Genomic DNA, 57,671 nt, shown 5'->3' with positions numbered 1-57,671 from the left:
TGAAGATACCGATGATTTCTACTGGAATCATGATTGGCAACAACCAACCTGGTACGCCTGGAGTTGCAAAAATGTGACCCCAATAATGCTTATTACCATTGATATTTGTAATGATCAATGTAAATACAGCCATTAACATCGTAAATGAAATGTTACCTGAAGCGTTGGCTCCGCCTGGTACTAAACCTAATAAGTTGTTGAATAAGATAAAGAAGAACAACGTTAATAGGTACGGAAGAAATTTATCCGTTTTGTGTCCTAAGTTTGGCTTAATTACCTCATCTCTCATATACAAGATAAGAGGTTCAAATACTGATTGGATGCCTGAAGGTGCTTTACCTGCATTCTTTTTGTATCCTTTTGAAATTGCACTAAAAATGATTAGTAACAAGATCACTGAAATACCTGTAGAAGCTGCATTCTTAGTTAATGAAAAGTCTAATACTTTTACGGACTCATCCAATGAAGCAATATGCTCATGGTGATTCACATAAGTACCGAATTTTCCTTTCACCTCATTGTGGTGAAGAAAATCTTTTGATGATAAAAACTCTAAACCTTGCCCCTCTACGTATAAGATCACAGGTAAGTTGATACCATAATGGTGTTCATGCCCGCTCTCATCTGTAGTAGAATAGAGAGTCCAATAGTGTTCATCTTTAACGTGATGAAGAATTGTTTCAACTGGATTGTACTCCTTTACGTGAGCCTCACCGTGAGAGTCACTATGTCCATCACTTGCATATGATGAAGAAGTTTGTAATAGTGCTGTAAAAAGCAACGCTAGTGTTGCAAAGCGTGTGTAAAAAGAATAAGTACTTTTCATTATTATAAAATCACTCACTACCTCGTTTATCCTGTAACTTAGACATGAGGTGCTTTACCTCAAGGATAGTATATGCAAAATAAAAAAAGAAATAACTTAATATGAAAACTAATTTCTCCTGCTTATCTGCATCCATCAAAATAAAGTACAAGACAAAGATCGTTAATGTTAGTAAAATCCTTATCAATACTGTCGCCATATAAAAGCCATAGAAGATTTCTCCGTTTCCCGATCCTGCTCCTAAACATGTGACCTCATATGACATTATCGCCAATATTAAATTGAATGCGAGTTCAAGATAAATAAAGCGACCAACATTGAATTCACTTTGTTCTGCTATTATAATGATCAACAAGAAAATTGATGAAGTAATTAGCAAAGCAAAGTAAAATCTTGTTCGTAAACTTAGTTGCATATTAAATTTTCAACTCAATCAGTTGAATCGATTGCAAACATAAGGTAATACCTTTTAAACACAAAGAAGGAAGTAATCATTTTTTCGAAAAATTGTCATGTTTACCTTTTTTTTTCAATATTTCTCCTTTTTTATTAGAAATTTTCTTCAACCCGTTGATTAGAATCACTAACGAGGCAAAAGTTCCAAACAAAAGAAAACCAATGGTACAATATGGACCATTGGCTTTAATAATATTATCTAAATACCTTCCGCTGTAAGCACAAATCAGCATTGTCACGATCATTTCAGTGCTTAATGAAGTGTATCTCAAAAAGGTGGAATATTTTTCAATGGCCTTCTTTGGCTTTGAAGTATCATCAGAATGTTCCTCCTTATGTTGTTTCATCTTCTACTACTTCCTTAGAAGCGTTTGCAGTTAAAAGAGGTTTAGCAGACTCTCCCATATGGCATTGCCCATTGAAAATAGCACCTGGATCAATCGTCAAACTCTTTGTGATGATATCACCATGTACCACTGCTGATCCTCTTAACACAAGGTTCTCAGATACTTCAATCTTACCATGGATCTCTCCTTCAATTTCTGCATTTTGAGAAAAAATATCTCCTTCTACTTGTCCATCTTTACCCAAGAATAATTTAGAATGACAGTGTAAGTTTCCAATTACCTTACCATCCATTCTCAAAATACCATGTGTTTCTACATCTCCTTTCAGAGTAGTACCATGGCCAATAGTATTATTTGCGGCGTTTGAAGATTGCTGAGCTGGAGCAACTCTTTCTTCATTGTTTTTAAACAATCCCATATTTATTTAATATTTATAATCGTTGAAGTAGTACTTCTTATTGAGGAAATAACTCTTAATCTTTAAAAACTATTCCAAAAAAGCGTTTGTCACTTTTTATAAAGCCTACTAAAACTCTTTTTAAAGATAAGTAATTCTATTCAAAAGGTATAAAGTCAACAGGGTCAACTGGATTACCATTAAACCACAATTCAAAATGAAGATGTTGACCATCGGTCATTTCTCCACTATTTCCAATAATGGCTATAATATCTCCTGTTCTTACAGTCTCTCCTACTTTTTTCAATAAGACAGAATTATGCTTATAAAATGAAAGGATTTGACCTTTATGCTGTATACCTATAACATAACCTGAATCCTGAGTCCAAGAAGATAAAATAACTGTTCCTTCAGCGATCGCTTTAATCCCTTCATTTCTTTTCGCTAAGACGTCCACACCATAGTGTCCATTTCGAATATCGAATCCTTTGGATAATACACCATTGGATACAGGAGGAAAGAAAAATAAGTCATCTACACTTGTACTGACACTATTGATGGGTGCCGAATTTATTTCTAAATCTTCAAACTCACTTCTAAATACAGAGTCTACAGGATCTAATTGCGTTAAATCTACTTCTGCTTCTTTTACGCTTGATTCATCTTCTATTTTGGCCTTTATATCTTCAGCATCTTCTACTTCACCATCCAAAATTGCTTTTATAGATGCCATATAAACATCTTTTTCATCTGAAGCGATTTTCAAAGAATCTACAATACGCTCCATTTCGATTAATTTACGATCAGTCTCTCTATAAGCGACTCTAGGATCAAAGATCTTAGATAATAAGGTAGTTGCTAAAAGAAAACTTAACCCGCCTAAAATTGTAAAAACAATACCAGTAAGTAAAAGTATTTTTACATAGGATAATCTATATGCTGCTCTTTCTGCAAATGTTTCTTCGTCTCGAACAACAAGTACAAATCTTGTTGTTAGCCATTCTGATAACGTTTTACCTTGTCTTTTCATGTATAATTTCTTCTTCTTGTCAGAAGGTTCTGGATCACAAAATTACAATAAATGCAGAGTTTCTTGTCATTTTTGATAGAAGTATTGAATTATTATAACTTTTTGGTCAAGAAAAACTGTAAATTAGCTACTAAGTATCAAGACAAAACTAATTTGCACTAATCCTTCCTTGAAGTTTTTTGTAATTTTAGCTTAGCCTTCGTTACTTCAATAAATTCTATTTAAAAGAGTAATTCTTGTTGAAAAACGATGCAAACTTTTTCAAACTTCATATATAAGTATTTTTTTAAATCTTTTCTATTAATTTTCTTATTACTAGGATCAGGATGTCACTTTTATCATAATACGGCAACGCATTATAATTCCTATTTTTTAGCAAAAGAAGGAATGGATAAGTTTGAAGAAGATTATTTTAATGAACACGTTGACGATTACAATGATGTTCTATCTATTCTTATTCCCATAGATTCTAATAAAACATTATCGCATAAAGAACAACTTGATTATATCATTACCAAATCATCTAGACCTATTAAGTTTCATCAAACGAGTGACTGGATCGACGAGTGCTATCTTCTTGTTGGATGGGTAAGATTATATGAAGAAGATTACGAAAATGCTTTGACCACTTTTAAATACATCAATGCAAAAACTACTGACAATGACAGTAGACATGAAGCTCTCAATGCCTTGTTGAGGATGTTTATTGAGAAAGAGGAAGATGCCAATGTCATTTTAGTAAAAGATATTATAAAGCAAGAAATTGCTCCATTCTCCGATAAAAACACCAAAAATTACCATCTTAACTTTGCTCATTATTATAGAAATAAGATGGATTATGGGCAAGCTATTCAACATTTACGTTATGCTGTTGAACTTGAAGAAAAGAAACATCATAAAGCAAGGTATTATTTCATACTTGGGCAAATGCTTGAGAAAAGGGGAAAAGTAGACGAGGCATATAAAGCTTACATTAAAGCTGAAAAACTATCGAAAACGAATGTATTGGAATTCCAATCAGATATCAGTGCTTATAGTATGCAGCCTGTAGATTTCAATGATGAAAAGCAGGTCAAAAAAATAAAGAAGTATTTCGACAAAAAACTCAAAAATCACAATTATTGGGACGATAGAGATAAAATCTATTATGAAATGGCACAGTTCCAAGTGCGAAAGCCCGATTATGATCGTGCACTCATTGAATTGAATGAATCTGTGCAAGTAAGTACCACCAACAAAATCCAAAAAGGACATTCTTACTTGACGGCAGGTGACATTTATTATGATGTTAAAAAGGATTATATCGCCGCTGCTGCTTATTACGACAGTGCGGTTCAAAATTTTGATGAAAGTGTATACGGGTTTGAAGAGATCAAAAAGAAATCAGAAAACCTTCAAGACTTAGCAAAGTACACTAAAATTATCATGGAGCAAGAACGATTGATAAAGCTTGCCGATATGCCTGATGATGAAGTCACTGCTTTCTTGGAAGAGGAAATTGAAAACGAAAAAGAAGAAATCATACTAAAGCAGCAGTATGCTAAGGAAAACGAAAAGAGAAAAACTAAACCTGAAGTAAGTAAATCTACAACCTTCAATTCAAAAGCATCTAAAGAGTTTTACTTTTATAATACCGCTGCAATTGCCCAAGGGAAATCTCAATTTTTAAGAGTTTGGGGATCAAGGCCACTTGAGGACAATTGGAGAAGATCTAATAAATTAGACTTCGCGACAAACAACAATCAAAATACATTAAACAATAATAGACCTTCTCCTAGAAATACTCCTTCTAAAAAAGGTAAGGAGGCTGAAGGTATTGATGAAAACCTTTTTGCTAGTGTAAAATCACTAGACGAAAGAAAACAAGAAATACCTAAATCAGAAGAAGAACTACAAGCTGTTCATAAAAAATTGGCTGATGCCCTTTTTGAACTTGGTAAAGTCTACATGTATCAGATTAAAATCCCTGATAATGCATTGGCCAACTTCAACCGTTTCCTCTCCACTTATCCTGAAGATGAAAATGCATATGAAGTCGCTTATTTGGTTTATGTAATTTGTCAAGAATACGATGGATGTGATGCCGAAACTTCAAAAAAATATTTAATCGACAACTACCCTGATTGTTTATACTCCAAAATTTTGGTCAATCCTAATTATGTGAAAGAAACCAATGAAAGAGAAAATTACATCAGAGATTTGTATGTAGATGCTTATACCTTATATAATAAAGGTGACTATAATGCATCAGATAAAAAACTGAATGAACTACTCAATGATTTCCCTCAAAGTTCTTATGAAGAAAAAGGACGTTTCTTGAGAGTGCTATTGGTAGGTCGAACTACTAAGTATTATAAAAATTTCAAGGAGGCGATTCTCAATTTCCAAAAGAGGTATCCTGAAGGTGAGTTTAAAGAAATTTCAGAAGGAATGCTGGAACAAATCACTGAACGTCGACTTGAAAACGGTTATATTCCTGGTCGATACCATGACTTTGACATCACTGTCGAAGAATAATAAAGTTTTTGAGGTCTAACTCCTAGATTAAATTGTCACTATAAGGAGAACTTCAAATATACTTTAATTCTCTTTTCTTCAAGAGTCATTTATTCTCTTTTAAAATAGATTGATTAAATTGCTCGCTGAAGTTACAATGTCTGAACTCAATTTAGCTTAAGTACTAGCACACAACTGATTACAATTTTATTTTTGTTTAGTCATTTTTATTGGTCCTTTTACTTAAGCCATGAATAATAAAAACTTATGTATTTAAAAGCTATACGAACACTTTGGATCCTATTTATCATCGGAGTAATAAGTATGATATTGTTAGGTTTTTCATTAAAAAACAATTGGTTTAATCTATATGGTGAATTGCCTGATCCAAGTATTTTAGAAAACCCAAAAAGTGAGCTAGCTTCTGAACTTTACTCTGCAGATGGAGTACTTTTAGGAAAGTATTTCCGTAAAAACAGAACAAGATCAGAATATGAGGATTTATCTCCCAATTTATTAAATGCACTTCTAGCTTCGGAAGATATCCGTTTTAGAGATCACTCTGGTATTGACTTTAAAGCTACCCTTGCTGTACCATATTATTTGTTCAAACATGTGGTTTTGAAAGGTCCAAAAAGAGGATCTTCAACCATTACGCAACAGCTTGCCAAAAACCTATTTAAAATCAGGAGAGAGGAAAACTTAAGAGGTAGACTTGCAGATGTAAAAGGATTGAATCTAGTGATCAATAAGTTCAAAGAATGGATTGTTGCTGTTGAGTTAGAGACATCTTATACTAAAAAAGAAATTATTACGATGTATCTGAACACGGTTGACTTCGGTTCAAATGCATTTGGTATTCATGTAGCTTCAAGAACTTTCTTTGGTGTAGATCCAGATCAATTGAGTATTCCTGAAGCAGCCGTTCTTGTTGGTATTCTTCAAGCACCTTCGTATTACAGCCCAAGATATCATCCTGATAGAGCGGTTTATGTTCGTAATAAAGTTATTTCTCAAATGGAGAAGTACAACTACATTACAAAAGAGGAAGAACAAAAATTAATGGCCGAAGAAATGGTCCTTAATTATAATGTAGAAAACCACAACAAAGGTATTGCTCCTTATTTCAGAGCTGAGGTTGTAAAGGACCTTTTAAAATTCTGTAAAGAAAAAGATTTAGACCTTTATGCTGATGGTCTGAAAATATATACAACAATTGATTCTAGAGTTCAAAAATATGCAGAGAAAGCGGTTGAAAAACACATGCGTGAACAACAAGCATTATTTGCTGAACACTGGAAAGGACAAGGAGAACCGTGGAGAGATAGAGAAGGAAAAGTAATTCCAAACTTTATGGGTAGAGCTATCAAAAGAACAAAAGTCTACAGAACGTTAAGAAAACAAATTGGAAATGATTCTTTAGCGATCGACAAACAATTGAAAGTAAAGAAAAAGATGAAGGTCTTTTCTTGGAATAGCCCTAACTATGAAATTGACACCGTAATGAGCTCTTATGACTCTTTAAAATACTATAAGATGTTCTTACAAATCGGTATGATGTCGATGGAACCTAAAACAGGTGAAATTAAAGCTTGGGTTGGAGGTATTAACTACAAATATTTCAAATACGACCACGTTCGATTGGGCTACAGACAACCTGGATCAACTTTCAAACCTTTCTTATATTCTAGAGCGTTAGAAGATAGATTCCAACCTTGTTCACCAATTGTAGATATTCCGATTACCTTCACTGCTGAAGAAGCTAAATCAGATAAGCCTTGGACTCCTAAAAATGCAGATCGCTACAGTGGTCAGACTTTTACAATGCGTCAGGCAATGTCTAGGTCGATTAATACAGCTGCTGCTTATTTAGTAAAAGAGCTAACAGCAAATGAATTGGCAAATTACTCTGCTGATAAGTTTGGTTTTAAGTTTATCAGAGATAAGATGTTTGAGTACATGCTTACTGATGAAGATAAGAAAAGAGGAAGAACAGGATATAATAAAAAGCCAATACAAGGCGTACCTTCACTCTGCTTAGGTACTGAAGATGTTTCTGTATATGAAATGGTGACTGCGTACTCTACCTTTATTAATAAAGGCGTTTGGACAGAACCTTTATTCATCACTAGAATTGAAGATAAAAACGGTCGTGTGCTTAAAGAATTTATCCCTAAGAAAAAGGAAGTTCTTAATGAAAAAACGGCTTGGTTAATGACTTATATGCTTAGAGGTACTTCAGAAGAAGCTGGAGGTACGGCATTAAGATTAACTCGTTATAACTTCAGAAGAGATCAAAAGACGAGAGAGGATTTCCACGTTGCAGGTAAAACTGGTACAACTGCCAACTTCTCAGATGCTTGGTTTATGGGCTTCACAAACGACCTAGTCACTGGTGTTTGGTGTGGTGGTGAAGACAGAAGTATTCACTTTAGAACAATCAAATACGGACAAGGTGCAAGACAAGCACTTCCTGCTTTTGCTTATTTCATGGAAGATGTTTATGCTGATAAAAAGCTGACTAATGAATTAGGCTACAAAAGGTCTCTATTCCCAGAACCATCTAAGCCTATTAATGTAGAGCTCGACTGTAGCAAATATGATGTTGAAAACTTTGGAGAATTTGGGGCGGAACCAGATTCTACTTTAGAAGATGAATATATACAACCTACAGAAGCTACTGATGGTATTCTGTAAGAATTGTTTTAACTTTAAAAGCGAGAGTAGGCTTATGTTTACTCTCGCTTTTTTGTATCTGATTCTTCAATACGTATTAAAAGCCCAACTGTAGTGGAACAAAGTGCTCTTTTGTCCACCATAAATACATTGACCTAGTTTTGAGATGGAAATAGAAATAAAAGATAAACTGCAAAGTAAAGGCAATATCAAAATTGAGCCTTTCAAAGAAAGTATCAGAAAGACCCAACCTCACAAGCACTTAAAATACTTTGAGATTATTTACTTATACAAAGGTTCGGGAACACATATTATTGACAACGACACATTCGAAATACAGCCACCAACAATGTTTTTTATGCGTAAAGATCAGCTTCATTGTTGGGATATTACTTCTCCACCTAAAGGGTATGTCATCATTCTAAAAAAAGATTTTTTGGAAAAATCAGTAGACAAAGAGCTTGAAAAATTAATTGCTCAACTCAGTAATCAGGTTTGTGTAGATGTCAAAGAATATGAAAAAATCAACATCATCTTTGAATTGTTGGTAGAGGAAGTGAAAAAATCCAATAGTTATCAACAAACTATTGTTGAAGGTTTATTAAAAGCATTATTTGCTAAAACTTTAACCACAATTTCACCCATTGTGAGTAACATAAAAACTAATTTACCTTCCATTTTTGTCGATTTCAAAAGTTTGTTAGAAAATGAAGAAGTTATTCACAATAGTGTTCATTTTTATGCTGAAAAGCTAAATACTACTCCACAAAACCTTAATACAATCTGTAGACAAGCTATTGGGGTAGCCGCGTCAAAAGTGATTAGTGAATATATTATTAAAGAAGCCAAGCGTCTTTTATTGTACACTAACCTTCCTATTAATGAAGTCGCCTATAAACTTGATTTTAAAGACACTTCCCATTTCAACAAATACTTCAAAAGAAATACAGAACAAACTCCTTCTCAATTTAGAAATAGTTAAAAATTAGATAAGTACAAATTCAAAATTAACTATGATTTATTTTTGAATTTGTACTTATAAAAAAAGAGCATGCCTTTCAACATGCTCTTCACTAATTTCTATTTTTTGATAAACTTCTTGTGGAAAACTTTTCCATCTTCCCTCTCAAGTTGTAAAATATAAACTCCTTCATTTAACTGGGAAATGTCTAATTTATTACTCAGTAACTCGATAGGTACATTTACTTTTTCTCCAGACATTTTAAATAAACTCACTGAATTGATACCAAGCTCTGAAAGAATAAATAAATCTTTACCAAGGCTTGGGTTAGGATAAATGATCGGTGACTTATGAGTGATACTTTCCTCTATACTTGTCACTGAAGAAGATGATGAAGTCGTTACATTGACCACATTTGAAAATTCTCTTTGCTCATTTGTTCCTACTACAAACATCGCCATGCTTTTTCGACCTTCTGTTGTATATTCTATTTCATGAGGGCCTTCTCCAAATCGAACAATGAAATCTTCATTGGGGTCATCTTCAAATGCCCAACCAATCAATGCTCCGTCAGTAGTAGATGCATTCGTGAAAGTCACTTTTTCGTTTAACCCTACAACCGTTTTATCCACTGAATAATTCAGAGTACCCACTGTTGGAGTATAATCTTTTATTTCAAAATCATCCATAGCAAAACCAATACCTCCACTTGAGTCTTGCGAAACACCAACAAAGAAGAGGCGCATTGCTACTTTTTCTCCTTCAAACCCTGCCAAAGGAATAAACTTAGTAACCCATTCATCATTCGTAGAGCCTGTCATGATAGGTATATTCTCACCTCCCCAATAATCTTCGGTAGACAGTTCATTTGTCCAAGATTGATCCTTGAAAAAGCCCAATGGGCGCCAAGTTTCTCCATAATCATCAGTGACATCTACATTCAGACCATCAATCTTATTGGCAACATCCATTTTCAATTGGAAAGTAAACATCTGAGTGGAGTCAAAGTCTTCTTGATCTCCAGGTAAATCAAAAACGGAAGTATATAAATAAAAGCCAGTAGGAATTTCATACCCTGCCGTATCAGGTCCTAATACATACGCGTTATCGCCACTTGTAGTCCCTGATTTTCCATCTATGGTAGAGTTACCAAGCTCCAGTTCTGTTCCAGCGATGTTTAAAGCATAAAATAATAATTCGTCTGATTCTAAATCACCTCCATCTGAAGCTAAGAATGGAGCTTCTTTCACCCCTAAAATACCTAAAGTATCTTGATAGGCTGAGGCTGGATTATTATCCACTTCCAGTTTGATGATATAGGTACCAGGTGTTGTATAAGTATGCATAGGATCTCTTTCCGTGGAAGTACCACCATCGCCAAAATCCCAAGCGTAAGTTGTTGCTCCACCAGAATTATACACAAAGTTTATTTCTCTGTTCACATAAGCAATGTCTGCATTTAAAGTGAATTCACCCGTTGGTTCTTTCTTCGTAAGGTTAAAGTCATTGATCATAAATCCATCATCAGTGTCTTCGATCAAGAAGGCCGATTCCATTCTGTAGATAAATCGAAACCTAACTTTATTTCCTGTAAGGAAAGAGACATTGTAGGAAGTAGAATCTCTGTCATAATTCCCTAGCCATCCTAACTGATCTTGAAAAATAATTGGATGAATTGCACAAGCATCTTCCGGACTCTTGTCATACCATCCTGTTCCATAACCATCAAAAGCATCACCTAATACTTTCCAAGTTCCTCCGTTGTCTGTTGTATACTCCATTTTTGCTGCTGCAGGAGCATTACAGTACGTAATATGCATACTTTTCAAGAAGTTGATTTTATATTCAAATCCTTCCTCTGTTAAATCAAATGTAGGAGTATACAAGTAGGCTTCAAACGATCTTAATGGAACGCCTCCGGCTAAGGTTGTAGCCCAAGTCAATGAATCACCGCTATTAATACGATCACCTCTTGCTCTACCCCATTCCCATATATCATCTCCATCGCCACCATCTAAATAAACAGTCTCAGTCACAAACCCTCCAGTATCTAACTGGAAATCATTCGAAAATGGCACTGTTTCCTCAGGGCCTTTGGGAGGTCCTTCTGTCATTCTAATCGCTCTCCTAAATGTATTCTCTCGACCTTGATCATCTCTTACTGTCAACGTAATGACATATGAACCTAAATCCGTCAATGAAGAATAAGTATGAGTAGGGTTTTCTTCCGTGGATGTTGTTTCATCCCCGAAGGTCCAGAAATAGGTAAGGTTAGTTCCGAAAGAAAGGTTTTCAAATTCTAGTGCTTGATTGATTATACCATTATCTGAAAGAATATTAAAAGCGGCTAATGGTCGATTCGACTGTAAGGCATCCATAGCCGCACTCATATTGATTCTACCTGCTCCTAAAGCGTTTTGGAAGTTTGGATTCCGTGGGTTAATATCTGTTGATGTACCCATTAAAACCGCTGTCAATTGTTCTGGAGTGAGGTTTATATTCTGTGTTTTTAAATAAGCTGCTGCTCCTGCTACCATTGGGCAAGCCATCGAAGTACCAGTGTATGGAGCATAATCTCCAGCGGTATTACCATTATCAGCCGCTACGGTACTAATAATATCAGTACCGGGCGCTGCAATATCTACCCAAGGACCATATTGTGAAGAAGGTGCTTTTACATCATTACTTGTCGTATTGGCCACCGCAATTACATTGTCATACCCTGCCGGATAACTTGGTAAATTAACATTATCATTACCTGCTGCTGCAATGAACAACATCCCTTTTTCTTCTGTTGCTTCTTTGATCATTCTAGCTTCAGTAGCCGAATAAAAATAACTTCCATACGACATACTCACCACATCTGCTCCCATCTCAATAGCATACATCAGTGCCTCAGTTGAATTTGTAATCGCTCTCGCATCAGGTGTTTCATCTGAAGTAGCTTTGATTGCTAAAATTTTCACACCATTGTTGGTCACCGAAGCACCACCTGTTCCGTTATTGGTTACTGCACCCGCAATTCCGGCACAATGTGTTCCGTGGGAAAAGTTAAATCTACTCGCTTCACTTCTTGGTGGATTCGGATCAGGGTCTCCATTACTATAGGTATCTCCTGATGCATCCCAACCTTGATAATCATCTATGTAGCCATTTCTATCATCATCCCTTCCATTGTTTGGAATTTCACCTTCGTTAATAAATATATTGGCTGCTAAATCTTCGTGCGTAATTAGTACTCCATCATCTACTATTGCAAGTACAACATCTCTTTGCCCTTCAAATGTCTTAGCTTTACCCCAAGCTTCTAGTGCTCCCACTAGTTCAAGATGGTATTGATCTTGAGCTAATGGATCATCTGGATCATTAAACTGTATAGGGAGCGGTACACTTTCCACGTACATTACATTGGGATCATTATTTAATTCCCTACGGAAGTTTTCCACATCTGATTCATCATAAAGTGTAATCTGTAATACATCAGAAACACTATTTTTCAGTACAGACATTGGCTCCATCACCCTTTTGATTCTTACATCAGTCAACAAGTTATAAATTCTTCTTTTTTCACTACTTACAAACTGTTGTTGACCTGCCTCCATATAAGCAAATGAGACATCTTTTGGGTCTTTAAATCTCACAAAAATCTTTTTAGGAGCGGTTTGGATGGAAGGAGTGATCCACTTTTGCGAAGGAGAAGACATCAATTGTTGCTGTTGTCCCAACACCTCGTCTCCCAACATGAGACTACCCATGAATAGGAGTATTTTATATATATATTCTTTTTTCATGGCTGTTTACTTTTTAGTAAGAACAAGTACCCATTGTTTTGTTGTTGTTCCATCTGAGAATAATACCTCTAAGGAAATTTTACCACCTTCTAATGTTTCTCCTTGAAGAGAAATGTAATTATCCGATGGACCTAAGAACTCTCCACATTGATCAATGATCTGAAAAGGGATATCTTGAAAATTACCTGCTATATTCGAGATATTATATAATCCCCAAATATTATCTGGGTTCGCTAATGGATCTACAGTGGTAAGTGTGACATCATCTACTGCTACAGTTCCTTCCTCTGTTGTCATTTCTGCCGAGTAAGTACCGTCTAATCGAGTTGGACAATGAATATCCTCAATAACAAGATTATAAACCTTTCTTATTCCACCTTGTCCCACTGTAATCTCTTCTCCATCATCTAAGTTTCTTGCCGATTCTAAAATGATATCCAATGTTTTGCCTCCCTCTTTGTCCACACCTTGTACAACTAAAGGAGAAATTTCTATAGTCGCGGTATTTCTGGTATTGGTAAAATTCTGTTCACCATCATCATCTTGTGATAAAGTTCTGTTTTTAATGATGAATTGACCACCTGAAGCTGTCGCAAATTTTTCCGTTACCTCTTCAGCATTAGGGTTATTTCTTTCAATCGCTTTTGCGGTGAAGTCAACTCCATAAGTGGCAGCTCCTCCGAAGGAATACGTTACTTCAATTCCTCTAGTGGTATTGATTGCCATTGGCATTCTAACTTCCAAGCTCAATGGAACAGAGTTTTCTTTTACAGAATCTGCTTCGCCACTTGGTGTCGCTACTGAAAAAGCAACAGTTTCTCCAATAAACTCTGCTGTTACTTCATCTTTATAGGTATCATAAAGCTCACAACTTTGGAAGAAAACTCCCATGCATAAAAGCCCTATTGTTAATAATTTTTTCATCTGTTTCTTAGGTTTAATTTGATGTCATAAACCACATTGGAGAATCCAAAGGTTTTTGTTCTGGGATATTCGGATTGGCACTAATCTCACTTGGAGCATAAGGCAATCGAGCGATATGCTCACTTAATACGGCATCTACCGGAAGTGGAGGATTTTCAGGGTAATTAGTCCTTCTCACATAAGTCCATGCATCCATTCCTCTATGGAAGGTCTCCACATATCCTTGATGGTGAACTGCTTTAAGTGCATTACTAGGAGATAGTGTTTGTAAATCAGGTAAAGCTCCATTATAAGTATCATATTCAAATTGAGTGATTCCTCTTCCATTATCTTGTACAGAGGCCAATGAATTCAAATGGATGATATTCAAAACAATTCCTTCTCTATAATAATCGTTAGCATCGGAAGTTGTACCTGGAATCCACCCTCTAAGAATCGCTTCTGCTCTCATAAATTTCAGCTCAGCTGCAGTTACCCAAAAGTCGGGAGTTGTAGCCGTTATAAAATTTAAGCTTAAAGCCGAGGTTGAAGTAAAAGAAGAGCTTGCTCCTGGATCTACTCCTCTATGCGGAACTGCATCTACCACACCCTCTGGACGATCATAAAAAATATCCAATCGAGGGTCATTCGTACCTCTCAATAAATCGATGAACGGAGTGCTTGCATAGAAAAATAAACTTTGCCCCCCAGCAAATTGAAAGTGAAGTTTATAAAACTGATTTGCATTATTAAGGTCATCATAATAATTGAGCACTACTTCATCTGCTAAATTTTCAACATGTTCTTGTCTGAAGGCAGTTTCTAATTTTGGTTTAGCGTATTCTTCATCTTTAGCCGCAATAAGAATTAAAGCTTTTATTTTTAAAGAATTTGCAAATTTTATCCATCGGTTTAAATCACCTTGAAACAATAAATCTTCTCCTCCTACTTTTGCTGGGTCACCTAAGTCAAAATCATTTACTGCATCATCCAACATATCTACAATTCCTTTCAAGATCTCTTCTTGTGAATCTCCATTCGGGAAAAGAATATCTGTATTCAATGCCTCAGTAAAAGGAACATCTTCAAACATCAATGTTAAATGATAAAAGGCAAATGCTTGCATTATTTTGAATTGGGAAGCGGTATTTACTTCTCCCACTTGGTTGGCCAATAGTTCTCCCCTACTCGCGTTTTTCAGAGCACTCACATAATACGTTGACCATGTGTTGGTCTGAGGGAAAGAAGGAATAGAGTAATTATCCGCAGAAGATAAAAGTCCTGCTCCTGCACCTACATAGTGTTGTGCCCAACGGTTAAACAAATTGGTTTCAATGACTCTATCAGAACTTACTCTTGTCATGATTGTTGTCATTAGTAATCCTGGCTGTTCAGCAATTTGATCATCACCAGCAGCAAAAGGATCTTCATTTATATCTAAAATACTATCACAAGAGTAACTGAATGTAAGTGCAACTAACAAACATACTCTTGTCAATAGGTTGCTATATTTATTATTCATCTTCATTGTTCTAGAATACTAATTTAAGATTACCACCAAAACTTCTCGTAGAAGGCAAACTACCCATTTCCACCGCTCCCGAAGCATCACTTGCTGCCTGGAACAAACTGGTTTCTGGGTCTATATGAGGAATTTCACTATAGATGAGCCAAAGGTTTCTAGCTTCAAAACCTACTGCAACACTCTTAATAAAGCCTGTTTTCTTTAAAAGCGTTTTGGGTAATGCATAAGATAAACTCACCTCACGAAGTTTGACATACGTTTTATTGAATACAGCACCTTCTGCTATACCACTTGTAGCGTACGCTTGCCAATAATCTTGATGTGTTACGGCAATATCATTCGGTTTCACTGATCCATCCCCATTTTCGATATAAGCGTTTTTATCAATAAATACTTGCTCTCTATTTACAGCAGTTTCTTCTGCTAAACCATAAAACCTTAAGTCTCCAACTGTTCTTGAAACCATTTTACCTCCTTGATTCCAATCAATTAAAAAGTTTAATGTAACCCCCTTATATGTAAAGCTATTTTGGAAGCCTAAAAGAAAATCAGGCTGTATTTCACCAAAGGTTTGTTCATCACCTTGCATTCTAAGACCTGTTTTTGGATCAACTAGAATTTCACCTGTCTCTGATCTCTTAAACCCTACACCTTGTAATTGAAGTGACTCTCCAGGAACAGCTTCAACAGAAACACCATTAAAACCTGATGCTATCTGAAGTTTTTCTAAACCTTCTGTTAACTCAGTTACCTCATTCTCATTTTTAGTAAAATTGATCTGAGAAGTCCATTCAAATGATTTTGTCTGTACAGGAATAAATGAAAGTAATAACTCAATACCTTGATTGGCCACTGAGCCGGCATTGACTCTTTTACTAGCATACCCTGTTGATTCTGGTGTTGGTACAGCTAAAATCTGATTCGTTGTTTCTATATTATAGTAAGTAAAATCAACTCCCACTCTTCCATTAAAGAAACTAAGTTCTGTACCAATTTCCCATGAATTTTGACGCTCTGGCACCAAGTTGTCTGGTGGAATCACACTGGTTGCCGAATAAGCTGTTTGTCCATTAAAAGGATAGTTGTTTGTGGTACCATACTGACCAAAATAGGATGATAGTGGAAAGTAATTATAATCCAATTGATAAGGATTAGTATCATTACCCACTTGTGCAGCACTTAAACGAAGCTTACCAAATGAGAAAATATCATTATGAATTTTAAACGCATCAGAGAATACAAATGATAAACTCGCTGATGGATAGAAATAAGAGTTATTATTTTTAGGAAGTGTAGACGACCAATCGTTTCTCATTGTGACATTCAACGTCAAATAATTATTGTAAGTCAATGAAATATCTCCATACAAACCAAGGAGTCTTGATTCCACATAATCCGCTGTACTTGTTGTGTTTTTGGCATTGGTTGGAGCATATAAATTAGAGACCGAAAGTTCTGAAGCGTTCAATGTACTTCTCTGAAACGTTCTGTTATTATATTCATGACCAATAATTGCCGTCAACTTAAAACGTTCTGCAAATTCTTTTTGAATAGTAGCCATTAATGAAGTTGTCAGCTCTGTATTTTCTAAATCATCTGTAGTAAATGAGCCATTAATGGCCCCTAATGTTCCTTTAGCTGATCTTCTAAACCTTTTATCGACTCTATAATCTAAACCTACTCTTGCTCTAAAACTTAACCAATCTGTTGCATCAGCTTCCAACATTCCAAAACCGAAGAAACGATTTAGGTTGACATCATTACCATTTTTTTCTGCTACCCAATATGGGCTATTGGAAAAACGACCTATAGGATTTTGTTCTCCATCGACTAATTGAAGGCGTTGAATAGAAGTCGTTCTTGGGATACCATTAATAATCGTCGTCAAAACATTTGGGGAATTACCTCCTTGAGAAACAGATCCTCTTGTCTCCGACTTTACATAGTTAATACCAACACGTGATTTGATCACTTTATTCAGCTGCTGTCCTGCATTGATCGCAAATGTATATCTATCTAGTCCAGCTCCAGGAACAATACCTTTTTGGTTCATTGATGTAAAACCAAGTCTATAATCGCCTTTTTCTGTAGCACTCGATACATCAATAGAATTGATAAATAAAGTACCTGTTTCATAGAAATTTTTTACATTATCAGGATATGCAGTCAATGTCTCCAAAGGCCACTGACTTTCGGGTAAATCCGCTGTATCTGCGGTATAATTATATGAAGGAACAATCTGACCGTCTATTTTTGGTCCCCATCCATTTTCAGATCTTTTATCGTACTTACCATAAGAACCTTGTGCATATTCATTTTGAAAAGAAGGCAATCGGTTAGGCATCTCCGCTCTAAAACTTGAACTAATACTCACGGTTGGTCCTTCTGAAGCCTTACCCCTTTTGGTAGTAATAATAATAGCTCCGTTGGCTGCTCTCGACCCGTAAAGTGCCGCGGCTGAAGCTCCTTTCAATACCGTAACAGAAGCAATATCTGCCGGATTGATTTCTCCTGCACCATTACCAGCATCAAATGCTCCTTGAATTCCACTACCTGTCGAGACGTTGGCATTACTCACCGGAACTCCGTCTACCACCATGAGTGGTTGATTTCCTCCACTTAATGAGTTTGTACCTCTGATGACGATTCTGGTAGAACCACCGGGGTTAGAACTGGCTTGAGAAATTTGTACTCCTGGTACTTTCCCTGAAAGAGAATTTAAGAAGTTCGTTGACTTTACTCGTTCCACTTCTTCGCCTTTAACAGAAGTAACAGCATAGCCCAGTGTTCGTTTTTCACGTTCAATGGCATTCGCAGTGACAATCACTTCATCTAATTGTTCGGTATCAGATTCCATGACTACATCAATCTTAGATTGATTTCCTACTTCTACTTCTTGTGATTTTAAGCCAATAAAATTGTACATAAGCACCTTATCATTTGGCTGCAGTGCTATTTTGTAGTTTCCATTGACGTCGGATACTGCTCCTCGCCTTGTACCCTTGACAACGACGGTTACACCTGGTAACGGATCGCCTTCACTAGTAATTGTGCCTGTTACTACTCTTTCTTGTGCCAGTGAGATTGAGATCGATAATACAGAGAGCAAGCAACATAAGATTGTTCTAAGTCTCATTAGTTAAGGATGGTTTAATAATAGAAGTCTACATTTAAGTTCATCTTTGATAATTTGCTTTCAGTTCATTTATTGAAGAGATATGCACTTTCTATATTAATGCCTTAAAGTAATAGGTTCATCTATCAGAGGGTGATGTATTAAGAAATTTGAACTATGAAGTAAAACTTATATTCAAATCAATAATAGGTCATTTGCCAATAGAGTGTTGATGGTAGAAAGAGTTCATGAAAAACGCTTTGTCAGTCCTATATTTTGTTTAAAGTCTTAGTAGAAGGTAATATCTTTTTCTATCGAAGATGAAAAAAGGTTAATTTTCCTTTATAATATTACATAATTTTATCTTAATATCCTTCACATAGATGGAAGAAAAAATTGCATTTATTTAATATTTACGCTAAAACACAAAAATCCCAACCTCAAATGAATGAGATTGGGATTTATTATTCTAATTCTCTTTTATAATTTGAGACTTAGATAATGTATTGACTTAAGTCTCTGTTTTTCACTAAACTTGAAAGTCTTTCATTGACCATTTCTTTAGTCACTACGATTTGAGCGTTTGCACCAATTACATCTGGCACATCAAACAATAAGTCATTTAATAAGTGAGACATTACCGTGTGTAATCTTCTCGCTCCAATATTTTCTACTTCAACATTGATTTCATAAGCTAAACGTGCAATTTCATCTAAAGCATCTTCATTAAATGATAATTGAACATTTTCAGAACCTAATAATGCTTCATACTGTTTAGTCAACGCATTTTTCGGTTGTCTTAAGATCACTTTAAAATCTTTATCTGTTAAGCTTTGTAACTCTACTCTGATCGGGAAACGTCCTTGTAATTCTGGGATCAAATCAGATGGTTTAGCCACGTGGAATGCTCCTGCTGCCACGAAAAGCATGTGGTCTGTTTTCACAATACCATGTTTGGTGTTCACCGTACTACCTTCTACAATTGGAAGTAAGTCTCTTTGTACACCTTGACGTGATACATCCGCACCATTCTTATTGCCACCACTTGCTACTTTATCAATCTCATCAATAAAGATGATACCAGAGTTTTCTGCTAAACGAACTGCTTCATCCTTCACTTCATCCATATCAATCAGTTTAGAACTTTCTTGATCAACAAGGATTTTTCGAGCCTCAGCAATTGACATTTTTCTTTTCTTCGTTTTCTTTGGCATCATACCATTGATCATTTCTTGAATGTTCATCATTGAACCTTCATCGATCGGTGATCCTCCAATAAAACCTAGATTTCCTCCGTTTTTATCTACCGTTACATCGATTTTTCTTTCCTCAAGTTCTCCTGCACGTAACTTTTCTCTAAAACGCTCTCTTGTCTTTTCGTTCAATTCATGATCTTGAGAAACATACTCACCGTTATTTGTTGAAGGTGTTCCTTTTAAAGGTGGAATCAAAGCATCTAAGATCACATCCTCCACTGCTTGAGCTGTTTTTTCTTCTACTAATGCTTTTTTCTGATCACGAACCATTGTTACGGCTTGTTCCACAAGGTCGCGTACCATACTTTCTACATCTCTACCAACATAACCAACTTCCGTAAATTTTGATGCTTCTACTTTTACAAATGGTGCCTTTGCAACCTTTGCTAAACGGCGGGCAATTTCTGTTTTACCAACACCAGTAGAACCAATCATTAATATATTATTAGGCATGATCTCTTTTTGCATATCGCCAGCTACGTTCATTCTACGCCAACGATTTCTAAGAGCAATGGCTACATTCTTTTTAGCATCGTCTTGACCGATAATGTATTTGTCTAATTCTGCAACAATCTCTCTTGGGGTTAAATATGATGAGTTCTCTAACATGCTATGTTTATCTTTTGTATAACTTCAATTTTTTAGCAATGGATTCTGAATATACGGAGAAGCTCTTCATGAGAAAATTTTATTCTACTCCTATTCAATGACCGTCTTTTTTCTTTTATCCCAGCCTGATGTGGCAACTGCTAATGTCAAACTATTGGTTGCTCCTGCTACGTGATACCAAGCGGCACTATATCCAAAGTCAATGTGCTTTTTAATTTTCAATGATGCTCCTACTGACATTCCAGCTAATCCTTTCACGCCTTGGGTGACCATTTCTTTCCTACGCATTACATTATAGCCGACACGAAGGTTAAGCACTTTTCCTAAAACAAATTCACCGCCAAAGCTAAAATGACGTGACAATTTGTCAGCAAAACCCGGTTCTGTATAAAGATCATTGCCAAAAGCGTCTTTTTCTCCTTTCAAGGAACTGTCAGTATAGGTAATGTCAAACTGATGCAAATGATGATAGGTAATCGAAAAACGGATTGGCATTCTTTCCGGTTTAAAAGATATACCTAACTGAGTATCAAATGGTAATTCAGAATTATCATTTGGTTGATAATCCCTCATTACAAAACCTGCGTTCTTTATTACTAAACCCACAACTAAGTCTTTTGTTGGGTGTATAAAAGCTCCATTCAAGTCAAACATCAATGCATTTGACTTATAAGTTTCAATGGTTGAGGCCGCAAACTTCACATTTGCAGACATCGAGAATACACCTTGCCTTCTTGTATAACTTCCTTGAAACCAGAAATCATTGGCCGTGTAAGTTCCCGTGGAATTGCCCTGATCATCAAACCCATCAAAACTTCCATACCCCATATATCCCATGCCAACTCCAACAATTCCTTTTCCAACTTTGTGAGCATAACCTAATGAAGTTAAGCCTGCAGTAGTATGGTAATCAAAATAATTAAAAGTGACTTTGTTGACTGATTCATCTCCTAAAAGAGCCGAGTTATAAAACATGGCATTGGGATCATCAATTCCTGAAGACACTAAAAAACCTCCTAAACCCACTTGACGTGCATTGGTAGGTACTCCTAAAAAACTATAGGTTTCACTTCCTCCCAATTGAGCAAATGTTGTATGGGTTGGAATAATGAAAGTTAAAAAAATTAAGTACAGATAAATAGATAATTGCTTCATTATCGTTTTGCCTTATAAAATAATGTTGAGCTATTATTCGGATTGAATAAAGTGCTCTTTTTTGTTTCTATTTGATCGATTGTTACCCCTCTTAGCTTCGCTTCTTCTTCATTGATCAAGTTCGGGTTACCGAGCATTGCCCCGTAAGCAATGGACATGGCCCTCGGAAGAATCTCTGTTTTTCCATACGTCATCGAAAATTCTGCTTGATTCTTCACCTTCTCTAAATTTTCGATATCCACTTTTGAACTGATAAAGCCATCAATCACATTTTGAAGTTCACCTTCTGCATCTTCTAAAGCTACTCCATCAGCTGTTTTCCCAGTAATACAAAACAAACCCGGCTCAAATGAACCCGTAATAAATGCTGAAATACCAGAAAAGACTTTCGTGTCTTTTACCAATTTCTCATAAAGTAAAGAAGACTTTCCTCTACCTAAAAGGTCACTAATTAGATCTGTGGAATAATACCCCTCTTGTGACCTTCCTTCCATGTGCCACGCTTTATAAAGTACATCCAATGGTACTTTTTCCTCTACAATCTTTCTTCTTGGAGCCTCTTGAATGGGTTCAACAGGAATATTTCTTTTCGGCTTTTGGCCTGAAGGGATAGGTTCAAACCATTTTTTTGCCAACTGTTTCACCTCTTCCAACTTCACGTTTCCTGCCACTACCATCACTGCATTGGAAGGTACATAATATTTTTGAAAAAATGCCTTTACATCTTCCATTGTAGCCTCTTCAATATGCTTAATTTCTCTTCCAATTGTAGGCCATCGATAGGAATGTTCTTTATAAGCAAGTGCTCTCAAGTGATGCCAAACATCTCCGTAAGGTTGATTAATATAACGCTGTTTGTATTCTTCAATTACTACTTTACGTTGTACTTCTAGTACATTAGGATCAAACGATAAACTCAACATTCTATCAGCTTCCAACCAAAAAGCAGTTTCCAGGTTTTGAGCTGGTAAAGTGATATAATAGTTTGTTATATCTGGTGATGTAAATGCATTATTAGTTCCCCCAACTTTCTGAAGGGGAGTATCATAAGAAGGAATATTGACCGATCCTCCAAACATTAAATGCTCAAATAAATGAGCAAAGCCTGTTTTTTCTGGATCCTCATCTCTCGACCCCACATCATACATTATATTTAAAACAGCAGAAGCGATATTATGATCTTCATGAACATATACTTTCAAGCCGTTATCCAATTCGAACGCTGAGAACTTTATCATTGTGTTATTTTATAATAAGTATATAAAGTTAGCAGACCTATACCACTTTCCAAATTCAAATTAGAGCAAACATTTTAGTAACTTTGTTTTAGAGTTTGTTTTTATCAATGCTTGTCGTTAGAAATAATGCATTAAACATGCTCTTAACAATGGAAATCATGTATTTTTATTCACTAAAAGTCGATTTCACCAAAGAAAAACATCAAAGAAAGTTTTTTCACTAATAATGAGAGAAGATTACTTAAAAGGAGATAATGAAGGATTTTCAGATGCAGAAAGGGATGTTGAAAGAGCATTAAGACCTCTCTCATTTGATGACTTCACCGGTCAACAAAAAATTGTTGAAAACTTAGAAATATTTGTTCTTGCAGCCAAAAAAAGGAGCGAACCTTTAGATCATGTCTTATTACATGGCCCTCCAGGATTGGGTAAGACGACGCTCTCCAATATCATTGCCAATGAAATGGAAGCCGAAATCAAAATCACATCAGGTCCGGTATTAGAAAAACCAAGTGATTTGGCTGGACTTCTTACCAATCTAGAAGACAATGATGTTTTGTTTATTGATGAAATACATCGTTTGAATCCGGTTGTAGAAGAATATTTGTATTCTGCTATGGAGGATTTTAGGATTGATATTATGCTTGATTCTGGTCCAAACGCTAGGACAATTCAAATTGACCTAAATCCTTTTACACTGATTGGAGCAACAACAAGATCTGGCCTTCTAACGGCACCTTTAAGAGCTCGATTTGGCATTAATGCAAGGTTGCAGTACTATGATTCTAAATTGCTGACTTCCATTGTAAAAAGATCTTCAAATATATTAGAAACACCAATCAATGATGACGCTGCTTTTGAGATTGCAAGAAGAAGCAGAGGTACACCACGTATTGCCAATAACTTGTTGAGAAGAACTCGTGATTTCGCAGAAATTAAAGGGGATGGAACCATCACGTTGGACATTGCAAAAATGGCACTTGGTGCTCTCAATGTAGACCAAGGCGGATTAGATGAAATGGATAATCGCATTTTATCTACAATCATTGAAAAGTTCAAGGGTGGCCCGGTAGGTATCACTACAATTGCCACTGCTTGCGGAGACGAAGCTGAAACAATTGAAGAAGTTTATGAGCCATTTTTAATTCAAGAAGGGTTCATCAAAAGAACTTCAAGGGGCAGAGAAGTTACGTTAAAAGCCTATGAACATTTAGGTATGGCACCTCCATCAGATGGTACTCAAAACACCTTGTTTTAGTAACAAAACTCATCATTGTTAAGAAATAAGAAGATTGGGTAAAAAAAAATACCCGATCTTTTTTTTTTACAAAAAAATATTAATATAATTATACAATATATAATACTAATTGTACAATTACTATCGGAAACATATTACTACTAATAATTAACTGCCTCTTTTTATTAACAACAAATTGGGTATACGCTAGCAGTAATCAAACAAACTTGGAGGCACCAAAAGGTCAAGTTATACTTTCTGATTCAATTACTGTTTACCAAAACAAACTAGAGCTGCTTTACAAACAAAGGGCATATGATAGCTGTGTCCAAAATTCTCAACAGTTAATCAAGAGATACCAACATCAGCTGATGTATAAACCATTAGCTATGGTTTATAATGTTCAAGCCAAAGCACACAGAAGAACACACCACTACAAAAAGGGAATAACTGCCGCTATGTCTAGCTTATATTGGGCAAAAAAGACACATCAGGTGGAGCTATTATCTGTGCTATTATTAGAAGTTGCCAGAAATAAAAAGGGATTAAAAAAATATGGTGAAGCTATAGAGACTTACCAAAAAGCTATTGATTATAGCCAAAAGTATGGTGATTTCACTAGTGAATCCATTGCCCTAAATAACATAGGAGCGATCTATAAAATCCAAGGTAAATACACTCAAGCAATTCGACACTATATCAAAGATGCTGAATTGAATTCCAAACTGAACAGACCAAAAGATTTAGCCATTGCCTATAACAATATTGGACAAATTCATTTATTGACTAGAGAGCTAGAACTCGCTAAAAGTTTTTTCTCTCGTTCGAAAGATTTGAGATTAGAATTAAATGATGAATATGGTTTGGCACTTGTATCCAATAACTTAGGTGCAGTTTATCACGAGTTTGAAGAGTATGATAAGGCATTGGATCAATTTTATGTTGCTCTTGCCACTTTTGAAAAATTTAATTCAAAATATAGAGTTGGAGAAGTATACCTCAATATTGCTGACATTCTATTACTCAAAAATAAGTATACCGACGCCATTGCTTTTAGTCAAAAGGGCGGTAAAATATTTCAAGAAATCAAATCTGAAGGAGGACTAAATAGAGCTTACAGAATTCAAGGAGAAGCTTACCTCAACTTAAAAAAATATAATACAGCTTTACAACAACTTCTAAAAACACTAGATAATTATAAAGACGAAAATAATTTCACGCCTGAAAAAAGAAATATCTATAAGCTACTTGTAGAGGTTTACGCCGCTCAAGGAAATTACATAAAGGCCTTTCAAGCTCAAAAAATACTTCAAGAAATTGAAATCAATTTCACAGAAGATGCTAATAAAAAAGACCTCGCTGTTATACATGAGAAATATAATAACAGAGACCAACTACTAAAAATTGATAAGCTTCAGAAGGAAAAAGAACGAAAAGAAGAAGCTATCCATTATCAAAAACAATTAAACTTCTCATTTGCATTAGTCATTGTCGTTTTATCTTCTTTTGGTATTTATGTTTTTATCAACAATAAAAAAATAAGAAAGGCACACACCAGAATCAGGAAACAGAACAAAGCAATAAAAGATATTAATGATGAGTTGACGGACAGTTTGCAATACGCTTCCAAAATTCAGCAGTCCCTTAATAGTATCCCCGAAGAGATCGATCATTTCATTAAAGATTATTTCATTTTACTACGCCCTGCTCAAAAAGTAAGTGGTGACGTTTATAATATTTCGGTCGTAGATCAAAAGATCATTATTTCAATGATGGATTTTGCAGGACATGGTGTACCTGCTGCATTATTGGCAACATTGGGAATCAAAACCTTGAATCAAATCATACAATCTGGTATTACTGCTCCTGACAGAATATTAACGAAATTGGATGAAGTGATGAGTCAAATTTTTGATCAAAATGAAGATATGGTAGGTATTGATATGGCAGTGGTTACAATCAATATGAAAAACCGCACCTTAGAATATTCTGGAGCTAGGAGACCTTTATTATACATCGAAAACGGAGAAAGCAATTACATAAAAGGAACAAAAAGATCTGTTTGTGATTCTTTATCTCCATTCCAATACACTTTCCATAAACACACGATTCCACTTACAAACGATCTAAAATTTTATTTATACTCAGATGGGCTACCTGATCAATTTGGAGGTAGTAGAGGTAAAAAATTCCTTGAGAAAAATCTTCGCAATTTGCTTATTGACAATGCCGAAAAAGACTACAACTCACAAAAAAGTTGTATTGAAGAAGAAAGGTATCATTGGATGAATCCTGATATAAAGACCCAAAACAAACCTACCGATGACACATTGGTGATGGGATTTCATATAAAAATCTAATTATTTTTTTATTTTAGATGATGTAATCGAAAAACAATTGCATCATCTATGAGTAAAAGCAAACAATATATACTCTCTTTAGACCAAGGTACAACAAGCTCAAGAGCTATTCTTTTTGATAAAAAAGGTAAGATTGTTAATTCAGCACAAAAAGAGTTTAAACAATATTACCCTAAACCAGGATGGGTGGAACATGATCCTAAAGAAATTTGGTCAACACAAGCAGCTGTTGCCGCAGAGTGCATTGCCAAAGAAGGACTAAACGGATTAAATATCGCTGGTATTGGTATCACTAATCAAAGGGAGACAACTGTTGTTTGGGATGCATCGAACAGTAAACCCATTTACAATGCTATTGTTTGGCAAGATAGAAGAACTGCAAAATTCTGTGATTCTCTCAAAGAGAAATACGCAAAGATAATTCACAATAAGACCGGCCTTGTCATAGATGCCTATTTCTCCGCTAGTAAAATTCATTGGATCCTCGAAAATGTTCCAGGTGCCCGAAAAAAAGCAGAGAAAGGTCTTCTTCGATTTGGAACTATAGATACTTGGCTCATTTGGCAATTTACAAGAGGCAAAACTTATGTAACTGATGTAACTAATGCCAGCAGAACCATGCTTTTTAATATTCACACGCTAAAATGGGATGAAAAACTTCTAAAAATTTTTAATATCCCCAAGAGTATGCTTCCGGAGGTAAAAAGCAGTAGTGAAGTTTATGCTCAAACCGCAACAACACTTTTTGCAAGTAAAATACCTATTGCTGGTATTGCAGGAGATCAACAAGCTGCCTTATTTGGTCAAATGTGCACTAAAAAAGGAATGGTAAAAAACACCTACGGAACAGGGTGTTTTATTATGATGAATACTGGTAAAGAAGCGATTTCCTCACAACATCAACTTCTGACTACTATTGCATGGAAAATTGGTGATCAAGTGAATTATGCATTGGAAGGCAGTGTCTTTGTTGCTGGAGCTGCAATACAATGGCTCAGAGATGGATTAGGGATTATAAAAAAGGCTCATCATAGTGAAAAAATAGCCAAAGAGGTAAAAAATAATGGAGGAGTAATGTTTGTTCCTGCACTCACAGGGCTTGGAGCACCCTATTGGGATCAATATGCTAGAGGAACATTAATTGGTATTACAAGAGGTACCCAAAAAGGACATATTGTGAGAGCTACATTAGAAGCAATTGCACTCCAATCACAAGATGTCATTGAAGCAATGCAAGCCGATACCCAAGAACATGCAAAAGAATTAAGAGTGGATGGAGGTGCATGTGCCAATAATTTACTGATGCAAACACAAAGCAATATTTCAAACATCAATGTAGTACGTCCTAAAATACTTGAAACAACCGCAATGGGTGCTGCTTTTTTAGCAGGATTAGCTGTTAACTATTGGAAAGACATTGATGAAATCAATAAAATATGGAAAATGGATAAATTTTTTGAAAATAAAATGAGTGATAAAAACCGTTCAATTGCTAGAAATGATTGGAAAAAAGCCGTTCAAAGAAGTTTTAATTGGGAAACAGAATAATTCAATAACAATATATACGAATGGTTTTCAATAGTTCTATTCAATTATAGAATAAATTTTAATAGATTTACTCTAATTATAATAACATACTTAACTACATAATATCTCAAAATAATGACATTAAATTTTTTGAATGCAACTTATAAGATAATAACCCTTGCATTCACTATCAATCTGTTGTTTGGATGTGGTAAAGAAGCTGAGCAACAACAGCAAAGCCAATTACCACAAGTTGAAATTCCAATCACTGAAGTAACTATTCAGGATGTACCCTTAACTAAAGAATTTGTTGGACAAGTTTATGGCACAAAAGATATCCCAATACGTTCCAGAGTAGAAGGATATTTAGAGGGTATTTATTTCAAGGAAGGTAGTAAGGTCAAAAAAGGGCAATTACTTTATAAGGTAGATCCTAAACAATATTCTGCTAATGTGGCCATGCGAGAAGGCCAACTAGCAGAAGCTAAAGTTACTTTAATTCGAGCATCTAATGACCTTGAGCGTATTCAACCTTTAGCGGAACAAAATGCCGTTTCAAAATCGGATCTTGATGCTGCTTTAGCTGAAAAAGGAGCGTCAGAATCTATGGTTGCTGCCGCTGAAGCCAACCTAAGAATGGCTCAAATTGAATTAGGATATACAAGAATTACTTCTCCAATCAATGGTATTATTGGTAAAACAGAAGCAAAAGTTGGAGAATTTGTTGGGAAAGACCCTAACCCAGTCATCTTAAATACAGTTTCGAGAATTGACTCTGTCAATGTGCGTTTCTTTATTAATGAAAATGACTATTTGAGAATGGCAAGATATGCTGTTGCTCAAGAAAAATCGGGGAAGAAGGCATCTAGGTCTGACGAAGAATCTAAAGATAAACTTGATCTAATTTTCTCTGATAATTCAGTATATAAGCATAAAGGTCATTTTGACTTTATTGATAGAAGTGTTGATGCCAATACAGGTGCTATTCTTATTCAAGCCACCTTTCCTAATACAGATGGTTTAATCAGACCTGGACAATTTGCCAAGGTACGTTCGGTGATTGATATCGTTCATGATGGAATTCTTATTCCTCAAAGAGCTGTGATGGAATTCCAAGGGCGTTACTCTGTCTACGTTGTAGATGAATCTGGTAAAGTAGCACAAAGAAGTATTGAATTAGCAAGACATGCTTATAAAGATTACTTCCTTGTAAGGTCAGGCCTCAAAAAAGGAGAAAAAATTGTTTTGGAAGGACTACAAAAAGTTCAAGAAGGAGCAACAATTAAATACAAAGTAGTTCAATTCGAATCACAGTACGAAGGAGTATAATGAGCAAGGAACAAATAAAATCAAACTTTTTTGTGAGGCGACCAATTGTCGCCATGGTCATTGCCATTATTATGACCATCGTTGGTGCTGTTTCAATTACAGGGCTTCCAATTGAACAGTACCCTAACTTGACTCCTCCTATTGTAAGAATTAGTGCAACGTATACAGGAGCAAGTGCATTAAACGTAGAGCAATCAGTTGCTACTCCATTAGAACAAGAGATCAATGGTGTAGAAAATATGATCTATATGAAGTCCATCAACTCCAATGATGGTACTCTACAAATACAAACATCATTTGATATTGGTACTGACCCTGATATGAGTACAGTATTTACACAAAACCGTGTTGCTACTGCTACTCCTAAACTACCTGAAGGTGTAAAAAGAACAGGTGTAAAAACGGAAAAGTCATTACCTAACATTTTGATGCTAATTACACTGACCTCTCCTGATGGTAGGTTTGACCAAAACTTCTTAGGTAATTACTCTTTGATCAATATTAAAGATGTATTAGCAAGAACAAAAGGTGTTGGTAGTGTATCCGTATTAGGTACTTCAGATTATTCGATGCGTATTTGGGTGAAACCTGATCGATTGGCAAAATTAAATTTGACAATACCTGAGATTACAACTGCTGTCAATAATCAAAACGTCATTGTTCCTGGTGGTAAATTTGGTGCAGAACCAGCGCCAAAGGGAACTGAATTTACTTATACAGTACTTCTTCCTGACCGTCTTCAATCTGAAGAAGAGTTTGGAAATATTGTCGTAAGAACCAACAAAGACGGTAGTCAAGTTCTTTTAAGTGATGTTGCTCGTATTGAATTAGGGGTAGAAACTTATTCTGCATTTACACGTCTGAATGGAGCTAATTGCGCCGTAATCGCCGTTTATCAAGCTCCAGGTTCAAATGCGGTAGCATTGGCAGAAGAAATGATCACAAAGATGGATGCTTTAAAAGAAGATTTCCCTAATGGAATCGCATACGAAGTATCCCTCGATTCTACAAAACCGATTACAGCAGGTATCAATGAAATCATTGAAACATTATTTATTGCCTTATTATTAGTAGTACTTGTTGTATATGTTTTCATCCAAGACTGGAGAGCAACCTTAGTACCTACCATGGCGATCCCTGTTTCTTTGGTAGCAGCATTTATGCTGTTCCCACTATTAGGTTTTACCATCAACGTATTATCACTATTAGGTCTAGTACTCGCCATTGGTATTGTAGTGGATGATGCCATCGTAGTAGTAGATGCCGTGCAAGTTTATATAGAAGAAGGATACAGCCCTAAAGACGCTACTAATAAAGCAATGGGTGAAGTAACTGCTCCTGTAATTGCCACTACTTTAGTGCTTGTAGCTGTATTTATTCCAGTAGCAGGTATGGCTGGTATAACCGGTCGACTCTACCAACAATTTGCCATTACGGTTGCCGTTTCAGTATGTTTTTCATCACTTAATGCCTTAACATTATCACCTGCACTTTGTGGATTGATATTAAGGAAGAAAGAACCTGTTGGTGGACCTCTAGGTGCGTTCTTTAATGTATTCAATAATATTTTTGATCGATCAACGAATTCTTATTTGAGTGTAACAAAAATCGCTACACGTAAAATACTAATGAGTTGTCTATTTATTGGAGGTACATTATTAGCAGCTGGGTGGTTAGGTGTGAAAGTTCCTGTAGGTTTTATTCCTGAAGAGGATCAAGGGTATATCTTTATTAATGCCCAATTACCTGTTGCTTCTTCATTACAGAGAACAAATGAGTTATCTAAGAAAATAGAAAAGATTGCAGCTCAAGTTCCTGAAATCGAAATGAACACTACAGTAGCTGGTTATTCACTTCTTTCAAGTAGTATGTCTACCAACTCCGCCTTTTTCTTTGTAACTCTTAAGAATTGGGACGAGAGGGAATTGACAGCAAAACAAGTTGTACAGAAATTAAACTACTTATTTGCTACCCAAATCACCGAAGCAAAAGTATTTGCCTTTGGTCCCCCTGCAATTCCAGGTTTAGGTAATGGTTCAGGATTTAGTATTATGGTACAAGATAAAGGAGGTAACACCCCTGACTACTTGGCCAACTTTACGAATGAATTTATCAGAGCAGCGAATGCAAGGCCTGAAATTGGAATGGCATTTACGACATTTGAATCTAGTGTTCCACAACGTTTTATTGATATTAACAGAGATAAAATTTTAAAACTTGGAGTAAGCTTAAATGATGTATACACTACATTCGCAGCTTTCTTAGGTGGTTCTTATATCAATGACTTTAACCGTTTTGGTCGTCTTTATCGAGCTTATGTACAAGCCGAACCTGAATACAGAAACGACGAAAAGCAATTGGATATGTTTTATGTTAAATCTTCAAACGGTTCCAATGTTCCACTTTCAACACTAGTAACCGTTGAAAAGATTAGTGGTCCTGAATTCACCAATAGATTTAACCTTCTAAGATCAGTAGAAGTAACGGGTTCTCCTGCACCAGGATATAGTTCTGGTCAAGCAATGGATGCATTAGAAGAAGTAGCAGCAGAAGTATTACCGGATAATATGACCTATGCTTGGAATGGTATGTCTTATCAGGAAAAGAAAGCATCTGGTTCAGTATTTATCATTTTTGCGTTCTCTTTACTCTTCGTATTCCTAATCCTTGCAGCACAGTACGAATCATGGTCAATGCCATTTAGTATTCTACTAGGAACACCTTTTGCCATATTCGGAGCCTTTTTAATGATATGGGTCGCAAGATTTTTCAGTGAAAGTTATGAAAACAACATTTTTGCTCAAATTTCACTAGTAATGTTGATTGCCATGGCTGCAAAGAATGCCATTCTAATTGTAGAATTCGCCAAGTTAAAGTTTGATGAAGGGCTATCATTATTCGATGCTGCTATCAAATCTGCAGAATTACGTTTTAGACCTATTCTTATGACAGCCTTTTCTTTTATTCTTGGTGTACTTCCTCTTGTTATAGCAACAGGATCTGGCGCTGAAGCTCGTAAAGTAATGGGTATGGCACTACTTGGAGGTATGGGTATGGCCACAATTTTAGGTCTTTTCTTATATCCAATGTTATTCGTCCTTGTAGGTAAACTTGCGAAATACGAAGAAAAAAGAGATAAAGAAATTCAAACTAACGGAGAGGCATAAATCATGAAAAACTTAATTATATCAAATCGAAACCGTCTCCTAGCCAGTTGCATTATTTTACTCTCCTTATGGAGCTGTAAAATGGGAAAGAATTATGAGGCTCCAGATATCACTTCGCCTTCTGAATATCGTTTTGGAGTTGATACTCTTGTTTCAACAGAAAATGATACTATCGGTTGGTGGACATTGATTCAGGATCAAGTTTTAGACAGCTTGATTACTGTCGCTCTAGAAAACAATCAAGATGTAAAAGTGGCGATGCAAAGAATTGTTGAGGCCGAAAAACTTTACAGAATTCAAAAAGTAAATACAAGACCGCAGCTTGGGTATGATGCCAATTATTCCTACGGAACTTACAGTGGTTTTATATTACCTGAGGGAGCGAATGGAAATTATTTCGGAGGGGCAAGCCTCAATTGGGAAATAGACCTTTGGGGAAAGAATAAAAGATTGTCTGAAGCTGCAAATGCCAATTATTTAGGGACAGTATACGGACTGAGAGCTGTTCAAATTAGTTTAATTTCAGAAGTAACAGCAGCCTATGTTCAGTTACTCGAAAATAGAGCTAGCTTAGTGGTAGCACAAGAGACGCTTGCTTCGAGAGACAGTTCAATGATCATTATGGAGGCTAGATACAGACAAGGTACTATTCCAGAACTCGATCTTAATCAAGCTCAGATTCAGCAAGCAATTGCAGAAAGTAGTATTCCAATTTATAAAAGGGGTATTGCATTATCTGAAAACTTACTATCTGTACTAATTGGTACTAGTTCTAAAAGTTATGTTGCTGGCTTGGCTTTGGAAAATCAAATTAAGCCTCCAGTGATTCCTGCAGGCATTCCTTCAGACCTATTAAAGAGAAGACCAGACATACTAAGAGCTGAGCAAGATATTGTTGCTCAAAATGCTCAAGTGGGTGCTGCTATTGCCAATCGTTTTCCAACAATTAGTATTACCGGAGTAGGAGGTATTGCTTCTCAAGCTTTGAATGATGCAGCAAGTGGACCTGCTGTAGGTTGGAACATTGGTGCAGGTTTAACAGGTCCTTTATTCCAATGGGGAAGAAATAAAAGACAGGTTGAAGTTGAGAAAGCAAGGCTTGAAGCTTCTATTCAAGAATACGAACGAAGTGCTATTCTAGCTTTTAGAGAAGTAGAGGATGCATTGGCATCTATTCAATTCTATGAAGAGGAACGTATAGCAAGAGAAAAACATACAAGAGCCGCTGTCAATGCAGAATACCTATCTAAACAAAGATATGATAGAGGTGTTACCAGTTACTTGGAATACCTTGAACAACAAAGACAAGCCTTTGATGCAGAATTAAATCTTGTAAAGGTCCAAAGTAATATTTTAACGGCTTATATTCAATTATATAAGGCTTTAGGAGGAGGCTGGATCACCCCTCAAGAACAACAAGACGCTCAAGAGAATAATTAATTTATACTGAATGAGTAATAAAAAAATGGAGTAGATGATGAATCTACTCCATTTTTTATGTGATCTATTAACAATGCTGTTTAAAGCATGTCATAATTCCATTTTTCAAAAGCATAACTCCAGTTGGAGTTTACTTTATCAATAGTTTCCTGTGGGAAACTATAATTATGCTTTTTATGTGACCCCAAACTATCCAAATAGTTTTGCATTGTGTCTTTTACCTTACTAAAATCCCCTAAGTTCAATTGCTTGTAGATATTATCTAGATATCCAAGGTTATCTTTTGAAAATTCTTCATACTTGATTTCCACAAGATTCTCTGAAGGAATCGATAATTTATCTTGCTCATACTTATCATACATCTTAGTAAATACCTTCAAAATATTATCACTTAGTTCTTCATCTGTAATCGATTGGAACTGTTGGCTAGGTAAAACCCCTTTGAAGAACCTAAAAGTAGAACCATACACTTCATACGGGTTTCTGTAGATATATATAAACTTGGCATTAGGGTATATCTTCAATAACTCATCTACTCTAGCAGTATGAGGAGGATTTTTTGACAAGAAACGCTCACCTTTAGTTTGCCATAAAGCAAGTTTAGCGAAACGTTCATATGTTGTTCTCCAATGCTGCTTTTCATCTTCTGACAGGCCTTTTCCTAACAAGAACTTATCAAAGATTTTAATAGTGTCCTTAGGGAAGTACCAAAAGTAATAATATGACATATCATGTAAATTACCTAAAGCGAATTCTTCTTCTTGAGGAAAGGCTGGATCTAACTTCAAACCATCGGCAGGTCTTTCTTTTGGCATCATCATTTTCATAATGGGTCTGAAGATATTTCTTCCAAACATTAACGCGTTAGGAAACACACTTTGGAACGTATTCACAAAACCAAATTGAGGATCCTTACTTAATAAGTTATGTAAGTGAGTTGTTCCACTTCTCCAATGCCCTAATACAAATACAGGATCTTTATCAGTTTCAATTTTATCGACCTTCTTGTATAGCCAATTTTGATTGATAGCCTCTACAGGGTAACAAAGATTTCCAATTAATTTTGCTTTGTTGAATTTGCTCTGATACTGCGGTTCAATTTTATATTGGTTTTCTAATTTAGAGAAATTTTTGTGTGAGCTTCCTACAAGGGTCGCCATTTCTAAATTGTCGAATGATGCCATATTTTTGGGAAAATTAAGTTAAAAACACATTTAAAGAATACGCTGTTACTGAAAATAAGAATGATTTAATTAATATTTATTGGGAATTTAAACATACACTATAAGATGTAATATTTAATCGATAAATTAACTTTTTTGGATATTTGAATAAAAAAGGGAAATAAGGTCTGAAAATTATTTTTGGGCTCTAAAACAATAGTATTTATAATAATTTTAACAAATAGTATTATTAATTTAATAAAAATCAAGAATTTTGTTAACAAACATTGTGCTTTTAAATTGTTTTTAATACTATTGCATCAACGAAATAACTCAGTAAGAAATAAAACAATTATTAGTTTTTTCGTTCCACTTTAATAGATTATAAAGCAAACATTACTACATTTTTTAAAACTAAGTGCAAAAACAAACTTTCAACTTTTTCTATAAACTAAATTTGCACCCAATTTTTTTGATATACTAGCTCAATTAAAGAACTATACTTTTATCTTTTACTTATTAAAAGAAATCATACAAGCTTCACTTTCAACAATGGGAATGTAGTAAGCCAAAGAAGGCTTACTACACTACCTATTTCTATCCTACGCAAACTTCCAACATATCTTGTTTGAGGTATTTTTTAGCGACTCTTTTCAATGTCTGCGACTCTATCTGCTGAATTCTGCTCACATAATCATCATAATAATTAAAAGGTAATCCTTTTTTATACAATGATTTTGTCACTTCTAAAAGGGATAAATTAGAATTTATAGACATTACAAAATTCCCTGTCATATAATTCTTTACAGTATCCAATTCTTCTTCTGAAATATCTTCTTCTGTTAAAATCTGCATTTCTTTATAGATCTCTTGAAGTGCTAAATCCTTTGACTCCTTTTTAAGATCCGTCGCTATCAGAAAGTAACCTTGGTTCGTTTCATTTCTAAAAGAGGAATGAATTCCATAGGTTAAACCTTTTTCTTCACGTACATTCTTCATTAATCTAGAGCCAAAATACCCTCCCAAAACCTCATTTAGAATAGTAAATGCTTCTAAGTCAGGATTTGGCAAAGTAAAAGTTGGACAACCAATTCTTATACTTGTCTGTACAGCATCTTCTTTTTCCTGATATATCTTCAGTTGAGGAGAACTAATTTTACTTACAAAATCTGGGTAGGTAAAGACTGCATCTTCTCTAACAGCTATAGAGCCAAGGTTTTTATTAATGTCCTGAATTTCATCATCTGTTACATCTCCAGTAATAAAGAGTTGAAAAGGATTACCTAATATATTGTCAACATAATAACGATTGACCTCTTCCAACTGAAAATTCTTTAACGCTTCTGAAGATAAAGATTTACCATAGGGATGCTGATCCCCGTAAAAATTTTCTCTAAATAATTTAGTTGACAAATAAGATGTTTTTTCCTCATTAAGTTGCTGTTGTTGAAGCATCACTTGAAGGATATGAGCAAAGTCTTTTGCCGCAAAGGTTGACACTGTCAAATACTTTTTCACAAGTTGTATTACATCTGAAAAGTACCTCTTTAAGCAATGTCCACTAATTGTAAAAGAGTCTATATCACTCGAAGTACTTAGTATAGCACCATATGATTCTAACTTTTGATGTAATGCCTTACTATCCATTCCTTCAACTCCTTCCCCAATCATTTTTGCGGTGAGAGCAGCTGCACCTTTTTCTTTTTCAAGTAGTTTTCCACCTTTTATATAAAGTGAAAAATGTATGATAGGTTGTGCACTATTAGGGATACTAAATACCTTACATGAATTATCTAACGTATATTCAGCAGGTTTTGGTAATGAAAAATCTTTAATTGAATAGGATTTTGGAGGTGTTGACCTATCTAATACGTTCATAACTTATCTTTAATGAAATAAAAAAAGTGAGATAATTTTCTTGAAATTACCTCACTTTAAGTTAACAGACTATATTATGAATTCATAATTATCTATTAAATATCATCTGCATCTAAAGTATTTGTACTACTTCCGCTGCTCTTTTTACTTCTCGATTTCTGGTTACCTGTTTTAGATTCTCCAAAGTTAAACGCTAGAGTAAACCTTAAGGTATCTTCTAATGGGTTATTACGTTTGAATGACAATAAATAAGAGAAATCTAAGCTCACCACTTGATATCTAATACCCAAGCCCATTTGCATGTACTGTCTATCACCTTTATCAGGGTGCTCATAAAAGTAACCTACTCTTGCAGCAAATAAATCATTATACCAGTATTCAGCACCAACACTCCACATAAATTCCTTCATTTTTTCAGAAAAACCACCTGGAGCCTTTGTCAGACCTGACCACATTCCTTCTAATACACCTACTGATTTATAATCATAAGTAGAATCTGGTGTCGGAACTAATAATTTATTTACATCAATACCAAATGTAATCTTATTGTAAGGGTCCAATTCTGTAGTTAATGTTGCTCCTAAACGTAGATTCGTCGGTAAGAAATCTTCTTGTGACTCATTCGAATAGTTCATTTTTGTACCGATATTCGAAAGGTTCCAACCCCAAGCAAATGTAGCATCATATGACCCCAACTGTACATCAGGATTCACCCAATAACCCGAAATGTCTGCCGCAAAAGCATGCCCTGGTCTACTATCTTGAGCTCCTGTTGAAATTGAACCTGCTAGATTTGAATAAATGTACCTTCCCGAAACAGCCATACTGTATCTATTAGAAAGCTTCATTGCAAAATGCCCGTCAAATGAATATTCTCTAGGATTGAAAGTCCTTGTAACACTTCCTAATCCATCTGTAAAATCAATACTACCAAGGTCGAAGTATCTCATACTCAAACCTACTGTTTGTCGATCATTGAGTCTTAAGAAACCTGCTAGGTAACTTAAAGACATATCGCCTACAATCTTCTGTAACCAAGGATTGTAAGATAAAGATGCACCATAGTCATTTTCAATAAATGCATATTTAGAAGGGTTCCAATGTGCTGAGTTCACATCTGATGAGGTTGCCACACCCATATCACCCATTGCTGCACCTCTTGCTTCAGGTGCGATTGTTAAAAATGGTACAGCCGTAATGATAGGATTACTAGTACCTTCTTGCCCTACAATTATAGATTGTGAACCATTATTACCTTGTCCATAAATAGAACCAAAACTGCCACAAATAATCAGTAAGATGAATAGGGGTTTTAATTTATTGTTGTTCATAATTATCCAATGTACTTATCAAAAAGTCTTAATAAAAAATTCCCTTAGTCACGCTAAGGTGTGTGAAAGTGTAAAAGTTAGACTATAGGCATTCAATTTTAACAACCCTTAAAGATACTAAAGATTTATTAAAAAATATGAAATCAAGGTTTATTTCAACATAATCCTAGCAGTTTGGTAGGTTTTTATTCCTAATGCAGGACAATTAATAATCAATTGTACTACATAAACTCCACTTATTAGGTTATAGTTTGATTTTAATCCTTGATAGGTTAATAAAATGTCTGATTCGGCATTATCAATACTGAAATCATTGGATGCAACTGTATTGCCATTCATTGATATGATATTTGACTGAATCTCCAAATCCTGCCCTAATAGATTATGTGTAAATTGGATATTGACATCATTTTCTGCAGGGTTTGGAAATAATATAAAATTAGAAAGGTTGATTTGTGAAACAGGGCTTACATAAAATGAAATCGTTTGTTCACTCCTATTATTAGCAACATCCCAAGCTTCAATCGTTAGCGTATTTTCACCTTCCGGTAGGTTTTTCAAAGGAAAAACTAAAGAATATGTTGGTTTATCTCCTTTAACAGGTACTAAAAACTCATTGAGAATCCAGGTTGTATCTTCTTGATTCAAAATCATTTTCACATCATGACCTACTCCAATTCCTGAAATATTCACACCATAATCATCCGAGATTTGCGTTGTAATATATGTATCAGGATAAACTACATTAGAATTATTTTCTGAATAGATCGACATTTCTATTTCTGGAGGAGTAGTATCATTGATAGGTGTATTGGATGTTCCACCAAGCATTACTGACAGGTCACTACCTAATGCTTCTTCATTTACAGTACTGACTGCATGTAAATTAAATTTTGCCATATCAAAAGCGTATCGGATATCTTTTGGAATCACAAATTCAATCTCAAATTCACCATTTTCTACATCAGTAACGCCTCTAAACAACTGATATTTTCGTTCAAAGTAATTAAAAACAGTCTCTGGACCATTATTTCCTCTAGTCTCTGATTCTGTCGATTTTTCAAATAAGGTCACAAAGACATCTCCATTAAATGATTGATCTATTGAACCATCCGTAACAATTTCTCCTTGTAATTTCACCTTATCTAAAGCTCCCAGAGGTTCAAGATCTGCTAGGTCTTTATCATTGATTGATACAATCGAAGCTTTTCTTTCGGGAATATTCAACTTTGATGAAGGGTCTCCTAATAATGCAAAATTCCTATTGTTTACTCCTTCTAAACTGTTATTTTTTGTTTCTCTAAAAATATCTCCTAGTGTTCGATAACTTCCCTTTTCATCTCTTTCAAAAACTGATTCATAAAAGGCTCTGTTGATTGTAAAGTTACTTGAAGCATACACTGGTCTAGTCGTTGTCATTAGTGCTGTACTACCTCCAGTCTCTTTGAAGAGTAACCTTTCAGCACCTGATTTAAATGTAGGATTGTCGTATCGACCGAACTCACATGTGGCTGTAAAAAATAATGGCAGCTGTTGATCATTTCTTAAATTCGATACCATCTCTGGAGTAAAAATTGATTCTTCTGCCCAATGGGAAATCGAACCATGACCACTATAGTTTACGATCAAAACACCCGCATCGTCAATCCATGAAGATAATTTTTCATTAGTTTCAGGAGATCTTGCACCTGAAGGTGTTGACAATTTAGGTTGGTTATCGATGAACAAACGTTCTGAAACAAAATCTGGACAGCTTTCCTCTACATAAACAGCTAACCTGTTGGCATCTATTTGATGTTGATTTCTATCGCCATCATCAGCAACAAATAAGATATTTTTTTTCCAGCCAGTAGAATTCACCTTCAAAGTATCATAATGAATGATCTTATTGACTAGAAATTCAGCATCATCAGTATTTCGGGCTGGTAATCTACCGACCCCAATTTCCATATCGTAGTTATCTACTCTACCATCAATATCCTCACCCCAAAAACCTTCATCTTCATCCATAAATCCAAAGTAATCGTCTGAAGAGAAAGTTTTCGTTCTCATTAAAACATCTCTTGATTCGTAGATAGGTACTTGACTTTTACCTTCGCTTTTGATCCCTTTATAATCATAAGAACATTGCCCAAAAAGTAAAATATATTTAAGGTTATTGCTTTTAAGATAAAGGTGTCGAGCAAAGTCTCTTACTGCTGATACATCTTGTCTACCAGATGAAAATTCATTGTAAATCGAATTAATATCAACAACTTCCACATCCATACCACTATAGGATGATCTATGTGTAGCTAACTTATTAGCATAACTTGAATACGTTGAATGAGTCACCAATAATAAATCAGGTACGGAATTATTTCTTAAATCTTGATTTGGAATTGAACCAACAGTAGATGGTCTTATAATATCGTTGTTATCAAATAATACAAAGGCAAAATAATCATCACTCTTTGCTAATGAGTATTTATTAGATTGTTTTGTGATAGCTTTCACATCTGAAGGATTTGTTATATCCCAAGCATAATCAAAGTTTAATGATGTGAATAATTCTGCACCATCGCTACTTTCATTAAAAATACCATAATAAATAAGGTTTTCTTTATCCTTCGAAATTGGGCTTTTTGCATTAAAGGTCAGATAATCGATATAACCTTCCGAATCACTTTGAGGTTTACTAAAACTTACATCAACTGTTATAGAGTTAGAAGATAAGTTGATACTTCTCTCGATGAAAAATTGATTTTCCATAAAACCTTGTCTCCTATATCGGTCACTATTAAAATATCTAGTACCCTCTACTGCAATCGTTCCTGCGTCACTTCCACCTACTCTAAATGAAAAAGTGCTTTCCTCTCTTGACTTTGCCATCACTCCAGCTTTTAACTTTAGAGCATTTGATGAAGGGTTAACCTGAAGATTCACGGATGTTGAAGTAGTACTTGTAAGGTTTTCGCCAAACCAATATCTTCCAGAAGGGTCACTTAAAGCAGTTGATTCTTCTAATTCATGATGATATACCTGTATCAAAGAATTTAATACATCAGGCTTTTGGATTGAGGCATTTTCAATATCAATATTCTTTGACCTTGATGGTCCTATTCTTAAAAAATAGTAGTTAGAAACATCATATAAGTTTAACTCATAATCAATAAATTCTTCATCTGAATTATAATAAACCTTGTCTGGTCCTTCTGCATAGAACAATAAAAGGTCACCTTCCTGAAAAGAGTTAGCATTACTACCAACAAATAAAAGTGGTACCTCAGTCAATGAACTCGGTCTTTCCGCTGCGTTTTCCTGAGGCAGCATTCCATTTCCAAAACCAAAAACAGCAATAGTATTCGTATTCAAACCTGAGGTTGATACACCTAATTCATCAAGTAAGGTTTTATCAATTTTGTAGACACCATTTTTCTCTACTTTTAACTTAAAAATTTGCCCTGAACTTAATGGGCCATTTTGAGCAAATAAAGTAGTAGAAACTCCATTAGTTAAAGTGATGATTAGAAATGAAGTATATATATATCTAATAAAAGAGGAAAAAGTCATTAGTTATAAAGTATTTGATTGATCAAAATAGGTGGTCGTGATCAGATAGAATAATGATATAACGTTTTAAGTATCAAACTAAAAGTCATATTTATAAACGCATATTAACACAAAAAGTATACAATAATTGTTTTTTTACAAATTAAAAAAGTCCAATTAGAATTACTAATTGGACTTTTAAATTTATATTCTATGTAGAATTAATTCCCTTGAATAAGTTCTAAGAATCTTGTGAAAAGATATCTTGAATCATTAGGTCCTGGAGATGCTTCTGGGTGATATTGTACCGAGAATGCCTTTTTTCCATTTACTTTAATTCCTTCTACAGTTTCATCGTTTAAGTTAGTGTGAGTTAACTCAACTACATCACTGCTATCAATGCTTTCCATTTTTACTGCAAAACCATGATTTTGTGAAGTAATTTCAGATCTACCTGAAACCAAGTTTTTCACTGGATGGTTTGCTCCTCTGTGACCGTGGTGCATCTTATAAGTTTCAAGGCCCATAGCTCTTGAAATAATTTGATGACCTAAGCAAATTCCGAATAAAGGCTTATCTGCCTCTAAAATAGCTTTAGCAGTTTCTACCGCATAATCCATTGCTCCTGGATCACCAGGTCCATTTGACAAGAAGTATCCATCAGGCTTCCACTGCTTCATTTGTTCATAAGTAGTGTTTGATGGGAATACCTTACATAACATACCTCTTTCAGTGAAGTTTGTTAAGATTGACTTTTTAACACCTAGATCCAAAACTGCAACCTTTACTGCTGCATGAGGATCACCAACAAAATAAGGCTCTTTTGTACATACCTCTGAAGATAATTCAAGACCATCCATATTTGGTGTTTCTTCCAAACGTTTCTTGATCTCTTTTAAATCCTCAATTTCTGAAGTAATGATCGCATTCATTGCTCCTTGTGTACGGATATGCTTCACAAGCTCTCTAGTGTCGATATCAGCAATACCCACTAAATTGGCAGTTTCTAGGTAATCTTGCAAAGATCCTTCAGCTGTATTTCTTGAAAAAACACTTGAAAAGCTTTTTACAACAAGACCATTAATTTGAGGTTTAGAGGATTCATTCTCATTGTGAACTGTTCCATAGTTTCCAATATGAGAAACAGTATTTACAATAATTTGTCCGTAGTATGATGGATCTGTATAGATCTCTTGGTAGCCAGTCATACTTGTATTGAAACAAATTTCTCCAGTAGTGGTACCAATTGCACCGATAGCAGTTCCTGTATAGGTTGTGCCATCTTGTAGCATTAGTATCGCAGTCTTCTTCTCCATTGATTATTACAGTCTTATTGAACTTAGATTGTGCAAATTTAAAAAAAAATAGGAATAAACGAATTGTTTATTTTTAAGTATGTTAACATTTTTCAGTTATAGCCTTTTGAATAACATTTTTTAATGTTAATTCAATTGTTTGGGCGGTGATGTCAAAATACTTAGGCCTAAAAAAAAGGGAAATAGTTACAAGAACTATTTCCCTATTTATATTAATAAACCCTCATCAGATTACTCTGCTGATTCGTTATTGTTTTCAGCTTCTGCAGTTGGCTCTGCTGGAGCTGCTGATTTCTTTCTAGAACGACGAGTTTTTGTTTTCGTCTCTTTCACGTTATAGATATCGTTGAAGTCTACAAACTCGATCATTGCCATCTCAGCACCGTCACCTAAACGACGACCTGTTTTGATGATACGAGTATAACCACCTGGACGGTTGATAACAGCATCACGAACTGTAGTGTAAAGCTCAGTAGTAGCTTCTTTGTCTCTTAAGTAAGAGAATACTACACGACGAGAGTGCATTGTATCGTTTTTAGACTTAGTTACTAATGGCTCGATGTAAGTACGAAGAGCTTTCGCTTTAGCAACAGTAGTAAATACACGCTTGTGCTCGATTAATGAACAAGCCATGTTCGCTAACATTAGCTCTCTGTGCTTCTTTTGTCTACCTAAGTGGTTGAATTTTTTACCGTGTCTCATTTTTCACCTTAATGAATGATAAAGCCGTATTAGGAACTCTATCAAATTTTAAAAATAATTTTTTGGACTTGTAAGTATCAACTAAGCCGTAGCTTAATTTTTACCGGTGATTTCAGAAATTGCCGTGTCCAGGGAACAATTTCCTATCAGAAAAGATTAATCTTCGTCCAAACGGTACTTAGATACATCCATTCCGAATGATAAATTTCTGTCAGACATTAAAGTTTCTAACTCAGTAAGAGATTTCTTACCAAAGTTTCTAAACTTCATCATATCAGAAATTTCTAAAGAGGCTAAATCACCTAATGTTTTCACATCAGCAGCCTTCAAACAGTTATATGCACGTACAGATAATTCAAGGTCAGACAATGACGTTTTAAGTAGCTTACGCATTCTTAAGTATTCGTCATCAATTTCTACTGCACTTCCATCTGTAGGATCGTCCATAATCATGTTTTTGTCTGAGAACAACATGAAATGTTGAATCAGGATATTGGCAGCTCCTTTTAACGCTTCTTCAGGATGAATTGAACCATCAGATTCTACTTCAATCACTAATTTTTCAAAGTCAGTACGGTCATCAACTCTCAGATCTTCTACTCTGTACTGAACATTTTTGATTGGCGTAAAAATAGCGTCAATTGGAATAAAACCTATAATATCGTCAGCTTCGCTTTCTGTTTGGTCGTCTGCAGATAGGTAACCTCTTCCGTTGTGAATAGTAAACTCAACTTGTAAATTTACACTTTCGTCAAGATGACAAATCACAAAGTCAGGATTTAAGATTTCGTACTCCTCAGTAAACTGAGCAATATCTCCAGCCTTAAATTCACTTTTGCCACTAAGATTTACGCTGATTTTTTGTGAAGGGTTTTCACTTACAGCCTTAAATCGAACTTTTTTCAAGTTCAAGATAATCTCAGTCACGTCCTCCACAACACCATCGATTGTAGAATACTCATGAAGAACATTTGGAAACTTAATTCCTACAATAGCATACCCTTCAAGTGATGAAAGTAATATACGTCTAAGCGCGTTACCTATTGTTAAACCGTAACCTCTTTCTAGTGGTTTAAATTCGAAAAGACCTTTAAAATCATCAGCCTTTTCCATTACCACCTTATCAGGTTTTTGGAAAGCAAGAATGGACATATAAAAGTTGTGGTTTTAATAAATTTAATAAGAGCTCATACGAAAAGCTCCTAAGAAAATTAAAGATAATCTTCTTAGAAGCTTTTTCCAAAGATCTATATTACTTAGAGTACAACTCGACGATAAGTTGCTCTTGAATTTGTTCAGGAATTTCATCACGTTCTGGGAACTGAACGAATCTACCTGTCATATTCTCAGCGTTATATTCTAACCAAGAGTATGCAGTACGTTGTTTACCAGAAGTTGCTTCCTTAATCACTTTGTTTGTTTGTGACTTAGCACGAACACCAATCACGTCACCAAACTTCAAAGTATATGAAGGAATATTCACTACTTTACCGTTCACAGTAATGTGTTTGTGCGATACTAACTGACGAGCAGCACGACGAGTAGGAGCGAAACCTAAACGGTATACTACGTTGTCTAATCTAGCTTCTAACAATTGAAGCAAGTTAGTACCTGTGATGCCTGATTTGTTGGCAGCTTTTTCGAAAACGTTGCGGAACTGACGCTCTAATACACCGTAAGTGTATTTAGCTTTCTGCTTAGCAGCAAGCTGGATAGCATATTCAGACTGCTTACGACGTCTGTTTTTACCGTGCTGTCCTGGAGGATACGCCTTCTTTTTTAGTTCCTTGCATGCCCCGAAGATTGGATCATTAAACTTTCTAGCAATCTTCGACGTAGGCCCTGTATATCTAGCCATTTTTCTCTAGAATTTTAGGAGTGTCTATAATAATTTAATTCAGGAGGTGCTAATGATCTCTGCCGTGGCTTAAGACGACAGACCTTACAAATAATGTTTTAACACACTCAATGATTGTATTCTCAAAAAGATGAGAAGGTCGTATCAGACTCTTCTTCTTTTTGGAGGACGACAACCGTTGTGAGGTAGAGGAGTAACATCTTTGATGATAGTTACTTCGATACCTGAATTTTGTACGGTACGGATAGCCGCTTCACGACCTGATCCTGGACCTTTAACAAAAACCTCTGCTTTACGCATACCTAAGTCATAAGCTACTTTCGCAGCATCTGATGACGCTTGTTGCGCAGCGTAAGGAGTGTTTTTCTTTGAGCCTCTGAAGCCCATTTTACCAGCTGAAGACCAAGAAATCACTTGTCCTTCTTTGTTGGTGAAAGAGATGATAATGTTGTTAAAAGAAGCCTTGATATGTACTTCTCCCTCCTGAGTAACATTAACTACTCTTTTCTTCGCTTTTTCGTTTTTTCTTCTTTGAGCCATAATTCTTATTGTTCAGCTTAAGCGCTAAAAACTAAATTATTTCTTCTTGTTTGCAACTGTCTTACGCTTACCCTTACGAGTACGTGAGTTGTTCTTGGTATGTTGACCACGAACTGGCAAACCTCTTCTGTGACGAAGACCTCTGTAACATCCGATATCCATTAAACGCTTGATGTTTAATTGAATCTCTGATTTTAACTCACCTTCGATTTTGTGACCTTCTGTAATAAGCTCACGAATCTTTTGTGATTCTTCGTCAGTCCAATCTTGAACTTTTTTATCCTGGCTTACTTCTGCTTCAGCAAGGATATCTGCCGCTGACGCTCTACCAATTCCAAAGATGTAAGTTAATGCAATTACACCTCTTTTGTTATTTGGGATGTCAACACCTGCAATACGTGCCATGTTTTACTGTGAACGGTTACTTTGTAAAACTAAATTTAACTATCGCTTATTGTACTAAGAATTAACCTTGACGTTGTTTATGTCTAGGGTTTTTCTTGTTGATAACGTACAATTTGCCTTTGCGGCGGATGATCTTATCGTCCGCACTGCGTTTTTTGATAGAAGCTTTGACTTTCATTGCTCCACTTGTTTAGAAAACGTTATAAATCCTTGATTTAAAATGTCAAGGCACCCGAAAGTCGCCTATCCATGCTCAGTTTATCCTTATAAAAAACATCACATGCACATAACCTACCTTCTTAAATGCAAAAATAGAGGGAATAATTCCCTTATTTTGTTTTCGCATGTTAACTTAAATGAATAAAATTAAACGCGAGCGTGCAAAGATAGACATTTTTTTGAATTATTTATATCTATAAACAATTCTTCCTTTAGTAAGATCATAAGGTGACATTTCTAAACGTACTTTATCACCAGGGAGAATACGAATGTAGTGCATACGCATCTTACCAGAAATATGAGCTATTACCTGGTGTCCATTCTTCAACTCCACACGGAACATGGCGTTAGAAAGTGCCTCTACGATCGTACCGTCTTGGGTAATGTTTGACTGTTTTGGCATTTGATTATTAATTAAAACGGATATACTTCCTCGATGTACTTGAATGTTGTCAACACCTCAGTTTGACCATTTACAATCGCGACTGTGTGTTCATAATGAGCAGAAGGTTTACGATCTCTTGTACGGATTGTCCAACCATCACGGTCTTGTGTGATCGCTCTTGTCCCCATGTTGATCATCGGTTCAATAGCGATTACCAATCCATCCTTGATTTTTAAGCCTCTTCCTCTTTTTCCGTAATTAGGTACTTCTGGTTTTTCATGGAGGTTTTTACCCAAACCATGTCCTACCAATTCTCTAACTACTCCATACCCATGCATTTCAGCGTGTTGCTGTACAGCATAACTGACGTCACCAATTCTGTTATTGATTTTGCATTCATCAATCCCTTTCTGAAGGCACTCTTGAGTAACCTTTAAAAGTTTGATTGTTTCAGCATCTACTTCCCCTACAGGGTAAGTATAGGCACTATCTGAATGGAAACCATCAAGCAAAACACCACAATCTAATGATATGATGTCACCACTTTTCAGTATATAATCAGATGGTAAACCATGTACAATAACGTCATTTAATGACATACATAAAGTACCAGGAAACCCATTATAATTCAAGAATGAGGGGTGAGCCCCATTATCTTGGATAAACTCTTGAGCGATTTTATCCAAAGCATTAAGGCTAACCCCTTCTTTAATATTTTTTGCGACCTCACCATGTGCACGACCGAGTAAATCAGCCGATTTGCGCATAAGCTCGATCTCTTCTTCTGTTTTGTAGTATACCATTAGACTGTTGCCACATTTTGGCGGCCTTTGATATTACCAGACTTCATCATCGAATCATAGTTTTGCATTAGCAAGTACGATTCAATTTGCTGTAATGTATCCAAGATCACACCTACCATAATGATCAATGATGTACCACCATAGAATCTTGAGAAGGCTGAACTTACCCCTAACATACTTGCAAAAGCAGGTAAGATAGCTACTACTGCTAAGTAGATAGCTGAAGGTAAAGTAATACGATCTAGAATCCAACTTACAAAACTTGAAGTCTCTTCACCTGGCTTGACATTTGGAACAAATGCGTTATTTCTCTTTAAATCTTCTGCCATTTGATCAGGGTTGATCGTGATAGCAGTATAGAAATAAGTGAAAATAAGAATAAGCATACCAAAAGTGAAATTATACGCAAAAGATGTGTAATCAGAGAAATTCTGCATTACCCATCTAGCGGCATCACTATCGTCTGCCCAAACACCAGCAATCAATGAAGGAAGGAACATAAGAGATTGAGCGAAGATAATAGGCATCACGTTCGCAGCATTCACTTTTAAAGGAATGTATGAACGTTGACCTGTAGCAAGCGTACGCTTCTTACCTCCAGCACCAACAACTTGACGTGCATATTGCACTGGTACTTTACGAACGGCAGCGTTTAATAAAACAACTCCCATTACGATAAAGAATAAAGCAACTAATTCAACTACCAAAATGATACTGAATCCCTGTGTTTGGAATTCTTGAACAATTGCCGTTGGAAAACCTGAAATAATACCGATCATGATCAGCATTGAAATACCGTTTCCAATTCCTTTCTCCGTGATTTTTTCACCAAGCCACATACAGAATACCGTACCCGCAGTCAAAATAATCATTGATGCTGGGTAGAATAATGACTGGCTGATTACGATAGCTTCATTAGGAATTGTAGAGTATAAATACCCTGATCCCTGAGCTAAAGTAATCACGATCGTCAAAACACGCGTAATTTGGTTCATGCGCTTACGTCCTGACTCTCCTTCCTTCTGCAAACGCTGGAAGTAAGGGACAGCCATACCTAACAATTGGATCACAATGGATGCCGAAATGTAAGGCATAATACCAAGAGCGAAGATAGAGGCACGCGTAAATGCTCCACCTAAAAAGATGTTTAACATCCCCAAAAGACCACCTGAAGAATCAGATAGTGCACTTGGATCAACTCCTGGAAGGACGATATACGACCCCAATCTAAAAATCGCTAGGAAACCCAGAGTGTAGAAAATCCTATCTCTGAGTTCCTCGATTGAAAAAATGTTCTTCAGTGTCTTGACAAACTTATTCATAGCTTCTTACAATGTAATCGCTTTTCCGCCTGCTTTTTCGATTGCCTCTTTAGCAGATGCAGAGAAAGCGTTCGCCGAAATCTCTACTGTTGCAGTTAGCTCACCATTACCAAGAACTTTAACTAAACCGTTCTTAGCAACAACGCCTAACTCCACGAATGTCTCAAATGCGAAAGTAGTAATTCCTTTCTCTGTAGCGATCTTTTGGATATCATCCAAGTTGATTACGCTATACTCAACTCTGAAAGGAGCTTTGAAGCCAAATTTAGGCACGCGACGCTGTAATGGCATTTGACCTCCTTCGAAGCCAAACTTCTGGCTGTAACCAGAACGAGACTTAGCACCTTTGTGACCACGTGTTGATGTGCCACCACGGCCTGAGCCTTGTCCACGACCTACGCGCTTATTTTGGCGAACTTTACCGCCTTTCGCAGGACTTAGTGTATGCAGTTTCATGACTGTTTCCCAATTAATACCTTTAAAGTACTAATGCCTTGTGCAAAAGTACAAAGAATTTACAACTCTTCAACACTGATTAGGTGATCAACTGCCTTAACCATGCCAAGGATCTGTGGATTTACTTCTTTTTCCACAGTTTTGTTGATTTTTCCTAAACCAAGTGCTTTAATTGTGCGTTTTTGTCTTTCAGGACGACCGATCAACGATCTAACCTGAGTAATACGGATCTTTGCCATAACAGATTAAATTTTTGATTAGCCGTTAAAAACTTTGCTCAATTTCACGCCGCGTTGTTCCGCTACCATACGTGGATCACGCATTTTTAGTAACGCGTCGAAAGTTGCTTTAACCACGTTGTGTGGGTTAGAAGAACCTTGCGACTTTGCCAATACGTCATGAACACCTGCTGATTCAAGCACTGCACGCATCGCACCACCTGCGATAACACCAGTACCTGCAGAAGCAGGTTTGATTAGCACGCGTCCGCCACCGAATTTACCTTTTTGAGGGTGTGGTACAGTACCTTTCAATACTGGAACCTTCATAAGGTTTTTCTTAGCGTCGTCGATGCCTTTAGTGATTGCATCAGTTACTTCGTTAGCTTTACCTAAACCATAACCTGCAACACCATCACCGTTACCTACAACTACGATAGCAGAAAAGCTGAAGCGTCTACCACCTTTTACTACTTTAGCAACACGCTTAATAGCAACAACTTTTTCTGTAAGTTCTAGATCGGCTGATTTTACTTTTGTTACGTTCTGTTTCATCTCTGACAACTTCTTTAGAATTTCAAACCACCTTCTCTAGCACCTTCTGCTAACGCCTTCACTTTACCGTGGTAAAGGTAACCGTTACGGTCAAATACAACCGTAGAGATACCAGCAGCTGTAGCTTTTTCAGCAACCTTTTTGCCTACTTCTGAAGCCAAAGCAATGTTCGCAGATTTGCTATCAGCATTAATCTCGCGAGAGCTTGTGGCAACAACAGTACGGCCGTTTAGGTCGTCGATCAACTGCACATAGATTGCAGTGTTACTCTTATATACAGAGAGTCTAGGACGTTCTGGCGTACCAGAAACTTTCTTACGAATGCCCCTTTTGATTCTCAGTCTTCTCAGATCTTTCTTAGTGGCCATACTTGTTATTTTTTACCAGCAGCTTTACCTGCTTTTCTTCTAATCTCTTCACCAACATACTTCACGCCTTTACCTTTGTATGGTTCTGGCTTTCTGAATGAGCGAACTTTTGCAGCTACTTGTCCAACTAGTTGTTTGTCTACACCTTCGATAGTAACAACTGGAGCTTTACCTTTAGCTGTTTCAGCACTCACCTTGATTTCCGCTGGAACTTGGAAAAGGATACGGTGTGAATAACCAAGATCAAGGTCTAATAATTGACCTTGTACCGATGCTTTAAAACCGACACCAATTAACTCTAATGACTTTTTGTATCCTTCAGACACACCAGTCACCATGTTTTGAGTTAAAGCTCTATAAAGACCGTGCATTGAGCGGTGATCTTTATGATCTGATGGACGTACGAAACGTACTTCAGAACCTTCAATCTCAATATTGATGTCTTTGTTGATTTCCTGTTGTAATTCACCTTTAGGGCCTTTCACTACTAATACGTTAGCATCAGTAACTTTTACCTCAACACCTGAAGGGATAGTAACAGGTTTTTTACCAATTCTTGACATGGTTTTTACTATTACGGCTTAAGGCTTTCGACTAAGGAAAGCGGTCAGCCAATTATTTAATAAAAGTATTTCTATTACTCTTAGTATACGTAGCAAAGAATCTCTCCACCAACGTTTAATTCGCGTGCTTCTTTGTCAGTCATCACACCTTTCGAAGTAGAAAGGATTGCGATACCTAAACCGTTTAATACACGCGGCATGCTCTTAGCGTTAGCATACTTACGGAGACCTGGACGTGAAACACGCTCTAAGTCAACAACCGCAGGTTGCTTAGTTACTGGGTGGTATTTCAAAGCGATTTTAATTACACCTTGAGTATTTACACCATCCTCAAACTTGTAGCCTTGAACGAAGCCTTTCTCATGCAGTACCTTAGTCATTTGCTTCTTAAGATTAGAAGCAGGAACTTCAACGATACGCTTATTAGCGCTAATCGCATTTCTAAGTCTTGTAAGGTAGTCCGCTATAGGATCTGTCATTGCCATTGCTTGCAAATATTTTTACAACACTAAATGTTGTAGGTTCCTAAATTAAATTACCAGCTCGATTTTGTAACGCCTGGGATCTTACCTGCTGATGCCATTTCACGGAATGTAACACGTGAAATACCAAACTTACGCATGTAACCTTTTGGACGTCCAGTTAATTTACAACGATTGTGTAAACGAACCGGTGAAGAGTTCTTAGGAAGAGCATCTAAACCTTCCCAGTCACCTGCTTCTTTTAACGCTTTGCGTTTTGCTGCATATTTTGCAACAAGTCTTTCACGCTTACGTTCTCTTGCTTTTATCGCTTCTCTTGCCATAATTTCTCGTGTTTACTACTTTTTCTTAAAAGGCATTCCAAATAATTTCAGAAGCTCGTAAGCTTCCTCATCTGTGTTTGCAGAAGTAGTGAACGTGATGTCCATACCTGTCACTTTCTTTACTTGATCAATTTTGATCTCTGGGAAAATGATCTGCTCTTTCACACCTAAAGTGTAGTTACCACGACCGTCCAATTTATCTTTGATACCTTGGAAGTCACGCTCACGAGGAATAGCAATTGTGATCAAACGATCTAAGAATTGATACATTCTGTCACCTCTTAATGTTACACGAGCACCGATTGGCATTTCCTCACGTAATTTGAAGTTCGAGATTGATTTCTTAGACATCGTTGGAACTGCTTTTTGACCAGAGATAGTAGAAAGTTCTTCTACTGCGATGTCTACAAGTTTTTTATCTGCAACTGCTTCACCAACACCACGGTTGATGATGATTTTTTCCAATTTTGGAACTTGCATTACAGACTTGTAATTGAAACGCTCCTTTAATGCTGGAACGATTTCCTCCTGGTATTTGTCCTTTAATCTTGTCGCTGTAGCCATTAGTCGATAAATTTTCCAGTGTTCTTAGAATATCTTTTCAACTTACCGTTTTCGTCTTGCTTACGACCTACGCGAGTTGATTCTCCCGTTTCAGGATCGATTAACATGATGTTAGAAACGTGAATTGGTGCTTCCATTTTTTTCACACCGCCCTCAGGCTTTTCAGCTGTTGGTTTGATGTGTTTTGTAACCATATTCACACCTTCAACAGTAGCACGTTCCTTCTCACGGTCGACAGTAAGTACTACACCCTCTTGACCTTTGTGGTTTCCAGAGATGATCGTTACTTTGTCGCCTTTTTTGATATGGAATTTTTTATTCATAACTCTTAGAGTACCTCAGGTGCTAACGAAACGATTTTCATAAATTGCTTCTCACGAAGCTCTCTTGCGACTGGTCCGAAGATACGAGTACCTCTTGGCTCGTCCTGCGGGTTTAATAAAACCGCAGCGTTGTCTTCGAAACGAATGTAAGAACCGTCCTTTCTACGAACTTCTTTTTTTGTTCTTACAACAACCGCTTTAGATACAGTCCCTTTCTTAACGTTTGAAGAAGGGATAGCTGACTTCACAGAAACGACAATTTTGTCGCCCACTGAAGCATAGCGTTTTTTAGTACCGCCTAATACGCGAATACATAAAACTTCTTTTGCTCCTGAGTTATCTGCTACTGACAGTCTTGATTCCTGTTGTATCATTCTCCTATCCTATTAAGGATTCTTTTTTTGGTGATTGTAAAAAATTAATTTTCGATGGATCGAAAAAGGAATTACTTCGCTTTCTCTACGATCTCCACCAATCTCCAACGTTTACGCGCACTCATTGGGCGCGTCTCCATGATTCTAACGGTATCTCCGATACCTGCAGTGTTGCTGTCGTCGTGCGCCATAAATTTCTTAGTCGTCTTGATGAACTTACCGTACATCGGGTGCTTTTGACGTGTTTCCACTTGCACTGTGATTGACTTATCCATTTTGTCGCTTACAACGATTCCAGTACGCTGCTTTCTGAAGTTTCTTTCCATGATCCTCTGTCAGGTATCTTAGTTGTTAACTTTCTCGATGGCTCTTAAGACCATCTTCTTGTTTACAGGTGCTAAAAACGTTGACTTGTTCAAGAACTCTGTGATTGACTCACGAGTTACGTTCTCAGCTTTAACCTTTTCCTCCAACTCAACAGTCACTTTTGCATGCAACGCCGTTTTTAAACGAGCTACTTGCTTTCTTAGTGAACTAAGTTGCATTGGGTTCTCCAATGGTGATACTGCATGAGCATAAGCTAAATCTTCAAGCTGCTTTTGAGAAGTTTTAATGTTCTCTGCTAACTCTTCTGAAGACATTGCGTTCACCTGCTTTTTTAAATCTAGTGTTTTCATCTTCTAAGCTTATCCTACGTAGTCTGGTCGAACTACAAACTTCACTTTGATTGGGAGCTTTTGTGCAGCCAATCTCATTGACTCCTGAGCTCTCTCGATTGATACTCCATCAGATTCGAACAAGATTGTTCCGGCTTTCACTGGAGCAACCCAATAAGCAGGGGCACCTTTACCCTTACCCATACGTACCTCGGCTGGCTTTGAAGTAACTGGCTTATCAGGGAAGATACGGATCCATACCTGACCTTCACGCTTCATCGCACGAGTCATCGCAATACGAGATGCCTCAATTTGACGAGCAGTGATCCAACCACCTTCAAGAGCTTTCAAACCGAAGCTACCGAAAGAAACGCTATGACCGCGCTGCGCGATACCATGGCTTCTACTTCTTTCTTTTTGTCTCTTTCTGAACTTGACTCTTTTTGGCTGTAACATTTTCGTTCTGTTATTTACCTACACGCAGGGACCTCCTGCGATTTCTTATGCCTAAGTGCACAAACTTCTCGGAGAACTGAAGCGTTTGACGCTAAAATTCTTTATAACAGAATCAATGTTTCTTATTATTAAGTAGTTTAGGACTTGCGCTCATGTCTAAATTATAAACGTAGTTTCCCGAGGTTTGGACTGCAAAAGTATAACACTTTTTTTTGTAATCCAAGTAGTTAGCAGAAATATCTACATGAATTTAAAATCTTTTACATTTAACAGCCAAATTTTATGTTTTGCTAATGAATCAAACCGATTCTAGTGAGAAAAAGTTAGGTTTAATGACATTTGTTTGAATATTTAATTACTCAGCATCAGGTAATTCAAGTAACATTATCACTGGAAGGTTTCCTGTTAGGTTATATTTTTCTTTCGCAAAATCAGAAACTTCTTCTCCATTATTGTCCCAACCGAGCCAAATCACGCCATCTTTGATCATTAATGCTTCAGCCATACCGTATTTTACGGGTTCGTATAACTTTTCTCCGTCTCTGCTTGCAACGTTTTTATAACTTAAATGCTGTACAACCTTATGCGTTACAGGATCTATTTTAGCAATACATAAAGCATTTCGTTCTATTCCATAGATAAACCCTTTATAGAAATATAAATCCGCAAAATCCCTAGAACACGTCTTTTTAACATCGTACTCCTCTATGATTGTATTGTTATTTAAGTCAATTTCTATTACAAATCTTGGGTCTCTTTCTTTTGCTAAATAGAGAATGTGCTTTTCTTCATCAATGGCAATCCCTTCAAAACCAGCATTTTTTTGCCATTTCTTCTTAGGAAGTTTTAATTTGCTCCAATCAATTGATAGTTTAGAAGAGTTCCCATTTTTCAAATCCACCTTATACACTTCATTATTGGCTTCATTTATCAAATAAGCATCCTCATTATACAATGCAACACCTTCTATATCTATATCAACACCTAAATCAAAAGTTACTGCAGGGGAAATCGTCCAGTTTTTTTTCCCCCATTTCAACTTATAGATATGACTATTTTCCTTTTTATCAGCGATGACATAAATATTATCTTCTTGATAAGAAATACCACTTAAATCAAATCGACCGTCATATTGGGTCATCTGTTTAATATCAAGTAGTTTAAGTTCCTGAATCTTCTGTCCGAATGATAATAATGAGATAGATAGGAAATAAAATAAAATTAGAATTTGTTTCTTCAATTTCGATAAAGTTAAACAGTACAAAAGTACTTATGTTTCTGATTTAAAAAGCATTTATTTACTCTACAGGAACAACAGTCGGGTCTGGCACATATTGTAAGGCTCCAATATCTGGAGGTGAATTTCTTGATACACCAACTTGATCGGTCTCAATCCCAACAACATCCACTCCTGCATCTCTAGCAGGGCTTTCTTCTGATAATTGATAATTGTAAGAATAGGGCACTTTAAAAAAGGGATCGGTATTTAAAATATTTGATTGATCAAAATCCTCTCTAGGTGATTTTAGTAAATTATGCATTACACTTATACTATTTACCCCATCAAGAATTAATATTTCTTCTCTTAAACTACCCCAGATAATACTGTTCTTTAGTGTTAAATCGATAGCATTTATTGTTTCATCCTCCGATGTTCCAAAACTTACAGATGGCCCTTCTCTAAAAAAGCCTGTATTCTCATTAACGACTGTATTGTAGATAAAATTACATTTACCGCCTGACGAATGACTATATGCATTACTTACTGTATGGCTAATAATTGAATTAATTACAGAAACATCTGCCCCTATCGCATTTATTCCCACCTGAGAAATATTCTCAATTGTAGAGTTTTCTACAGTTAAATCAATAATATCATCTTCGTCTGGATGGTAAATATAAAGTCCAAAGGTAGCATTTTTTAAATGAACTCCCTTTACCTCATTGTTATTACTCAATGAATCAAATATTAAACCTCCCCATTGTCCAGGTGAATTGAAGTATCTTCCATCTACCCGAATACTCTCCAAACGAATTGTATCTTCAACTGTCCCCTGTAGCTTTAATGAACCGCTCACATGGATTTTTGCATCATTATTAAAAACCAACCTTGAACCTGCCTCTACAGTCAAAGAAGATGACTCGGAAACAAATAAAGAGTCCATAATAACATAAGGTCTTCCTTTAGGCCAAATAACATTACCGTCAATTACTTCACCACCAGAAATGTAATTAGGGTCTTCTGCAAAAGCACTTAAGATTACTTCTTGTCTATTCCCGTTAGTGAAAAGGTTGACACTTCCTGTAAACTCTCGAATTTCATCGTTATTTTCATGGGGAATATTAGCTTCAGCAAAAATCAACATGCTATCTCCACCCCTCAAAAAAGTATTTTCTACTTTATCTGATGCCTGACCATTAATCAGCAATTGATACACATTATCTGGGTCAGAAAGTGATATTTCAGCTATATTCACTGCATTTTCGCTACTATTATAGACTTTAAAACGCTGTGTGGTACTGGGCATATCTATCCCTTCATCTACTTTTGATGTATATAAGGTATCAAAGAAAATAGTGTCTTGAGAAAACGATAATCTTATATTAGGGTCAGAGGATAAGACCTCATCTTTAGGATCACAAGAAACAAAAAAATAGACCCCTATTGCTATATAAAAAAATAGATGAATAGATTTCAAACTAATATTATTTAGTGTATTGCTTATTAAATTGATCGTAAAGATTCTTGTCAAAATCTTTAGCTATTTGAGAAGAACTTTCTGTAGTCGTTGGTTTTACCCAATCTAGAAAGCCTTTTTTCCAAACGTAAGCTAAGCCTACAATCAATATTCCTACAAAAAGAAATATCTCTACCAAAGCAAACCAACCCCAAACTCCATTGGTCTGTTCTATTTTTTCTGCATCACCAAATACTGTCGCCCAAGGAAATAAGAATAAAATCTCTACTTCAAAAAGAAGAAAAATGAGAGCGATAATATAAAATCTTATATTAAAACCTCCCCATGCTGAACCTACTGG

At 35.9% G+C, this 57,671-nt stretch carries 50 protein-coding genes (2 of these 50 cut by a window edge); 9 read left to right on the top strand and 41 right to left on the bottom strand.

Annotation, left to right across the window (positions count from 1 at the left end):
• The 4 genes from atpB to PL77_RS06820 form a co-directional block, all read right to left on the bottom strand.
• Positions 1–826: the 5' portion of a F0F1 ATP synthase subunit A gene (atpB, locus tag PL77_RS06840; protein ID WP_044203142.1), read on the bottom strand. The gene continues 236 nt to the left of window position 1, outside the view; only the first 826 of its 1,062 coding nucleotides appear in the window; its start codon is at positions 824–826; the stop codon falls past the left edge of the window.
• Positions 827–1,317: 491 nt separating this feature from the next.
• Positions 1,318–1,629 carry an AtpZ/AtpI family protein gene (locus tag PL77_RS06830; protein ID WP_044203138.1) on the bottom strand — a complete coding sequence of 104 codons (312 nt, stop codon included), beginning with the start codon at positions 1,627–1,629 and terminating at the stop codon, positions 1,318–1,320.
• The gene (locus PL77_RS06825; RefSeq protein ID WP_052444230.1) at positions 1,616–2,047 is read right to left on the bottom strand and encodes a polymer-forming cytoskeletal protein; all 432 of its coding nucleotides are present in this window, start codon (positions 2,045–2,047) and stop codon (positions 1,616–1,618) included. Before PL77_RS06825 ends, PL77_RS06830 begins: the two co-directional genes overlap by 14 nt.
• Positions 2,048–2,183: 136 nt before the next feature.
• Positions 2,184–3,056, bottom strand: a complete 873-nt coding sequence (locus PL77_RS06820) for a M23 family metallopeptidase (RefSeq protein ID WP_044203137.1) — start codon at positions 3,054–3,056, stop codon at positions 2,184–2,186.
• A gap of 387 nt (positions 3,057–3,443) precedes the next feature.
• Here PL77_RS06820 and PL77_RS06815 point away from each other — a divergent pair, with 387 nt between their 5' ends.
• The 3 genes from PL77_RS06815 (at position 3,444) to PL77_RS06805 (ending at position 9,210) form a co-directional block, all read left to right on the top strand.
• Positions 3,444–5,573: a tetratricopeptide repeat protein gene (locus PL77_RS06815; protein WP_156152278.1), complete on the top strand. Its 2,130-nt coding sequence runs from the start codon at positions 3,444–3,446 to the stop codon at positions 5,571–5,573.
• 246 nt (positions 5,574–5,819) lie between these two features.
• The gene (locus PL77_RS06810) at positions 5,820–8,249 is read left to right on the top strand and encodes a transglycosylase domain-containing protein (protein WP_044203133.1); all 2,430 of its coding nucleotides are present in this window, start codon (positions 5,820–5,822) and stop codon (positions 8,247–8,249) included.
• A gap of 145 nt (positions 8,250–8,394) precedes the next feature.
• Positions 8,395–9,210, top strand: a complete 816-nt coding sequence (locus PL77_RS06805) for a helix-turn-helix domain-containing protein (protein ID WP_044203132.1) — start codon at positions 8,395–8,397, stop codon at positions 9,208–9,210.
• A 98-nt stretch (positions 9,211–9,308) separates the two neighbouring features.
• Here PL77_RS06805 and PL77_RS06800 read toward each other — a convergent pair whose 3' ends face one another.
• The 7 genes from PL77_RS06800 to PL77_RS06770 all read right to left on the bottom strand — a co-directional run bounded on the left by PL77_RS06800 (position 9,309) and on the right by PL77_RS06770 (position 22,781).
• Positions 9,309–12,980, bottom strand: coding sequence for a S8 family serine peptidase (locus PL77_RS06800; protein ID WP_082026429.1), 3,672 nt, complete (start codon positions 12,978–12,980; stop codon positions 9,309–9,311).
• A gap of 6 nt (positions 12,981–12,986) precedes the next feature.
• Positions 12,987–13,904: a hypothetical protein gene (locus PL77_RS06795; RefSeq protein WP_156152277.1), complete on the bottom strand. Its 918-nt coding sequence runs from the start codon at positions 13,902–13,904 to the stop codon at positions 12,987–12,989.
• 13 nt (positions 13,905–13,917) lie between these two features.
• Positions 13,918–15,405: a SusD/RagB family nutrient-binding outer membrane lipoprotein gene (locus tag PL77_RS06790; protein WP_172665813.1), complete on the bottom strand. Its 1,488-nt coding sequence runs from the start codon at positions 15,403–15,405 to the stop codon at positions 13,918–13,920.
• 10 nt (positions 15,406–15,415) lie between these two features.
• Positions 15,416–18,544, bottom strand: coding sequence for a SusC/RagA family TonB-linked outer membrane protein (locus PL77_RS06785; RefSeq protein ID WP_052444229.1), 3,129 nt, complete (start codon positions 18,542–18,544; stop codon positions 15,416–15,418).
• Positions 18,545–19,017: 473 nt separating this feature from the next.
• Positions 19,018–20,388 (bottom strand): ATP-dependent protease ATPase subunit HslU, encoded by a 1,371-nt coding sequence (gene hslU, locus PL77_RS06780; protein ID WP_044203126.1) that lies wholly within the window; start codon positions 20,386–20,388, stop codon positions 19,018–19,020.
• A gap of 90 nt (positions 20,389–20,478) precedes the next feature.
• Positions 20,479–21,543 carry a type IX secretion system protein PorQ gene (gene porQ / locus PL77_RS06775; RefSeq protein ID WP_044203124.1) on the bottom strand — a complete coding sequence of 355 codons (1,065 nt, stop codon included), beginning with the start codon at positions 21,541–21,543 and terminating at the stop codon, positions 20,479–20,481.
• Positions 21,543–22,781 carry a pitrilysin family protein gene (locus PL77_RS06770; protein WP_044203123.1) on the bottom strand — a complete coding sequence of 413 codons (1,239 nt, stop codon included), beginning with the start codon at positions 22,779–22,781 and terminating at the stop codon, positions 21,543–21,545. The genes porQ and PL77_RS06770 overlap by 1 nt, the downstream gene beginning before the upstream one ends.
• A gap of 226 nt (positions 22,782–23,007) precedes the next feature.
• Here PL77_RS06770 and ruvB point away from each other — a divergent pair, with 226 nt between their 5' ends.
• From ruvB to PL77_RS06740, 6 genes are all read left to right on the top strand, one after another.
• Positions 23,008–24,039: a Holliday junction branch migration DNA helicase RuvB gene (ruvB, locus tag PL77_RS06765; protein WP_044203121.1), complete on the top strand. Its 1,032-nt coding sequence runs from the start codon at positions 23,008–23,010 to the stop codon at positions 24,037–24,039.
• A gap of 206 nt (positions 24,040–24,245) precedes the next feature.
• Positions 24,246–26,378, top strand: a complete 2,133-nt coding sequence (locus PL77_RS06760; protein ID WP_044203119.1) for a tetratricopeptide repeat protein — start codon at positions 24,246–24,248, stop codon at positions 26,376–26,378.
• A 48-nt stretch (positions 26,379–26,426) separates the two neighbouring features.
• Positions 26,427–27,926: a glycerol kinase GlpK gene (gene glpK, locus PL77_RS06755; protein ID WP_044203118.1), complete on the top strand. Its 1,500-nt coding sequence runs from the start codon at positions 26,427–26,429 to the stop codon at positions 27,924–27,926.
• 114 nt (positions 27,927–28,040) lie between these two features.
• A complete protein-coding gene (locus PL77_RS06750; protein ID WP_052444228.1) occupies positions 28,041–29,234 on the top strand; it encodes an efflux RND transporter periplasmic adaptor subunit in 1,194 nt (397 codons plus the stop codon).
• A complete protein-coding gene (locus PL77_RS06745) occupies positions 29,234–32,401 on the top strand; it encodes an efflux RND transporter permease subunit (protein WP_044203116.1) in 3,168 nt (1,055 codons plus the stop codon). The genes PL77_RS06750 and PL77_RS06745 overlap by 1 nt, the downstream gene beginning before the upstream one ends.
• A 3-nt stretch (positions 32,402–32,404) precedes the next feature.
• Entirely contained in the window at positions 32,405–33,841 is a 1,437-nt protein-coding gene (locus PL77_RS06740; protein WP_082026428.1) for an efflux transporter outer membrane subunit, read from the top strand.
• 80 nt (positions 33,842–33,921) lie between these two features.
• Here the strand turns inward: PL77_RS06740 and PL77_RS06735 are convergent, their stop codons facing one another.
• The 30 genes from PL77_RS06735 to PL77_RS06595 form a co-directional block, all read right to left on the bottom strand.
• Positions 33,922–35,025, bottom strand: a complete 1,104-nt coding sequence (locus PL77_RS06735) for a sulfotransferase (protein WP_044203114.1) — start codon at positions 35,023–35,025, stop codon at positions 33,922–33,924.
• Between the two features lie 576 nt (positions 35,026–35,601).
• Positions 35,602–36,882: a pitrilysin family protein gene (locus tag PL77_RS06730; RefSeq protein ID WP_044203113.1), complete on the bottom strand. Its 1,281-nt coding sequence runs from the start codon at positions 36,880–36,882 to the stop codon at positions 35,602–35,604.
• 95 nt (positions 36,883–36,977) lie between these two features.
• On the bottom strand, positions 36,978–38,213 hold the full coding sequence (gene porV / locus PL77_RS06725; protein ID WP_156152276.1) for a type IX secretion system outer membrane channel protein PorV: 1,236 nt from the start codon (positions 38,211–38,213) through the stop codon (positions 36,978–36,980).
• 150 nt (positions 38,214–38,363) lie between these two features.
• Positions 38,364–41,765, bottom strand: a complete 3,402-nt coding sequence (gene porU / locus PL77_RS06720; RefSeq protein WP_044203112.1) for a type IX secretion system sortase PorU — start codon at positions 41,763–41,765, stop codon at positions 38,364–38,366.
• 200 nt (positions 41,766–41,965) lie between these two features.
• On the bottom strand, positions 41,966–43,060 hold the full coding sequence (carA, locus tag PL77_RS06715; RefSeq protein ID WP_044203111.1) for a glutamine-hydrolyzing carbamoyl-phosphate synthase small subunit: 1,095 nt from the start codon (positions 43,058–43,060) through the stop codon (positions 41,966–41,968).
• 231 nt (positions 43,061–43,291) lie between these two features.
• Entirely contained in the window at positions 43,292–43,762 is a 471-nt protein-coding gene (rplQ, locus tag PL77_RS06710) for a 50S ribosomal protein L17 (protein WP_044203110.1), read from the bottom strand.
• Positions 43,763–43,918: 156 nt separating this feature from the next.
• On the bottom strand, positions 43,919–44,914 hold the full coding sequence (locus PL77_RS06705) for a DNA-directed RNA polymerase subunit alpha (protein ID WP_044203109.1): 996 nt from the start codon (positions 44,912–44,914) through the stop codon (positions 43,919–43,921).
• 100 nt (positions 44,915–45,014) lie between these two features.
• Positions 45,015–45,620: a 30S ribosomal protein S4 gene (gene rpsD / locus PL77_RS06700; protein ID WP_044203108.1), complete on the bottom strand. Its 606-nt coding sequence runs from the start codon at positions 45,618–45,620 to the stop codon at positions 45,015–45,017.
• Between the two features lie 144 nt (positions 45,621–45,764).
• Entirely contained in the window at positions 45,765–46,160 is a 396-nt protein-coding gene (rpsK, locus tag PL77_RS06695) for a 30S ribosomal protein S11 (protein ID WP_044203107.1), read from the bottom strand.
• A gap of 36 nt (positions 46,161–46,196) precedes the next feature.
• Positions 46,197–46,565, bottom strand: coding sequence for a 30S ribosomal protein S13 (rpsM, locus tag PL77_RS06690; protein ID WP_044203106.1), 369 nt, complete (start codon positions 46,563–46,565; stop codon positions 46,197–46,199).
• Between the two features lie 61 nt (positions 46,566–46,626).
• Positions 46,627–46,743 carry a 50S ribosomal protein L36 gene (rpmJ, locus tag PL77_RS31490; RefSeq protein WP_082026427.1) on the bottom strand — a complete coding sequence of 39 codons (117 nt, stop codon included), beginning with the start codon at positions 46,741–46,743 and terminating at the stop codon, positions 46,627–46,629.
• Between the two features lie 225 nt (positions 46,744–46,968).
• Entirely contained in the window at positions 46,969–47,187 is a 219-nt protein-coding gene (infA, locus tag PL77_RS06685; RefSeq protein WP_044203105.1) for a translation initiation factor IF-1, read from the bottom strand.
• 11 nt (positions 47,188–47,198) lie between these two features.
• Positions 47,199–47,972 carry a type I methionyl aminopeptidase gene (gene map / locus PL77_RS06680; protein WP_044203104.1) on the bottom strand — a complete coding sequence of 258 codons (774 nt, stop codon included), beginning with the start codon at positions 47,970–47,972 and terminating at the stop codon, positions 47,199–47,201.
• Complete coding sequence (gene secY, locus PL77_RS06675) at positions 47,972–49,294, bottom strand: preprotein translocase subunit SecY (protein WP_044203103.1); 1,323 nt, start codon at positions 49,292–49,294, stop codon at positions 47,972–47,974. The genes map and secY overlap by 1 nt, the downstream gene beginning before the upstream one ends.
• 6 nt (positions 49,295–49,300) lie before the next feature.
• A complete protein-coding gene (rplO, locus tag PL77_RS06670; RefSeq protein WP_044203102.1) occupies positions 49,301–49,750 on the bottom strand; it encodes a 50S ribosomal protein L15 in 450 nt (149 codons plus the stop codon).
• Positions 49,751–49,809: 59 nt separating this feature from the next.
• Positions 49,810–49,989 carry a 50S ribosomal protein L30 gene (rpmD, locus tag PL77_RS06665; protein ID WP_044203100.1) on the bottom strand — a complete coding sequence of 60 codons (180 nt, stop codon included), beginning with the start codon at positions 49,987–49,989 and terminating at the stop codon, positions 49,810–49,812.
• An 18-nt stretch (positions 49,990–50,007) separates the two neighbouring features.
• Positions 50,008–50,523, bottom strand: a complete 516-nt coding sequence (gene rpsE / locus PL77_RS06660) for a 30S ribosomal protein S5 (RefSeq protein ID WP_044203098.1) — start codon at positions 50,521–50,523, stop codon at positions 50,008–50,010.
• Between the two features lie 14 nt (positions 50,524–50,537).
• Complete coding sequence (gene rplR, locus PL77_RS06655) at positions 50,538–50,891, bottom strand: 50S ribosomal protein L18 (RefSeq protein ID WP_044203097.1); 354 nt, start codon at positions 50,889–50,891, stop codon at positions 50,538–50,540.
• 5 nt (positions 50,892–50,896) lie between these two features.
• A complete protein-coding gene (rplF, locus tag PL77_RS06650; RefSeq protein WP_044203095.1) occupies positions 50,897–51,454 on the bottom strand; it encodes a 50S ribosomal protein L6 in 558 nt (185 codons plus the stop codon).
• A gap of 80 nt (positions 51,455–51,534) precedes the next feature.
• On the bottom strand, positions 51,535–51,933 hold the full coding sequence (gene rpsH, locus PL77_RS06645; protein ID WP_044203351.1) for a 30S ribosomal protein S8: 399 nt from the start codon (positions 51,931–51,933) through the stop codon (positions 51,535–51,537).
• A gap of 56 nt (positions 51,934–51,989) precedes the next feature.
• A complete protein-coding gene (gene rpsN, locus PL77_RS06640; protein ID WP_044203093.1) occupies positions 51,990–52,259 on the bottom strand; it encodes a 30S ribosomal protein S14 in 270 nt (89 codons plus the stop codon).
• 15 nt (positions 52,260–52,274) lie between these two features.
• On the bottom strand, positions 52,275–52,823 hold the full coding sequence (gene rplE / locus PL77_RS06635; protein WP_044203091.1) for a 50S ribosomal protein L5: 549 nt from the start codon (positions 52,821–52,823) through the stop codon (positions 52,275–52,277).
• Positions 52,823–53,146, bottom strand: a complete 324-nt coding sequence (gene rplX / locus PL77_RS06630) for a 50S ribosomal protein L24 (RefSeq protein WP_044203090.1) — start codon at positions 53,144–53,146, stop codon at positions 52,823–52,825. Before rplX ends, rplE begins: the two co-directional genes overlap by 1 nt.
• Positions 53,147–53,151: 5 nt before the next feature.
• Positions 53,152–53,520, bottom strand: coding sequence for a 50S ribosomal protein L14 (gene rplN / locus PL77_RS06625; protein ID WP_044203087.1), 369 nt, complete (start codon positions 53,518–53,520; stop codon positions 53,152–53,154).
• 71 nt (positions 53,521–53,591) lie between these two features.
• On the bottom strand, positions 53,592–53,846 hold the full coding sequence (gene rpsQ / locus PL77_RS06620) for a 30S ribosomal protein S17 (protein ID WP_044203085.1): 255 nt from the start codon (positions 53,844–53,846) through the stop codon (positions 53,592–53,594).
• 18 nt (positions 53,847–53,864) lie between these two features.
• Positions 53,865–54,197: a 50S ribosomal protein L29 gene (rpmC, locus tag PL77_RS31315; RefSeq protein ID WP_063768999.1), complete on the bottom strand. Its 333-nt coding sequence runs from the start codon at positions 54,195–54,197 to the stop codon at positions 53,865–53,867.
• A 9-nt stretch (positions 54,198–54,206) separates the two neighbouring features.
• The gene (gene rplP / locus PL77_RS06610; protein ID WP_044203083.1) at positions 54,207–54,632 is read right to left on the bottom strand and encodes a 50S ribosomal protein L16; all 426 of its coding nucleotides are present in this window, start codon (positions 54,630–54,632) and stop codon (positions 54,207–54,209) included.
• A gap of 355 nt (positions 54,633–54,987) precedes the next feature.
• Positions 54,988–55,872, bottom strand: coding sequence for an SdiA-regulated domain-containing protein (locus tag PL77_RS06605; RefSeq protein WP_156152274.1), 885 nt, complete (start codon positions 55,870–55,872; stop codon positions 54,988–54,990).
• A gap of 58 nt (positions 55,873–55,930) precedes the next feature.
• On the bottom strand, positions 55,931–57,331 hold the full coding sequence (locus tag PL77_RS06600) for a choice-of-anchor Q domain-containing protein (protein WP_044203080.1): 1,401 nt from the start codon (positions 57,329–57,331) through the stop codon (positions 55,931–55,933).
• Between the two features lie 7 nt (positions 57,332–57,338).
• Positions 57,339–57,671, bottom strand: the 3' portion of a protein-coding gene (locus PL77_RS06595) for an NADH-quinone oxidoreductase subunit A (protein WP_044203078.1). It continues 153 nt past the right edge of the window; the window shows 333 of its 486 coding nt (coding positions 154–486); its start codon lies beyond the right edge, outside the window — the gene reads right to left on this strand; it ends in the stop codon at positions 57,339–57,341.

Origin of the sequence: Flammeovirga sp. OC4 (genome assembly GCF_000812565.1) — a bacterium.
Taxonomy (GTDB): domain Bacteria; phylum Bacteroidota; class Bacteroidia; order Cytophagales; family Flammeovirgaceae; genus Flammeovirga.
Note: the sequence above shows the minus strand (reverse complement) of the source record. Positions and strands in the feature narration are given on the sequence as shown.

Bases quoted from the DNA above. Each gene is read 5' to 3' on its own strand.
- PL77_RS06830 (WP_044203138.1), bottom strand. From the start codon at position 1,629: ATGAAACAACATAAGGAGGAACATTCTGATGATACTTCAAAGCCAAAG.
- PL77_RS06825 (WP_052444230.1), bottom strand. From the start codon at position 2,047: ATGGGATTGTTTAAAAACAATGAAGAAAGAGTTGCTCCAGCTCAGCAA.
- PL77_RS06820 (WP_044203137.1), bottom strand. From the start codon at position 3,056: ATGAAAAGACAAGGTAAAACGTTATCAGAATGGCTAACAACAAGATTT.
- PL77_RS06815 (WP_156152278.1), top strand. From the start codon at position 3,444: ATGGATAAGTTTGAAGAAGATTATTTTAATGAACACGTTGACGATTAC.
- PL77_RS06810 (WP_044203133.1), top strand. From the start codon at position 5,820: ATGTATTTAAAAGCTATACGAACACTTTGGATCCTATTTATCATCGGA.
- PL77_RS06805 (WP_044203132.1), top strand. From the start codon at position 8,395: ATGGAAATAGAAATAAAAGATAAACTGCAAAGTAAAGGCAATATCAAA.
- PL77_RS06800 (WP_082026429.1), bottom strand. From the start codon at position 12,980: ATGAAAAAAGAATATATATATAAAATACTCCTATTCATGGGTAGTCTC.
- PL77_RS06795 (WP_156152277.1), bottom strand. From the start codon at position 13,904: ATGAAAAAATTATTAACAATAGGGCTTTTATGCATGGGAGTTTTCTTC.
- PL77_RS06790 (WP_172665813.1), bottom strand. From the start codon at position 15,405: ATGAATAATAAATATAGCAACCTATTGACAAGAGTATGTTTGTTAGTT.
- PL77_RS06785 (WP_052444229.1), bottom strand. From the start codon at position 18,544: ATGAGACTTAGAACAATCTTATGTTGCTTGCTCTCTGTATTATCGATC.
- hslU (WP_044203126.1), bottom strand. From the start codon at position 20,388: ATGTTAGAGAACTCATCATATTTAACCCCAAGAGAGATTGTTGCAGAA.
- porQ (WP_044203124.1), bottom strand. From the start codon at position 21,543: ATGAAGCAATTATCTATTTATCTGTACTTAATTTTTTTAACTTTCATT.
- PL77_RS06770 (WP_044203123.1), bottom strand. From the start codon at position 22,781: ATGATAAAGTTCTCAGCGTTCGAATTGGATAACGGCTTGAAAGTATAT.
- ruvB (WP_044203121.1), top strand. From the start codon at position 23,008: ATGAGAGAAGATTACTTAAAAGGAGATAATGAAGGATTTTCAGATGCA.
- glpK (WP_044203118.1), top strand. From the start codon at position 26,427: ATGAGTAAAAGCAAACAATATATACTCTCTTTAGACCAAGGTACAACA.
- PL77_RS06750 (WP_052444228.1), top strand. From the start codon at position 28,041: ATGACATTAAATTTTTTGAATGCAACTTATAAGATAATAACCCTTGCA.
- PL77_RS06745 (WP_044203116.1), top strand. From the start codon at position 29,234: ATGAGCAAGGAACAAATAAAATCAAACTTTTTTGTGAGGCGACCAATT.
- PL77_RS06740 (WP_082026428.1), top strand. From the start codon at position 32,405: ATGAAAAACTTAATTATATCAAATCGAAACCGTCTCCTAGCCAGTTGC.
- PL77_RS06735 (WP_044203114.1), bottom strand. From the start codon at position 35,025: ATGGCATCATTCGACAATTTAGAAATGGCGACCCTTGTAGGAAGCTCA.
- PL77_RS06730 (WP_044203113.1), bottom strand. From the start codon at position 36,882: ATGAACGTATTAGATAGGTCAACACCTCCAAAATCCTATTCAATTAAA.
- porV (WP_156152276.1), bottom strand. From the start codon at position 38,213: ATGAACAACAATAAATTAAAACCCCTATTCATCTTACTGATTATTTGT.
- porU (WP_044203112.1), bottom strand. From the start codon at position 41,765: ATGACTTTTTCCTCTTTTATTAGATATATATATACTTCATTTCTAATC.
- carA (WP_044203111.1), bottom strand. From the start codon at position 43,060: ATGGAGAAGAAGACTGCGATACTAATGCTACAAGATGGCACAACCTAT.
- rplQ (WP_044203110.1), bottom strand. From the start codon at position 43,762: ATGAGACACGGTAAAAAATTCAACCACTTAGGTAGACAAAAGAAGCAC.
- PL77_RS06705 (WP_044203109.1), bottom strand. From the start codon at position 44,914: ATGTCCATTCTTGCTTTCCAAAAACCTGATAAGGTGGTAATGGAAAAG.
- rpsD (WP_044203108.1), bottom strand. From the start codon at position 45,620: ATGGCTAGATATACAGGGCCTACGTCGAAGATTGCTAGAAAGTTTAAT.
- rpsK (WP_044203107.1), bottom strand. From the start codon at position 46,160: ATGGCTCAAAGAAGAAAAAACGAAAAAGCGAAGAAAAGAGTAGTTAAT.
- rpsM (WP_044203106.1), bottom strand. From the start codon at position 46,565: ATGGCACGTATTGCAGGTGTTGACATCCCAAATAACAAAAGAGGTGTA.
- rpmJ (WP_082026427.1), bottom strand. From the start codon at position 46,743: ATGAAAGTCAAAGCTTCTATCAAAAAACGCAGTGCGGACGATAAGATC.
- infA (WP_044203105.1), bottom strand. From the start codon at position 47,187: ATGCCAAAACAGTCAAACATTACCCAAGACGGTACGATCGTAGAGGCA.
- map (WP_044203104.1), bottom strand. From the start codon at position 47,972: ATGGTATACTACAAAACAGAAGAAGAGATCGAGCTTATGCGCAAATCG.
- secY (WP_044203103.1), bottom strand. From the start codon at position 49,294: ATGAATAAGTTTGTCAAGACACTGAAGAACATTTTTTCAATCGAGGAA.
- rplO (WP_044203102.1), bottom strand. From the start codon at position 49,750: ATGAAACTGCATACACTAAGTCCTGCGAAAGGCGGTAAAGTTCGCCAA.
- rpmD (WP_044203100.1), bottom strand. From the start codon at position 49,989: ATGGCAAAGATCCGTATTACTCAGGTTAGATCGTTGATCGGTCGTCCT.
- rpsE (WP_044203098.1), bottom strand. From the start codon at position 50,523: ATGAAACAGAACGTAACAAAAGTAAAATCAGCCGATCTAGAACTTACA.
- rplR (WP_044203097.1), bottom strand. From the start codon at position 50,891: ATGGCCACTAAGAAAGATCTGAGAAGACTGAGAATCAAAAGGGGCATT.
- rplF (WP_044203095.1), bottom strand. From the start codon at position 51,454: ATGTCAAGAATTGGTAAAAAACCTGTTACTATCCCTTCAGGTGTTGAG.
- rpsH (WP_044203351.1), bottom strand. From the start codon at position 51,933: ATGACAGATCCTATAGCGGACTACCTTACAAGACTTAGAAATGCGATT.
- rpsN (WP_044203093.1), bottom strand. From the start codon at position 52,259: ATGGCAAGAGAAGCGATAAAAGCAAGAGAACGTAAGCGTGAAAGACTT.
- rplE (WP_044203091.1), bottom strand. From the start codon at position 52,823: ATGGCTACAGCGACAAGATTAAAGGACAAATACCAGGAGGAAATCGTT.
- rplX (WP_044203090.1), bottom strand. From the start codon at position 53,146: ATGAATAAAAAATTCCATATCAAAAAAGGCGACAAAGTAACGATCATC.
- rplN (WP_044203087.1), bottom strand. From the start codon at position 53,520: ATGATACAACAGGAATCAAGACTGTCAGTAGCAGATAACTCAGGAGCA.
- rpsQ (WP_044203085.1), bottom strand. From the start codon at position 53,846: ATGGAAAGAAACTTCAGAAAGCAGCGTACTGGAATCGTTGTAAGCGAC.
- rpmC (WP_063768999.1), bottom strand. From the start codon at position 54,197: ATGAAAACACTAGATTTAAAAAAGCAGGTGAACGCAATGTCTTCAGAA.
- rplP (WP_044203083.1), bottom strand. From the start codon at position 54,632: ATGTTACAGCCAAAAAGAGTCAAGTTCAGAAAGAGACAAAAAGAAAGA.